Origin of the sequence: Amylibacter marinus (genome assembly GCF_030160015.1) — a bacterium.
Lineage (GTDB): Bacteria > Pseudomonadota > Alphaproteobacteria > Rhodobacterales > Rhodobacteraceae > Amylibacter > Amylibacter marinus.
The window spans coordinates 571,656-628,346 of sequence record NZ_BSNN01000004.1 but is presented as its reverse complement, the minus strand read 5'-3'; the positions used below and the strand labels follow the sequence as shown (position 1 = coordinate 628,346).

At 55.6% G+C, this 56,691-nt stretch carries 57 protein-coding genes and 1 riboswitch (2 of these 58 running past the window's edge); of the genes, 36 read left to right on the top strand and 21 right to left on the bottom strand.

Features of this window, described 5'->3' with window-relative positions; all coding sequences use genetic code 11:
- A protein-coding gene (dapB, locus tag QQL62_RS10295; RefSeq protein WP_284378627.1) for a 4-hydroxy-tetrahydrodipicolinate reductase crosses the window boundary here: on the bottom strand, nt 1–334 show its 5' portion. Its footprint begins 476 nt before the window's first position; only the first 334 of its 810 coding nucleotides appear in the window; it begins with the start codon at nt 332–334; the stop codon falls past the left edge of the window.
- A gap of 110 nt (nt 335–444) precedes the next feature.
- On the opposite strand from dapB, the gene rbfA reads away from it, so the two are divergent.
- The 8 genes from rbfA to QQL62_RS10255 all read left to right on the top strand — a co-directional run bounded on the left by rbfA (nt 445) and on the right by QQL62_RS10255 (nt 7,387).
- Nucleotides 445–846, top strand: coding sequence for a 30S ribosome-binding factor RbfA (rbfA, locus tag QQL62_RS10290; protein WP_284378625.1), 402 nt, complete (start codon nt 445–447; stop codon nt 844–846).
- 25 nt (nt 847–871) lie between these two features.
- Nucleotides 872–1,780, top strand: coding sequence for a tRNA pseudouridine(55) synthase TruB (gene truB, locus QQL62_RS10285; protein ID WP_284378623.1), 909 nt, complete (start codon nt 872–874; stop codon nt 1,778–1,780).
- Complete coding sequence (locus QQL62_RS10280) at nt 1,777–2,292, top strand: DUF1643 domain-containing protein (protein WP_284378621.1); 516 nt, start codon at nt 1,777–1,779, stop codon at nt 2,290–2,292. Before truB ends, QQL62_RS10280 begins: the two co-directional genes overlap by 4 nt.
- A 108-nt stretch (nt 2,293–2,400) precedes the next feature.
- Nucleotides 2,401–3,270: a DMT family transporter gene (locus tag QQL62_RS10275; protein ID WP_284378618.1), complete on the top strand. Its 870-nt coding sequence runs from the start codon at nt 2,401–2,403 to the stop codon at nt 3,268–3,270.
- Between the two features lie 125 nt (nt 3,271–3,395).
- Nucleotides 3,396–3,665, top strand: coding sequence for a 30S ribosomal protein S15 (gene rpsO / locus QQL62_RS10270; RefSeq protein ID WP_284378616.1), 270 nt, complete (start codon nt 3,396–3,398; stop codon nt 3,663–3,665).
- Between the two features lie 316 nt (nt 3,666–3,981).
- On the top strand, nt 3,982–6,108 hold the full coding sequence (gene pnp, locus QQL62_RS10265; protein ID WP_284378613.1) for a polyribonucleotide nucleotidyltransferase: 2,127 nt from the start codon (nt 3,982–3,984) through the stop codon (nt 6,106–6,108).
- Nucleotides 6,109–6,239: 131 nt separating this feature from the next.
- The gene (locus QQL62_RS10260; protein WP_284378609.1) at nt 6,240–6,773 is read left to right on the top strand and encodes a hypothetical protein; all 534 of its coding nucleotides are present in this window, start codon (nt 6,240–6,242) and stop codon (nt 6,771–6,773) included.
- An 80-nt stretch (nt 6,774–6,853) separates the two neighbouring features.
- Complete coding sequence (locus QQL62_RS10255) at nt 6,854–7,387, top strand: helix-turn-helix transcriptional regulator (RefSeq protein ID WP_284378606.1); 534 nt, start codon at nt 6,854–6,856, stop codon at nt 7,385–7,387.
- On the opposite strand, the gene QQL62_RS10250 is transcribed toward QQL62_RS10255, so the two are convergent.
- A complete protein-coding gene (locus QQL62_RS10250) occupies nt 7,388–8,041 on the bottom strand; it encodes a peroxiredoxin (RefSeq protein WP_284378602.1) in 654 nt (217 codons plus the stop codon).
- A 164-nt stretch (nt 8,042–8,205) separates the two neighbouring features.
- On the opposite strand from QQL62_RS10250, the gene QQL62_RS10245 reads away from it, so the two are divergent.
- From QQL62_RS10245 to QQL62_RS10235, 3 genes are all read left to right on the top strand, one after another.
- A complete protein-coding gene (locus QQL62_RS10245) occupies nt 8,206–9,639 on the top strand; it encodes an aldehyde dehydrogenase family protein (RefSeq protein ID WP_284378599.1) in 1,434 nt (477 codons plus the stop codon).
- Between the two features lie 70 nt (nt 9,640–9,709).
- Nucleotides 9,710–10,879, top strand: coding sequence for a lytic murein transglycosylase (locus tag QQL62_RS10240; RefSeq protein WP_284378596.1), 1,170 nt, complete (start codon nt 9,710–9,712; stop codon nt 10,877–10,879).
- 17 nt (nt 10,880–10,896) lie between these two features.
- Nucleotides 10,897–11,403 carry a dienelactone hydrolase family protein gene (locus tag QQL62_RS10235; protein WP_284378593.1) on the top strand — a complete coding sequence of 169 codons (507 nt, stop codon included), beginning with the start codon at nt 10,897–10,899 and terminating at the stop codon, nt 11,401–11,403.
- 39 nt (nt 11,404–11,442) lie between these two features.
- On the opposite strand, the gene smc is transcribed toward QQL62_RS10235, so the two are convergent.
- On the bottom strand, nt 11,443–14,898 hold the full coding sequence (gene smc / locus QQL62_RS10230; protein ID WP_284378591.1) for a chromosome segregation protein SMC: 3,456 nt from the start codon (nt 14,896–14,898) through the stop codon (nt 11,443–11,445).
- A gap of 207 nt (nt 14,899–15,105) precedes the next feature.
- Nucleotides 15,106–15,322: riboswitch (cobalamin riboswitch) on the top strand.
- 33 nt (nt 15,323–15,355) lie between these two features.
- On the opposite strand from smc, the gene QQL62_RS10225 reads away from it, so the two are divergent.
- Genes QQL62_RS10225 through QQL62_RS10215 form a run of 3 tightly spaced genes read left to right on the top strand, consistent with a single transcriptional unit; the run spans nt 15,356 to nt 16,790 of the window.
- The gene (locus tag QQL62_RS10225; protein ID WP_284378589.1) at nt 15,356–15,517 is read left to right on the top strand and encodes a CbtB domain-containing protein; all 162 of its coding nucleotides are present in this window, start codon (nt 15,356–15,358) and stop codon (nt 15,515–15,517) included.
- 3 nt (nt 15,518–15,520) lie between these two features.
- On the top strand, nt 15,521–16,198 hold the full coding sequence (locus QQL62_RS10220; protein ID WP_284378586.1) for a CbtA family protein: 678 nt from the start codon (nt 15,521–15,523) through the stop codon (nt 16,196–16,198).
- 40 nt (nt 16,199–16,238) lie between these two features.
- Nucleotides 16,239–16,790, top strand: a complete 552-nt coding sequence (locus QQL62_RS10215; RefSeq protein WP_284378583.1) for a hypothetical protein — start codon at nt 16,239–16,241, stop codon at nt 16,788–16,790.
- Here QQL62_RS10215 and QQL62_RS10210 read toward each other — a convergent pair.
- Complete coding sequence (locus QQL62_RS10210) at nt 16,783–17,145, bottom strand: DUF1636 family protein (protein WP_284378578.1); 363 nt, start codon at nt 17,143–17,145, stop codon at nt 16,783–16,785. The two genes, QQL62_RS10215 and QQL62_RS10210, sit on opposite strands and share 8 nt — an antisense overlap.
- A 96-nt stretch (nt 17,146–17,241) precedes the next feature.
- Here QQL62_RS10210 and cobW point away from each other — a divergent pair, with 96 nt between their 5' ends.
- Together cobW and QQL62_RS10200 are read left to right on the top strand one after the other, a co-directional pair.
- Nucleotides 17,242–18,309, top strand: a complete 1,068-nt coding sequence (cobW, locus tag QQL62_RS10205) for a cobalamin biosynthesis protein CobW (protein WP_284378573.1) — start codon at nt 17,242–17,244, stop codon at nt 18,307–18,309.
- Nucleotides 18,306–18,758, top strand: a complete 453-nt coding sequence (locus tag QQL62_RS10200) for a GNAT family N-acetyltransferase (protein ID WP_284378570.1) — start codon at nt 18,306–18,308, stop codon at nt 18,756–18,758. The genes cobW and QQL62_RS10200 overlap by 4 nt, the downstream gene beginning before the upstream one ends.
- Nucleotides 18,759–18,763: 5 nt before the next feature.
- Here QQL62_RS10200 and QQL62_RS10195 read toward each other — a convergent pair whose 3' ends face one another.
- Complete coding sequence (locus QQL62_RS10195) at nt 18,764–18,967, bottom strand: hypothetical protein (protein ID WP_284378567.1); 204 nt, start codon at nt 18,965–18,967, stop codon at nt 18,764–18,766.
- Between the two features lie 63 nt (nt 18,968–19,030).
- On the opposite strand from QQL62_RS10195, the gene cobN reads away from it, so the two are divergent.
- Complete coding sequence (cobN, locus tag QQL62_RS10190) at nt 19,031–22,717, top strand: cobaltochelatase subunit CobN (protein ID WP_284378564.1); 3,687 nt, start codon at nt 19,031–19,033, stop codon at nt 22,715–22,717.
- A 31-nt stretch (nt 22,718–22,748) separates the two neighbouring features.
- The gene (gene cobO, locus QQL62_RS10185) at nt 22,749–23,357 is read left to right on the top strand and encodes a cob(I)yrinic acid a,c-diamide adenosyltransferase (protein ID WP_284378560.1); all 609 of its coding nucleotides are present in this window, start codon (nt 22,749–22,751) and stop codon (nt 23,355–23,357) included.
- Here the strand turns inward: cobO and QQL62_RS10180 are convergent.
- Nucleotides 23,354–23,620 (bottom strand): CBU_0592 family membrane protein, encoded by a 267-nt coding sequence (locus QQL62_RS10180; protein WP_284378557.1) that lies wholly within the window; start codon nt 23,618–23,620, stop codon nt 23,354–23,356. The genes cobO and QQL62_RS10180 overlap by 4 nt on opposite strands.
- 70 nt (nt 23,621–23,690) lie before the next feature.
- Here QQL62_RS10180 and QQL62_RS10175 point away from each other — a divergent pair, with 70 nt between their 5' ends.
- Complete coding sequence (locus QQL62_RS10175; protein ID WP_284378554.1) at nt 23,691–23,981, top strand: DUF5665 domain-containing protein; 291 nt, start codon at nt 23,691–23,693, stop codon at nt 23,979–23,981.
- Nucleotides 23,978–24,133, top strand: a complete 156-nt coding sequence (locus QQL62_RS10170; RefSeq protein ID WP_284378552.1) for a hypothetical protein — start codon at nt 23,978–23,980, stop codon at nt 24,131–24,133. Before QQL62_RS10175 ends, QQL62_RS10170 begins: the two co-directional genes overlap by 4 nt.
- Nucleotide 24,134: 1 nt before the next feature.
- Here QQL62_RS10170 and QQL62_RS10165 read toward each other — a convergent pair whose 3' ends face one another.
- Entirely contained in the window at nt 24,135–25,226 is a 1,092-nt protein-coding gene (locus QQL62_RS10165) for an NAD(P)/FAD-dependent oxidoreductase (RefSeq protein WP_284378550.1), read from the bottom strand.
- A 46-nt stretch (nt 25,227–25,272) separates the two neighbouring features.
- Between QQL62_RS10165 and mnmC2 the strand changes: the two genes are divergently transcribed.
- Together mnmC2 and QQL62_RS10155 are read left to right on the top strand one after the other, a co-directional pair.
- A complete protein-coding gene (gene mnmC2, locus QQL62_RS10160; protein ID WP_284378548.1) occupies nt 25,273–25,947 on the top strand; it encodes a tRNA (5-methylaminomethyl-2-thiouridine)(34)-methyltransferase MnmC2 in 675 nt (224 codons plus the stop codon).
- 58 nt (nt 25,948–26,005) lie between these two features.
- Entirely contained in the window at nt 26,006–26,863 is an 858-nt protein-coding gene (locus QQL62_RS10155; protein ID WP_284378546.1) for a DMT family transporter, read from the top strand.
- Here QQL62_RS10155 and QQL62_RS10150 read toward each other — a convergent pair.
- On the bottom strand, nt 26,860–28,803 hold the full coding sequence (locus QQL62_RS10150; RefSeq protein WP_284378544.1) for a lytic transglycosylase domain-containing protein: 1,944 nt from the start codon (nt 28,801–28,803) through the stop codon (nt 26,860–26,862). The genes QQL62_RS10155 and QQL62_RS10150 overlap by 4 nt on opposite strands.
- Before the next feature lie 150 nt (nt 28,804–28,953).
- Between QQL62_RS10150 and dapA the strand changes: the two genes are divergently transcribed.
- The 9 genes from dapA (at nt 28,954) to trhO (ending at nt 37,802) form a co-directional block, all read left to right on the top strand.
- Nucleotides 28,954–29,826 (top strand): 4-hydroxy-tetrahydrodipicolinate synthase, encoded by an 873-nt coding sequence (gene dapA / locus QQL62_RS10145; RefSeq protein ID WP_284378541.1) that lies wholly within the window; start codon nt 28,954–28,956, stop codon nt 29,824–29,826.
- 69 nt (nt 29,827–29,895) lie between these two features.
- Entirely contained in the window at nt 29,896–30,369 is a 474-nt protein-coding gene (gene smpB / locus QQL62_RS10140) for an SsrA-binding protein SmpB (RefSeq protein ID WP_284378724.1), read from the top strand.
- A 62-nt stretch (nt 30,370–30,431) separates the two neighbouring features.
- Nucleotides 30,432–30,707: a hypothetical protein gene (locus tag QQL62_RS10135; protein WP_284378538.1), complete on the top strand. Its 276-nt coding sequence runs from the start codon at nt 30,432–30,434 to the stop codon at nt 30,705–30,707.
- A gap of 82 nt (nt 30,708–30,789) precedes the next feature.
- The gene (gene sseA / locus QQL62_RS10130) at nt 30,790–31,608 is read left to right on the top strand and encodes a 3-mercaptopyruvate sulfurtransferase (RefSeq protein ID WP_284378535.1); all 819 of its coding nucleotides are present in this window, start codon (nt 30,790–30,792) and stop codon (nt 31,606–31,608) included.
- 8 nt (nt 31,609–31,616) lie between these two features.
- Nucleotides 31,617–32,804: an amino acid aminotransferase gene (locus QQL62_RS10125; protein ID WP_284378533.1), complete on the top strand. Its 1,188-nt coding sequence runs from the start codon at nt 31,617–31,619 to the stop codon at nt 32,802–32,804.
- Between the two features lie 426 nt (nt 32,805–33,230).
- Nucleotides 33,231–34,643 (top strand): SPFH domain-containing protein, encoded by a 1,413-nt coding sequence (locus QQL62_RS10120; RefSeq protein WP_284378528.1) that lies wholly within the window; start codon nt 33,231–33,233, stop codon nt 34,641–34,643.
- A 46-nt stretch (nt 34,644–34,689) separates the two neighbouring features.
- Entirely contained in the window at nt 34,690–35,109 is a 420-nt protein-coding gene (gene arfB / locus QQL62_RS10115) for an alternative ribosome rescue aminoacyl-tRNA hydrolase ArfB (protein WP_284378526.1), read from the top strand.
- A 160-nt stretch (nt 35,110–35,269) separates the two neighbouring features.
- Nucleotides 35,270–36,883 carry a SulP family inorganic anion transporter gene (locus tag QQL62_RS10110; RefSeq protein WP_284378522.1) on the top strand — a complete coding sequence of 538 codons (1,614 nt, stop codon included), beginning with the start codon at nt 35,270–35,272 and terminating at the stop codon, nt 36,881–36,883.
- 13 nt (nt 36,884–36,896) lie between these two features.
- On the top strand, nt 36,897–37,802 hold the full coding sequence (gene trhO / locus QQL62_RS10105) for an oxygen-dependent tRNA uridine(34) hydroxylase TrhO (RefSeq protein ID WP_284378519.1): 906 nt from the start codon (nt 36,897–36,899) through the stop codon (nt 37,800–37,802).
- 8 nt (nt 37,803–37,810) lie between these two features.
- Here the strand turns inward: trhO and QQL62_RS10100 are convergent, their stop codons facing one another.
- The gene (locus tag QQL62_RS10100) at nt 37,811–39,937 is read right to left on the bottom strand and encodes a response regulator (protein WP_284378517.1); all 2,127 of its coding nucleotides are present in this window, start codon (nt 39,935–39,937) and stop codon (nt 37,811–37,813) included.
- 131 nt (nt 39,938–40,068) lie between these two features.
- Here QQL62_RS10100 and zapE point away from each other — a divergent pair, with 131 nt between their 5' ends.
- Nucleotides 40,069–41,142 carry a cell division protein ZapE gene (gene zapE, locus QQL62_RS10095; protein ID WP_284378516.1) on the top strand — a complete coding sequence of 358 codons (1,074 nt, stop codon included), beginning with the start codon at nt 40,069–40,071 and terminating at the stop codon, nt 41,140–41,142.
- Between the two features lie 72 nt (nt 41,143–41,214).
- Here zapE and QQL62_RS10090 read toward each other — a convergent pair whose 3' ends face one another.
- The 3 genes from QQL62_RS10090 to QQL62_RS10080 form a co-directional block, all read right to left on the bottom strand.
- Nucleotides 41,215–41,592 (bottom strand): hypothetical protein, encoded by a 378-nt coding sequence (locus QQL62_RS10090; RefSeq protein WP_284378515.1) that lies wholly within the window; start codon nt 41,590–41,592, stop codon nt 41,215–41,217.
- A 237-nt stretch (nt 41,593–41,829) separates the two neighbouring features.
- Nucleotides 41,830–43,071: a lytic murein transglycosylase gene (locus tag QQL62_RS10085; protein WP_284378513.1), complete on the bottom strand. Its 1,242-nt coding sequence runs from the start codon at nt 43,069–43,071 to the stop codon at nt 41,830–41,832.
- Nucleotides 43,072–43,139: 68 nt separating this feature from the next.
- Complete coding sequence (locus QQL62_RS10080) at nt 43,140–43,847, bottom strand: helix-turn-helix transcriptional regulator (RefSeq protein WP_284378511.1); 708 nt, start codon at nt 43,845–43,847, stop codon at nt 43,140–43,142.
- Between the two features lie 82 nt (nt 43,848–43,929).
- Here QQL62_RS10080 and QQL62_RS10075 point away from each other — a divergent pair, with 82 nt between their 5' ends.
- Nucleotides 43,930–44,649, top strand: a complete 720-nt coding sequence (locus QQL62_RS10075; RefSeq protein ID WP_284378509.1) for a glutathione S-transferase family protein — start codon at nt 43,930–43,932, stop codon at nt 44,647–44,649.
- 68 nt (nt 44,650–44,717) lie between these two features.
- Nucleotides 44,718–45,086 carry a DUF1801 domain-containing protein gene (locus tag QQL62_RS10070; protein WP_284378505.1) on the top strand — a complete coding sequence of 123 codons (369 nt, stop codon included), beginning with the start codon at nt 44,718–44,720 and terminating at the stop codon, nt 45,084–45,086.
- Here the strand turns inward: QQL62_RS10070 and rnr are convergent.
- Nucleotides 45,083–47,314 carry a ribonuclease R gene (gene rnr, locus QQL62_RS10065; RefSeq protein ID WP_284378503.1) on the bottom strand — a complete coding sequence of 744 codons (2,232 nt, stop codon included), beginning with the start codon at nt 47,312–47,314 and terminating at the stop codon, nt 45,083–45,085. The two genes, QQL62_RS10070 and rnr, sit on opposite strands and share 4 nt — an antisense overlap.
- Before the next feature lie 88 nt (nt 47,315–47,402).
- Here rnr and QQL62_RS10060 point away from each other — a divergent pair, with 88 nt between their 5' ends.
- Nucleotides 47,403–48,836, top strand: a complete 1,434-nt coding sequence (locus QQL62_RS10060; RefSeq protein WP_284378501.1) for a hypothetical protein — start codon at nt 47,403–47,405, stop codon at nt 48,834–48,836.
- Nucleotides 48,837–48,965, top strand: a complete 129-nt coding sequence (locus QQL62_RS10055; protein ID WP_284378499.1) for a hypothetical protein — start codon at nt 48,837–48,839, stop codon at nt 48,963–48,965.
- Here the strand turns inward: QQL62_RS10055 and QQL62_RS10050 are convergent.
- From QQL62_RS10050 to QQL62_RS10015, 8 genes are all read right to left on the bottom strand, one after another.
- On the bottom strand, nt 48,962–49,552 hold the full coding sequence (locus QQL62_RS10050; RefSeq protein WP_284378497.1) for a TIGR04282 family arsenosugar biosynthesis glycosyltransferase: 591 nt from the start codon (nt 49,550–49,552) through the stop codon (nt 48,962–48,964). The two genes, QQL62_RS10055 and QQL62_RS10050, sit on opposite strands and share 4 nt — an antisense overlap.
- A gap of 1 nt (nt 49,553) precedes the next feature.
- Nucleotides 49,554–50,702, bottom strand: coding sequence for a succinyl-diaminopimelate desuccinylase (dapE, locus tag QQL62_RS10045; RefSeq protein WP_284378494.1), 1,149 nt, complete (start codon nt 50,700–50,702; stop codon nt 49,554–49,556).
- Between the two features lie 64 nt (nt 50,703–50,766).
- Nucleotides 50,767–51,564 carry a YHYH protein gene (locus QQL62_RS10040; protein WP_284378493.1) on the bottom strand — a complete coding sequence of 266 codons (798 nt, stop codon included), beginning with the start codon at nt 51,562–51,564 and terminating at the stop codon, nt 50,767–50,769.
- A 68-nt stretch (nt 51,565–51,632) separates the two neighbouring features.
- Nucleotides 51,633–52,295, bottom strand: coding sequence for an RluA family pseudouridine synthase (locus QQL62_RS10035; RefSeq protein ID WP_284378491.1), 663 nt, complete (start codon nt 52,293–52,295; stop codon nt 51,633–51,635).
- A gap of 3 nt (nt 52,296–52,298) precedes the next feature.
- Entirely contained in the window at nt 52,299–54,743 is a 2,445-nt protein-coding gene (locus QQL62_RS10030) for a GcvT family protein (protein ID WP_284378488.1), read from the bottom strand.
- Between the two features lie 5 nt (nt 54,744–54,748).
- Nucleotides 54,749–55,717, bottom strand: a complete 969-nt coding sequence (locus QQL62_RS10025; protein WP_284378486.1) for a GlxA family transcriptional regulator — start codon at nt 55,715–55,717, stop codon at nt 54,749–54,751.
- On the bottom strand, nt 55,714–56,595 hold the full coding sequence (locus QQL62_RS10020) for a homocysteine S-methyltransferase family protein (RefSeq protein ID WP_284378484.1): 882 nt from the start codon (nt 56,593–56,595) through the stop codon (nt 55,714–55,716). Before QQL62_RS10020 ends, QQL62_RS10025 begins: the two co-directional genes overlap by 4 nt.
- Nucleotides 56,592–56,691, bottom strand: partial view of a GcvT family protein gene (locus tag QQL62_RS10015; protein ID WP_284378482.1) — the 3' end only. It continues 2,342 nt past the right edge of the window; only the last 100 of its 2,442 coding nucleotides appear in the window; the start codon falls outside the window, past its right edge; it ends in the stop codon at nt 56,592–56,594. The genes QQL62_RS10020 and QQL62_RS10015 overlap by 4 nt, the downstream gene beginning before the upstream one ends.

The window sequence follows — 56,691 nt, the reverse complement described above, 5'->3', positions numbered from 1 at the left end:
CAGAAATATGCGCTTTGTCCATACCCGTGGTGCCGATCACATGCACAATCCCCGCATCCACCGCCAGCGCCGCATGGGCCAATGTGGCCTCTGGCGATGTGAAATCAATCACCGCATCCGCCCCTGCAAAGGCCACCTTTGGATCATCAAGCACCAACACCCCATTCGCAGAACCGCCCATCATCTGGCCCAGATCCTGTCCAACCCAAGCATGCCCCGCACGCTCGGTCACGGCAACCAATCGCGCCTTATCACTGCTCAGCACCGTGTTGATCAACATCTGGCCCATACGCCCAGAGGCGCCGACAATAACAATAGCAGGTAGATTAGACATAACGTTCTCCATTTTCTTGCCCCCATCTAGCCTGTCACGCCCCCAAAGGCAAAGCCCAGCTTGCGAGCGGGCGCGAAAACCACTAAACCGCGCCAAAGCAGGAGCACATGATGGCTAAAAACGATCAAAACCAACCCCAAGGCCCCAGCCAGCGACAGCTGCGCGTAGGGGAATTGATTCGCCGTGCCGTGGCCGATATTTTGATGCGCGGTGATATCCACGATCCAGATTTGGCCCATGTATCCATCACCGTGGGCGAGGTGCGCCCAACGCCAGATTTAAAAACCGCGTTGGTTTTTGTACTGCCCTTGGGTGGTGAAAACGCCAGCGCCGTGATTGATGCGCTAAACCGCAATACCTACGAGGTGCGCCGCGCCATGAATAAATCTGTGGCACTGAAATTCTCGCCCAAGCTCAAATTCGTGCTCGACACCACATTCGATAATCTAGATGAAACCCGCCGCCTGCTCTCGCTGGATCAGGTGGTACAGGATATCAGCACCGAGGATTGATCCTCGGCACATAAGGCAATACCCCATGGCAAGACGCAAAAAAGGCAACCGCGTAAACGGTTGGCTGTTGATTGATAAACCTGCGGGCATCACCTCTTCGGCGGTGGTGAATAAGGTGAAATGGGCGCTAAATGCGCAAAAAGCAGGCCATGCGGGCACCCTTGACCCAGAGGCGACCGGCCTTTTGGCCGTGGCATTGGGCGAGGCCACCAAGACCGTTCCCTACGTAACCGACGGGATGAAGGCCTATACCTTTATCATCCGCCTAGGTCAGGCCACCAATACCGATGATGCCGAAGGCGAGGTGATCAGCGCCAGCGATACGCGCCCTACAGATACGGACATCGAACAGGCCCTAGGCCAGTTCATCGGCGACATCCAACAGATCCCACCGCAATTTTCTGCGGTGCGTGTAGATGGCCAGCGCGCCTACAAATTGGCCCGCGATGGCGAAGAGCTGGATCTGCATGCGCGTGATCTGTTTGTCGAGGATCTAAAATTGGTCTCTCGCATAGACGATGATCACGCAGAGCTGGAACTGATCTGTGGCAAGGGTGGCTATGTGCGCGCAATTGCCCGCGATCTGGGCGCATCGCTTGGATGCTTTGCCCATGTGAAAACACTGCGCCGGATTTGGTCTTGCGCGCTAGATGTCGAGGATGCAATTCAATTTACCCTGCTGGACGAGCTGGCAAAACAGCCTGAATTGCTGGAATATCTGCACCCGTTGGAACTGGGTCTGGCCGATCTGCCAGAATTGCATTGCCGCATCGAAGAGGTGCAAAAGCTGCGCAATGGCAACCCGGCCATGGTCACCCACGCCGATCTGGAATACGGCGACGAGGCATGGGTATCGTGCAACGGCGAGCCATTGGCCATCGGCACCTACAAGGCCGGCCAAATCCACCCCAGCCGTGTCTTCGTGCCAGAATGATCACCCGCACGCATATCAAAGATGATGCGCCCTCTACGGCGCTCTACTCTGATTGTGAAAAATACCGCTATGCCCTGACCCGCACATGGGATGCAGATGGGCAAAAGGTGCTGTTTGTGATGCTGAATCCCTCCACCGCCACCGAGGTGCAAAACGACCCAACAGTCGAGCGATGCGAGCGGCGCGCCCGCGCGCTGGGTTATGGGGCGTTTCGGGTCTGCAATATATTCGCCTATCGCGCCACGGATCCACGCGATATGCGCGCCCAACCCGATCCGATTGGCCCAGAAAATGATGCCACGATCCTAAAGGCCGCAGGCTGGGCCGATGCAATCATCTGTGCATGGGGCACACATGGCGCGCATATGAACCGTGGGCCACAGATGGAGGCTGTATTACGCCAGCAAACCCTGCCCCTCTCACATCTGGGCCTGTCCAAGGCCGGCCACCCCAAACACCCTCTGTATATCAGCTACAGCGTCACCCCAGTGCCATGGGATGTACCGCGCTAACCCGCATCACCTGTGATTTTGCTTGCTTTTGATGGGTATTAACCTACCAATATGCTGAACAGCGCCCCCGCCATAACAGCGCGCATCATTCCATATATGGGCCCCAAAATGAACGATCAAACCAAAGGCATTTTGTTGGCCATACTGGGCGTTTTGTTCATCGTACCCGATAGCCTGTTCATTCGGCTGATCAGCGCCGATGCCTATACCATCATTGTCTGGCGTAACTTTTTCTCTGGGGCCTTTATTTTCACAGGGCTGCTGGCGTACCACCGCGGGAACCTGTGGCGCATCTATGCCGGCACGGGGCGCAACGCGCTGATGTTCTGCCTGTTTCTGGCCTGTAGCGCGCCCCTGTTTACGCTGGCGGTCAGCCTAACCACGGTGGCCAATGTGGTATTTATTGCCGCCACCACGCCTGTGTTCGCCGCCTTCGCCAGCTGGGTTCTGACAGGTCAGCGGATATCGTCGCGCATGGCAATCACGATTGCCGCCGCCCTATGCGGGGTGGGCATCATCGCATCAGGCTCGCACGAGACCGAGGGCGCTACATTGCGCGGTGATCTTACGGCCGTGGCCTTCGCCGCCAGCTACGGCACCGCACTAAGCTTTGCCGCGCAATCCAAGGCAACATCAATGGTGCCAATGACCCCCATTGCGCTATTTGCCAGCGGCCTGGTCTTTCTGCCCTTCGCCACGCCCTTTGTATTTCAGGGCATGGATGCGCCCTATGTGCTGGCCCATAATATCTTTATTGCTGTGGCCATTTCCCTGTTGGCGATCAGCCCACGGTTCATCACCAGCACCGAGGTTGCGCTATTCTTGCTGTGCGAGAGCGTGCTGGCGCCGCTGTTGGTGTGGGTGGTGATCGGCGAAACGCTGGGGCGTGCCACAGTGATCGGGGGCACCATCGTATTGGGGGCGTTGTTGGTGTCCAACATTATCGCCCTACGCAATAGGCCCGCCACGCCCGACTAACGATTTTCCTTTATTTTTTGGGGAATCACCCCTATACGCACCCAATCTGTGAAATTCAGATACTCCATGGGCCCTGCTGGACGATATCCCGGCCTGCGCCATTCACTCTAACCAAGGAGACCCCGATGTCGATTACAGTAGAAGAAAAAGCACGCCTGATCAAAGAATTCGCGATCAAAGAAGGCGATACAGGATCCCCAGAAGTACAAGTTGCGATCCTAACATCTCGCATTAAAACGCTGACAGAGCACTTTAAAACCAACAAGAAAGACAACCACTCTCGTCGTGGTCTTTTGAAAATGGTTGCCCTGCGTCGTAAACTGCTGGATTACACACGCGGCAAAGATGAGGCCCGTTACCAAGACCTGATCAAACGCCTAGGCATCCGTCGCTAAGACACCGCCAAATAGAATTTTTAAAACCCGTTCAGAAATGAGCGGGTTTTTTTATGCCACCACTGCATTTTTGCCCAATGCATACACAGCAAACCGCCCTTTGGTTCAAAAGGCAATCGCCTGACCCCATGGTTACCTTTTGTTTAGATACACCCCCCTTCCCATCCCAAACATTCCTCTATATACAGCCCGCTATCTGGAATGTGATGCCTTGACCTGCGCATTCACCAAGAGGGTAAGGGTCGGTGGCAATGGGGCCACCTTGTAACAGGAGACTTCGCAACGGCGAAGATTGCTCCTTTGATAGGAAACTTAAATGTTTAACGAAGTAAAAAAATCCATCCAGTGGGGCGAAGAAACCCTAACACTGGAAACAGGTAAAATCGCGCGCCAAGCCGACAGCACCGTTATCGCCACATATGGTGAAACATCTGTTCTGGCCGCCGTATGCTTTGCCAAAAAAGAAAAAGAAGGTCAGAGCTTTTTTCCCCTGACTGTTAATTACCAAGAAAAATATTACGCCGCGGGTAAAATTCCTGGTGGGTTCTTCAAACGCGAAGCACGCCCAACAGAAAAAGAAACGCTGACCGCGCGTCTGATCGACCGTCCAATTCGCCCGCTATTCGTACCCGGCTTCAAACACGAAGTTCAGGTAACCTTGACCGTTCTATCACATGATCTGGTAAATGACCCAGACATGGTTGCGATGATCGCGGCATCTGCCGCCCTGACGTTATCTGGCGCACCGTTCATGGGCCCTATTGCGAACTGTCGTGTTGGCTTTGAAGATGGTGAATATGTATTGAACCCAACAGTGGATGATATGCATGACCTGAAAAACAACCCAGAACAGCGTCTTGATCTGGTTGTTGCCGGTACCAAAGATGCCGTAATGATGGTTGAATCCGAGGCATATGAGCTGACCGAGGAAGAAATGCTGGGCGCGATTAACTTTGCACACAATGCATTCCAGCCAGTGATCGATATGATCATCGACATGGCCGAAGATGCCGCCAAAGAGCCATATGATTACCAAGCACCAGATTACTCTGATCTATATGCAGCGGTTAAAAAATCTGGCGAAAAAGCAATCCGCGCAGCCTATGCCATCACGGACAAACAAGAGCGCACAGGCGCCTTGGCCGCGGCCAAAGACGATATCATTGCATCCCTAAGCGAAGAGCAACAAGAAGATGCAAACCTAGGCACATGCCTCAAGAAGCTGGAATCAGAGGTGGTTCGCGGCGATATCGTAAAAACAGGCAAGCGTATCGACGGCCGCGATCTGGCAACAGTGCGCCCAATCGTATCCGAAACTGGTATCCTGCCCCGTACGCACGGCTCGTCCTTGTTTACACGCGGTGAAACCCAAGGCTTGGTTGTAACCACATTGGGCACCGGAGATGACGAGCAAATGATCGATGCGCTTAACGGCACATACCGCTCTAACTTCCTGTTGCACTACAACTTCCCTCCATACTCTGTTGGTGAATGTGGTCGTATGATGGGCCCAGGACGTCGCGAAATCGGCCACGGTAAATTGGCATGGCGCGCGCTTCAGGCGGTTCTACCCCCTGCAACCGAATTCCCATATACAATCCGCGTTGTTTCAGAAATCACTGAATCAAACGGCTCATCTTCAATGGCCTCTGTTTGTGGTGGCTCTTTGTCTATGATGGATGCGGGTGTTCCGCTGCGCGCACCGGTTGCGGGTGTTGCTATGGGTCTGATCCTACAGGACAGCGGCGAATACGCCGTTCTCACAGATATCTTGGGCGACGAAGATCACCTAGGGGATATGGACTTTAAGGTTGCTGGTACAGAAAACGGTATCACTTCGCTACAAATGGACATCAAGGTTGCAGGTATCACACCTGAAATCATGGAAAAAGCCATGGCACAGGCCAAAGACGGCCGCCTACATATCCTAGGCGAAATGTCCAATGCCCTGACCGAGGCTGGCTCATTCTCTGAACATGCTCCACGTATCGAAACCATCCAAATCAACCCTGACAAAATCCGCGAAGTTATCGGATCAGGCGGCAAGGTTATTCGCGAAATCTGCGAAGTATCTGGCGCCAAGGTTGATATCAACGATGACGGCGTGATCAAAATTGCATCCAGCAATGGCGAGCAAATCGAAAAAGCCCGTGAAATGATCATGTCGATCGCCGCAGAACCAGAGGTAGGCACAATCTACACTGGTACCGTGGTAAAGGTCATGGACTTCGGCGCATTCGTTAACTTCTTTGGCAAACGTGACGGTCTGGTGCACGTATCCCAAATGGCCGCCGAGCGCGTAAACCACCCATCAGATTTGGTCAAAGAAGGCCAAAGCGTAAAAGTGAAGCTGATGGGTTTTGACGATCGCGGCAAGGTGCGCCTGTCAATGAAGGTTGTCGATCAGGAAACTGGCGAAGAAATCAAAAAAGAAGACGCCTAAATATAGGTTTCAAACTCTAGAAAAAGGCCCCGTATTTGCGGGGCCTTTTTGTCATTTAAAGATTATTCGCTTTTTGCCGCTAAATATGATACGATGATCCCCAGTTCCCAAAATCACAGCCCGAGTTTCTAATGCATCAATATTTGCCAGCTCTTGCCGCGTTCATCATTGGCATAGGCCTATTGGGCCACCCCGCACAGGCCTTATCACCCCAACAGGTCATCGCCAATTTACGCGCACAGGGCTATACCGATATTACCAAAAGCAGGACACTGCTGGGGCGCACTAAAATACGTGGGTGCATTGGCCCTACAAAACGCGAGCTGGTTGTTAGCAAGGGCGGAATATTGCTGCGCGATACCGTCACCAAAGATCAGGCACCCAACAACGTCAATATGACACAGGCACCGCCTACCGCCGAGGGTTCTTCAAACTCCGGCACTGAATCCAATACCAACCAGAGCAACGGCAACGGCAACGGCAACGGCAATGGCAATGGCAACGGCAACGGCAATGGCAATGGCAATGGCAATGGCAATGGCAACGGCAATGGCAATGGCAATGGCAATGGCAATGGCAATGGCAATGGCAATGGCAATGGCAATGGCAATGGCAATGGCAATGGCAATAATGGAAATAATGGCAACGGCAAGAAGAAAAAATAAATCCCACCCCGTTACGCTACCGCAATAATTTCACAGTATTTTTGGATGAACACACCCAGAATTCCAAAAGGCAGGCCAACATGAAATTTAAAATTTCTAGATACTTTTTGGCACTACAGCTGCTATTGGCCGCTGCCTTTATCTATCAATTCGCCAGCGAGGTTCTGGGCCTACGCTCCACCGCCCTGCCATGGGAATGGCACGAGGTCATCGAAATCTCGGCGCTGATTGGCCTATTGATGGGCGCATTCGCCACAATTCTGGTGTTGCGCGATACCCTAAAACGCAACCGCCGCGTTGAAAACCAACTGTTGATGATATCGGGTGACTTTGCCAATCTTCTGATGGAAAAATTTACACGTTGGGGCCTAACCAAATCAGAACGCGAGGTCGCCCTCCTAACGCTCAAGGGTTTCTCGGTCGCCGAAATAGCCACCCTACGCGGCAAAAGCCAAGGCACGATAAAGGCCCAAAACGCCGCCGTCTATAAAAAGGCAGGCGTCACCAGCCGCACCCAGCTGTTGCTGATTTTTATCGAAGATTTGATTGATGGCGCAATAGAAACAGCAGAAGGCACCCCGCGGATAAACATACCGCAGGACGCCAAATCTTGATTACTTGGGCAGTTGAGCTTTGCGCAAATAGGGCAGAATTGTTTCAAATTCGCCAAACTTGGCAACCGCATCCTCGTTGCTCACGGTCGCCGGAATGATCACATCCTGCCCCACCTGCCAATTAGCAGGGATCGCCACGCCATTGTTCGCACTGGTCTGCAATCCATCCAGCGCGCGCAAAACCTCGGCAAAATTACGCCCCACAGTCATCGGATAAGTCATGGATAATTTCAACTGTGCATCAGGACCAATGATGAACACAGAACGCACAGTCGCACTATCATTCGGGGTGCGCCCATCCGGCAAATAGGCCTCTGCTGGTAACATATCAAATGCCTTTGATACCGCCAGATCCTCATCCGCGATAATCGGGAAACCCGCGGATGTGCCCGCAACTTTCTCAATGTCATTCTTCCACTTCTTGTGATCCTCGACACCATCTACCGATACGCCAATCACCTTGGTGTCACGCTTGGCCCACTCATCGGCCAATTGCGCCACAGCACCAAATTCGGTGGTGCACACAGGGGTAAAATCCTTGGGGTGCGAAAACAGAATCGCCCATTTCCCATCCAGCCACTGATGAAAATCAATCGCCCCATGATCGGTATCAGCCGTGAAATTCGGCACAGTGTCATTAATGCGTAACGCCATCGTCTAGCTCCTTTTGGTGTTTGTTCTAGGCTTAGTGACCCATCTGTCCGCCGTCAAACTACTTTGGGCGGTTTGTGGCGAATAGAACATCACCCAACTCAGTTCGTGATTGCCAAGCTGCTATAGGAATGCAAGATTCCCACAAATTCTAAGAAAGGCTCGCTATGCTCGACTATCGCAAGTTTTATATCAATGGCGCATGGGTAAATCCCGCTAATCCAAACGACCTACAGGTGATCAACCCGGCCACGGAACAGCCCTGTGCGGTGATTTCACTGGGCGATCAGGCCGATACAGATGCCGCCGTCAGCGCCGCGCGCAGGGCCTTTGCCACATGGCAACACAGCACCAAGGCAGAGCGCCTTGATCTGCTCAACGCCATCCGCACAGAATATCTGAAACGTGCAGAGGATATGGCACAGGCCACCACCATGGAAATGGGCGCCCCGATCTCCATGTCGCGCAATCAGCAGGTCACCAGCGGCACCTACCACATCGATGGCTTCATCGATGCCCTAACGGATTTCGAATTCGAAGAGCCCGTGAAAAACGGCGCCGGCGAGATGATCCTAAAAGAGCCGATCGGCGTCTCCGCCCTAATCACCCCGTGGAATTGGCCCATGAACCAAGTCTTCCTAAAGGTGATCCCAGCCATTGCCACAGGGGGCACATGCGTGCTGAAACCTTCGGAAATCTCCCCCCTCTCTGCACAGATCTTTAGCGAGGTCATGCACGCCGCGGGTGTGCCCGCCGGTGTCTACAACATGGTTAACGGCGATGGCGTGGGCGTGGGCAGCCAGCTGTCCGCGCACAAAGACGTGGATATGATCTCCTTCACCGGCTCTACCCGCGCAGGCAAGCTAATCTCGAAATCTGCCGCCGATACAATCAAACGCGTCACCCTAGAATTGGGTGGCAAAGGCGCCAATGTCGTTTTTGCCGATGCAGACGAGCGCGCCGTTAAACGCGGGGTGCTGCATATGATGAACAACACAGGCCAAAGCTGTAATGCCCCCAGCCGCATGTTGGTGGAACAGCCCTACTACGACGAGGCCGTGGAAATTGCCGCCAAAACCGCGCAAAATCACAGCGTGGGCGACCCCGCAACCGAGGGCAGGCATATGGGCACATTGGCCTCCGAGGCACAGTTCAACAAAGTCCAAGACCTGATCCAAACCGGCCTTGACGAAGGCGCACGCCTTGTGGCCGGTGGCCTTGGCCGCCCCGATGGGCTGAATTGCGGCTACTACGCCCGCCCTACCATTTTTGCTGATGTCACCCCAGATATGACCCTCTACCGCGAAGAGGTCTTCGGCCCGGTGCTGGTCATGAGCCCCTTTGATACCGAAGAACAAGCCTATGAAATGGCCAATGACACCGATTACGGCCTAACCAATTATGTCCAGACGGGCGATTCCGCCCGCGCCAATCGCGCCGCGCGCGCCATGCGCTCTGGCATGATCCGCATTAACGGCGAAGGCGGCACAGGCTATTCACCCTTTGGCGGCTACAAGCAATCCGGCAATGGCCGCGAAGGCGGCAAATGGGGCCTAGAGGATTTCATCGAGGTCAAACATATCACGGGCTGGTCTTCTTGATTTCCAATCACCCATAACCACATTAACCAGTGCCCAACCCTTGGGCGCTGTTTTCTATCGGAGCATATTGATGAAATTTCTTACCTCACTTGGCCTGATCGCGGCCCTCACCTTGGGTGCGCCTGCACTGGCTAAATGCGGTGGCTCTTTCAACAGCTTCGTCAAAGGCCTGGAAAAAGAGGCCCGCGATCTGGGCCACTCTCGCAAAGACGCCAAGGCATTCTTCGCCAATACAGCCCAAGACCCGAAGGTTTTGAAACTGGATCGCTCACAAGCTGTCTTCCGGCAAAATTTCACCAAATTCGCAGGCCGCGTCGTGTCCAGCAATCGCCTAAAGGTGGGGGCCGCCAAGCACAAACAATACGCATCCGCCTTTAAAACCGCACAGGCCGATTACGGCGTGCCCGCCCCCGTCCTGTTGGCCTTTTGGGCCATGGAAACGGATTTCGGTGCGAACCAAGGCGGGTTTAACACCCTAAATGCGCTGGCGACACTGGCCCATGATTGTCGCCGCCCAGACCTGTTCCGCCCGCAAATTTTCGCAGCCCTAGAGCTGTGGAAGCAAGGCACCTTTAGCCCAACAAAATCCCGCGGCGCATGGGCGGGCGAAATTGGCATGGTACAGATGTTGCCAAGGGATGTCCTGACCAAAGGCGTTGATGGAAATAGGGACGGCAAGGTCGATCTGGTAAATTCCGCCCCCGATGCCATCCTAACAGCGGCGCGGGTACTGCAAAGCCACGGTTGGCAGGCAGGCCAGCCATGGATGGTAGAGGTCAATGTCCCCAGCCAGATGGATTGGTCAAAAACAGGCCTAGGCAAGCCACAAAAGGTCTCTGCTTGGAAAGCCAAAGGCGTAAAATTACGCACCAGTGCAAGCGGAAACCTAAACGCATCCCTGTTACTGCCCGAGGGCCGCAAGGGCCCCGCATTTCTGGTGTTTGATAACTTCGATGTTTATTTCAAATGGAATAAGTCATTGGTCAACGTCACCTCTGCCGCCTATTTCGCCACCCGCCTAAACGGCGCGCCACGCTTTAACATAGGCACCCCCGACGCACCGCTGTCCGGCGATCAAATGAAATCCTTGCAATCAAAGCTGGCCAAGCGCGGGTACGATGTGGGCAAAATCGACGGCATCCTAGGCGCAAAAACCCGCGCCGCGGTACAGGCCGAACAACAGCGCCTGAAATTACCTGCCGATGCATGGCCGACGGTTGGGTTATTGGGGAAGTTATAACTTGATAGACCCTGTAAATGCTCGTCGTCACGGATATCCACAATACAAGCCCGCATAAGTGCCTGCTGAACAAGCGACAAGAGTACCTGTCGCTTGCAACCCTGTGTGGGCACCGCGCGCTAAGCGGTGCGCCCCTTCACCAGCACCTGTTCGAGAGCGGCGGAATTGACGAGGTCGTACGCGGCCTAGTTGATACCATAACCGCCCCCTGTGTCGCGCTGGGTTATAGCGCTGGTGGTTATGCCCTTTGGCGCGCGGCAATGGCGGGTGCGCCAATTACCCGCCTGTTCTGCCTGTCCTCGACACGCCTACGCCAAGTTCCGCCCATTCCAATTCCAACACATGTCTTTTTCGGCGCAGACGATCCCAATATCCCCAGCGAAACCTGGATGAGCAAGGTCCCCGACCATGTCTCTATATTTCCCAATACCGATCATAGCTATTATTGCGATCCCAGCTCTACCGCGTGGCAGGAAACCCGATTGATCATCTCAGAATATTTGCCCCACATCGCCCAATACTAGACGCAGATCTATAACCAAACAGGTGCAGGGGCGTTGCCCCTAATCCACCATCTCTTCCGCCGCCTGCAGATCCACAGACACCAGCTGACTTACCCCCTGTTCGGCCATGGTCACCCCAAACAAGCGGTCCATACGCGCCATGGTCACCGCGTGGTGGGTGATGATCAAAAACCGCGTATCGGTGTTCTTGATCATATCATCCAGCATGTTACAAAACCGCGTAACATTGGCATCATCCAGCGGCGCATCCACCTCGTCCAGCACACAAATCGGCGCAGGATTGGCCAAGAATACCGCAAAAATCAGCGCCAGCGCCGTTAGCGTCTGTTCCCCACCAGACAGCAAAGACAGCGTCGATAATTTCTTACCCGGCGGTTGGCACATAATCTCCAAACCCGCCTCCAGCGGGTCATCGCTCTCTACCAGCACCAAGTTGGCTTCACCACCATCAAACAGTGTCTTAAACAGCTTCGAGAAATTGGCATTCACCTCGTCAAAGGCCGCCAACAGCCGATCACGGCCCTCTTTGTTCAGACTGGCAATCCCCGTGCGCAATGCACGGATCGCCTCTTCTAGATCCTCTTTTTCACGCGCCAGCATATCGCGCTCTTCAGAGACCTCTTTGGCATCTTCCTCGGCGCGTAGATTAACGGCCCCCAGACTGTCGCGCTGGCGGCGCAGACGCGCCACATCGGCCTCGATCATATCCGCAGGGGGCATCTTATCTGGGTCGGTCTCTAGTTGCTCCAGCAGGTTTTCAGGCGATACGTTCAAATCCTCATAAATACGCTCTGCGGCCAATTCCACCTGTGTGGTTGCCGCCTCGGCCACCGCATCGGCGCGGCCGCGTTTTTCGCGGGCATCAGATGCGCCGCGCTCGGCGTCGCGTTCGTCCTGCTCTGCACTGCGCAATGCCGTTTCCCCCACCGCCAGCGCATCAGATGCCGCAGACATGCGCGCGCGTGCCGCATCAATCGCACGGTTCAATTCATCACGCTTGGCGGCGATCTCTTCGGGGGCGGCGGTGGCTTGGCCCAACTCAGCTTCGCTCTCAACCTTGCGGGTTTCCAGCTCGGATATCCGTTTCTCGGCGGTTTCTAGGCGATGGCGCCAGCCGCTGACCTCTTTGATAATCTCTTGGCGCCGCTTGGTGCGGGCCTCGCCTTCGCGGCGCGTATCATCAAACAACGACCGCTTGGTCAGCATCGTCATCCGCGCCGCCTCTACCGCGATTTTGGTGGTCTCCACCGCGCCGCGGGCGGCTTCCAAATCACCCAAATCAGCTACGTTTTTCTGTGCCTCTGCCAGTGCCGCGCGCGCGGCTAGCGCCTCTTCATCCAAGCGCTGTTGCGCCAACTTTTGGGTCTCGACCTTGCCGGCCAACATATCGCGATCCGCCTCGGCGCGAGATAGGGCCCGAGTAGCCTGTGTAGCCTGCTCATCCGCCGCCTTGCGCGCACTGCGTGCGCTATGATCGGCGGCAATCAGCTCTTGTAGCGATTGATGCACGCGATCGAATACCTGCTGGGCCTGTTCTAATTGCCCACTGGCCTTAGAAAACCCCGCGCGCAGATCTTCTAGACGATTCATTTGTTGCAGGCGCAATGCCGCCGCAGATGGCGCATCATCCGCACCTTGGCGATACCCATCCCAGCGCCACAAATCGCCCTCAAGGCTGACCAAGCGTTGGCCAGGCTGTAGTGCCCCCTGCAAGGCCGCGCCTTGCGCTCGGGATACCACCCCCACATAGGCCAAACGGCGGTTTAAAACCGCAGGTGCTGTAACATAGTCAACCAAAGGCGCGGCATCCGCGGGCAACTCTGTCGCGCGATCATACTGTGCCAACTCAGCCCAGCCCGATGCCTCGCCTTCCCCCACAATTGGCGCCTTTAGATCATCCGCAAGCGCCGCACCTAGGGCGGCCTCATATCCCTTGCGGGCGCGCACATCATCCAGAACCTGCGGGCCCTCGGATGCATCGCGGGCGATCACGCGCTCTAATGCGCCAACCTCAGCACGCAGGGCATTTGCCTCGCCCTCTGCCTCGGATAATGCAGCGCGGGCATCACTGTCTGCCGCCTGTGCGGCGCTGCGCTTGCCTTCAATCTCTAACAGATCCGCCTCGGCTTTGCGGATCGCCTCTTGGGTTTGGGCGCGGGTTTCACCGGCGGTGCGCAGGGTCGTCTCGGCCTCGGCCAATCCCTCTTGGGCGGTCAACACCGCGGCGCCTGCAGCGTCAGATTGGCTTTGGCGGCTGTCCAACACCTTTTGGGCATCAGACAACAGACGATGGCAGGATTGGTGGCGCGCGGCCAATCGCGCCGCATCTTCGGTCAGCTGATCCAAAGCGCTTTCTTGATCTTGCATTACGCTGGCGGCATCGCGCGCCTCTTCATTGGCACGCGCCAGCTTGTCCTCTTGGCCTACGGATGCTTTCTGGATTTGATCCTGTTCCCAATCAAGACGCTTGATTGTCTCGCCGGCATCCTTGTTCAGGCCAGCCTCGCGTTCAATATCATTGCCCAACTGGGTGATGCGCGCGCGCAGGGTATCGATCTGGGCGCGGGCCTGATTTTCTTGATCCGCTAGCGTATCGCGTTGCACGTCCAGCCGCTGTACCACGGCGGCCGCAATGGCCTCTTCTTCGCGCAGCGGCGGCACCTTGCCCTCGGCCTCTTCGCGGGTCTTTAGCGCTTGGCTGGCGGCGGCTTGGGCCGCGGCGGCGGCCTTGCTGGCCTCTAGCAATTCTTCTGCCGCCTTAAGGCGTGCGATATCGGCCTCGCGCCAGCGGCGGTACAACAACAGCCCCTCTGATTGACGCAATTCTGTGCCAATCTCGCGGTAGCGCGCCGCTTGGCGGGCTTGGCGGGCCAAACTGCCCAATTGGCTGTCTAGCTGTTCGATCACATCATCAACACGGCCCAGATTGGTCTCAGCACCCTTGAGCTTCAGCTCTGCCTCATGGCGGCGCTGATACAATCCAGAAATCCCCGCCGCCTCTTCCAAAATGCGCCGCCGCGCCTTGGGCTTGGCATTGATCAGCTCGGAAATCTGCCCCTGACGCACCAAGGCCGGCGAATGCGCGCCCGTGGATGCATCAGCAAACAACATCTGGATATCGCGCGCGCGGGTTTCCTTGCCATTGGCCTTATAGGCCGATCCCACATCACGGGTGATGCGCCGCGTCACCTCTAGCAAGTCTTGGCTGTTAAAGGCCGCGGGGGCCAGACGCTGGGCGTTATCAATCAGCAGGGCGACCTCTGCGTAATTGCGCGCAGGGCGGGTAGATGCACCGGCAAAGATCACATCCTCCATACCGCCACCGCGCATGGCCTTGGGGCGGTTTTCCCCCATGACCCAGCGCAGGGCCTCTAGCAAATTCGATTTCCCACAGCCATTTGGCCCGACCACACCGGTCAGACCATCCGCGATCACCAGCTCTGTGGGATCAACGAAACTTTTAAATCCTGTCAGTCGAAGCTTGCTGAACTGCAAAATACGCCCCATTGATTCTTGTTCCCCCCAAGGTCGCGGGGTATCCCCCCCTGAGTCAACAAAAAACAACCGTATATGGGGGTTTTACCCGACTTATCCACAAGATATTGGCACTTATGGCCGATTTAGACATGCTGGCACTCTGGTTTTTAGCCGCAAAAATCCCAGCAATGTCGGAATCCATCTTGACCCATCCCCCCTGTTGCGGGCACAAAGGGCGCGCATGGTTCCCCATATAGGCATAGGAAATGTCTGGGGATGAAATGGGAATGCGGACAGGGATGACCTATACAAGGGCCCGATGCCGCAACCGCCCCCGCGACTGTATGCGGAGAGTGACGCCAAAAACCACTGGCAAATGCTGGGAAGGTGGCGAAACGATCGATCCGCGAGTCAGGAGACCAGCCCTGCAGAACGGAAACCAAGAACCGTCGGGGATGACGGGTAGGAGAAAAACATGACGACTGTACTTGCACAGATCAATACGAAAACCGCCACGCTGCTATTTACTGCGCTGCTGGGCCTGTCCGTTATTACATTTGCGGGCCACATTCAGGCGGCCACTTTGCATGATGCGGCCCACGACGTGCGCCACGCAACTGGCTTCCCCTGCCACTAACACATGTTCACACGATTGGTAACCAGCGCATTGTTCGCTGGTTTTGTAACGGGGTTGATTGCCGCTCTGTTGCAATTGGTATTCGTGCAACCGCACCTACTACACGCAGAGCTATACGAGTCTGGTCAATTGGCCCATGCGGGGGCGGCTGGTAGCCCCGCCCATGTGCCATCGGAACCCTTTGATATTCAGCGTAACGGATTATCTATCCTGTTTACGGCGCTGATTTATTGCGGCTATGCGCTGATCCTAGTGGCGATCATGTCTCTGTCAGAAGATCGCGGTAATCGCATTACCCCGCGCCAAGGTCTGGTCTGGGGGGTAGCAGGGTTTATCGCCGTGCACTTTGCCCCAGCGGTCGGCCTGCCCCCCGAATTGCCCGGCTCGGCGGCGGCGGATGTTGGTCTGCGCCAAACTTGGTGGTTTAGTACCGTGGCGGCAACGGCGTTGGCGGGATGGCTTCTGGCCTTTGGGACATCTTGGCGTGCTTGGGGTGCGGCCATTGTTCTATTGGCAGCCCCCCATGTGATCGGCGCGCCCCACCCCGATACATTTACGGGCACCACACCACCAGAATTGGTTGGCCTGTTCGCAGGTGCCGCGCTGGGGGTTGGATTGGCCGCATGGGTTGTGTTGGGGATATTATCCGCGTATTTCTGGAAAAACTCTGCAGATGCCTGATCGGGGCATCTGTTTGACCAGATCACAAGGAAGTAAATAGATGAAAAATCCAATGGCAATGCTGGCGATAGGCGCGTTTTTTGGCACGGGGCTTGGATTTCTGTTGGCGGTGGGTTCCGGCGCAGAGCTAGAGGGCCACGATCATGACCACGCCACCGATCATGATGCCCCCATAGTCAATGCCCATGCGGGGCATGAAACCGCCGCGCTAGACCACTGTAATGTCAGCCAAGTGGGCGAGGATCATCACAATCACCATGCACCCGTAGATACCGCCGCCGACAGCCCAAAACCGGGTATCAGCATTTTCGTGCACCCCGATGCGGTCTCTGGTTGGAACCTTGAAATTCTAACCGAGAATTTCGAGTTTTCCCCACAAACAGTGAACGAAGAACACCGCGACGGCCAAGGCCATGCCCATGTCTATGTAAATGGAGAGAAATTGGCGCGACTCTATACCCGTTGGCTGTATATTGAATCTCTGCCGCGCGGGGAAAACACCATTACCGTTACCCTAAATTCCAATGACCACCGCGTGATTGCGGTAGAGGGCGAAAAGGTTTCCGCCGAGCAGATCGTTCAGGTTAACTGATGGCGGGGATGCGCCCGCGCAGGCAATGGCGCAACCGTCCACAGGGGCGCGCATCCACAATCCAGCCATCGGGGGCCTCGATATACAATTTAGCAAAGGCCAGTATATCCGCGTGGTCGCGCTCTGGATCAATGCCTGCAAAAATATACGCCGCCTTGCCCGCTGAACGAAATGATATCGCCACGGGGTCAGCACAGGCCGACATGCATTCTTGGGTCTCAATGATGAAATCCCTGATCTGTGGCATATCGGATGTCGTAAACAAGGCCCGTAGATCATCTGCCAATGCCGCCCCGCGGGCATCGGCTTCGCCCTTGGGCGAACACGTCGAACAAATGAATAATGTGTGGCTCATGCCCATCCCGCCTTCAATTAATACACCACACCTAGCCCAGCATAGATAAACTGACAAGCTGGCGTCGTAACAACGCTAACATACGGAAAAATCACCATGGCACAGAAAATCCCAGCAACAGTCGTCACCGGTTTCTTGGGCGCAGGCAAAACCACCCTAATCCGCCACATGCTGCAAAACGCAAATGGCAAACGCATAGCCCTGATCATCAATGAATTCGGCGATCTGGGGGTCGATGGAGATATCCTAAAGGGATGTGGCGATGAAACCTGCACAGAAGACGACATCATGGAGCTGTCCAATGGCTGTATCTGCTGTACCGTGGCTGATGACTTCATCCCCACCATGCAGGCCCTCTTAGAGCGCGACCAGAAACCGGATCACATCGTGATTGAAACCTCGGGGCTTGCCCTGCCGCAACCTCTGGTGCGCGCATTCAACTGGCCCGAAATTTCCACCCAAGTTACCGTTGACGGTGTTGTCACCGTGGTTGATGGGCGCGCAGTACAAGATGGGCAATTCGCCCATAACGTCGCCGCCGTAGATGCCCAGCGCGCGATGGATGAAAACCTTGATCACGAGACACCGCTATCCGAGCTGTTCGAGGATCAAATCGCCTGTGCTGATATGATCGTGGTGAATAAATCAGACCTGCTAACCGCCGATGAGACGGCCGCACTGACCACCAAGTTAAAATCAGACAGCCGTGATGCCGTACAGGTGGTCAAGGCCAGCATGGGCGCCTTGCCTATCGATGTTCTGCTGGGCCAGGGCATCGGCGCCGAAACAGATATGTCTGCACGCCACGAGGTGCATCACCACCACCACGATCATGACGACGACCACCACGATGACCACCACCACGCGCATGATCACGACCATGACGAATTCCAAAGCTTCGTTGTGGAAATGGGCGAAATCGCTGATGCAGACGCCTTTGCCCAGCATGTGGCCGATGTAATCCGTAAATTTGATATCCTGCGCCTAAAGGGATTTGCCGCAATCACGGGCAAACCAATGCGCCTAACACTTCAGGCCGTTGGCCCACGGGTTGATACCTATTTTGATCAACCCTTTGGCACCGCTGCGCGCTGCACAAAACTGGTGGTGATCGGACAGGCTGGCCTTGACCAAGGCGCAATAGAGGCCGCGCTGACGCAATGACAATCAGCGTAGAAACAACCAACCCAAAGCAACCAGAGGCCCGCGCCCTGCTGCAGCAGAGCCATGCCCTGATGCAATCGCTGTATCCAGAGGAAAGCTGTCATTATTTTTCGGTGGATGCGCTGTGCGGCGACGAGGTTACCTTCGTCACCGCAAAAATAGAGGGCAAAATAATGGGCTGTGGCGCCATCGCGCGGCGTGATGATTATATCGAGATTAAATCGATGTTCGTTGATCCCACGGCACGTGGCCAAAAGCTGGCCCAGCACATCCTAGACCACTTGATCACCCTCTCGCGCACCGAAGGATTTTCCTCGGTAAAGCTGGAAACAGGTGACGGCCTAGATGCCGCCCATGCGCTGTATTACAAATACGGCTTTGCCGATTGCGGCCCCTTTGGGGATTACAAACTAGACCCCCACTCCATCTTCATGGAAAAAACCCTATGAGCGCCCTAGCTGATGCCCCGCTGCAAAAACCGATAACTGCGCCGCAACCACACCGCCGCACGGTTCTGGGTGGGGGGCAAATAGCCATTTTGGGGTGGTGGGATAAAATGGTTGGTCTTACTGCCATCCGCCAAAACCTCTTGGTAAATCACATCCTTTTGCAAAACCCGTTCGCCCACTTGATAAATTCGCTTGCTAATGTTTTTCATGTCCGCCTCCTAAACGGAACCATGGGGCAACTTTGCAAAAATCTCGCTAACAGATAAAATCCTATGCATTTACTCGCCGCCACACCCGGATCAATCGACGATGGCTCAGAACCATTTGACCTAGGCCAGACACCGGCCGAGATCGTATTTATTTCGGCCGCCGATACAGAATTGGCCGCCCTGTCCGATGCACGCGGCAGTATAGATTTCGCGCCCAGCCTACGCTTGGCCAATCTCACACACCTAACCCACCCGATGTCGGTGGATTTGCATATCGATCAATGCGCCTCGAAATCAAAATTGGTCATCGCGCGGGTTCTGGGCGGATCAGGCTACTGGAAATACGGGCTGATGCAATATGCGGCGCGCCTCGGGGCGGCTGGGGTGAAATTCATTGCCCTGCCCGGCGACGACAAACCAGATCCAGAATTGCGCGAACTGTCCACAACGAACGATGCCGACTGGAATGCACTCTGGGCCTATATGGTCGAGGGCGGGCCGGAGAATGCGCAAAACTTCCTGCGCTACGCCGCGGCGATGCTGGCCGATACCCCACGCCCAGATCCCGCTAAACCTCTGTTAAAGGCGGGGCTGTACTGGCCCGCCCTAGATGCACCAACGCTGGGCGATATCCGCACGCATTGGCACCAAAATGCGCCCATTATCCCCATCACATTTTACCGGGCCTTGGTTCAGGGTGCTGGCCTGCACCCCATCAACCGCTTGATCAAATCTCTGTTGCGCCGCGGCCTAAACCCGATGCCGATCTTTGTGGCATCACTCAAGGATCCCCTATCCGCCGCCACATTGGATAAGCTGTTCGCTGCCGCTCCCCCCGATGTGATCCTAAATTGCACCAGCTTTGCCGTGGGCACCCCAGATCAATCGGATAGCGCACAAAACCCGCTATCCGCACCCAGCGCCAATAACGCCCCCATATTTCAGGTGGTTCTATCGGCCAGCTCTGAAGAGGCATGGGCCGAGGGTCTGACCGGCCTGTCGGCGCGCGATATCGCCATGAACGTGGCCCTGCCCGAGGTTGATGGCCGCATCCTATCCCGCGCCATCTCGTTTAAATCCGAGGCGTTTTTCGACGAGGCCACAGAGTGCCCCATCGCCAGCTATCGCGCTGTTGGGGACCGTGTGGAATTCACCGCCGACCTCGCCGCAAATTGGGCCCGCCTGCGCCGCACACAACCCACAGCCAAGAAAACTGCGCTGATCCTTGCAAACTACCCAAACAAAGACGGGCGGCTGGCCAATGGTGTTGGCCTTGATACCCCACAGGCCACGGTGGATATGATCCATGCGCTGGCCGATCAGGGGTACACAGTCGAAAATCCCCCCGCCGATAGTGCGGCATTGATGGAAATCATCACCAGCGGCCCCACCAATTGGCTCACCGATCGCCACCAACGCACTGGCGGCGTGACCCTATCACTACAGGCCTATACCAAGGCCTATGCCAACCTGCCACTGGATGCACGCGCGGCAATCGAATCCCGCTGGGGCGCCCCCGAGGATGATCCATTTTGCGGGGATACCGGCTTTGCCCTGTCGATCTTTGAATTCGGGAATGTTTGTGTCGGGGTGCAACCGGCGCGCGGCTATAATATAGACCCCAAGGATACCTATCATTCCCCTGATCTGGTACCCCCCCATAACTATCTGGCCTTCTATTTCTGGCTGCGCAATTCCCACGCGGCCCATGCGCTGGTGCATATGGGAAAACATGGCAATCAAGAATGGCTACCAGGCAAGGCTACCGCCCTGTCCCAAACATGCTGGCCAGAAATCACGCTGGGGGCCACACCCAATATCTATCCCTTTATCGTCAATGACCCGGGCGAAGGCACACAGGCCAAGCGCCGCTCAGCCGCGGTGATCATCGATCACCTGACCCCGCCCCTGACCCGCGCAGAAACCTATGGTCCCCTGCGCGATCTAGAGGCCTTGGTGGATGAATACTACGAAGCCGCAGGCGTAGATGCGCGCCGCATCACCCACCTGCGCCGTGAAATTCTGGCCCTAACCGCCACCACCGGCATCGACCAAGATGTGGGTATGACCGGCACAGACCAAGACAGCGATCTGGCCAAGCTGGATGAATACCTGTGTGATCTAAAAGAGGCCCAAATCCGCGATGGTTTGCATATTTTCGGCACCACCCCCAGCGGGACATTACAGCGCGATCTCTGTGCGGCCCTGTTGCGCATTCCGCGCGGCGATGGCGCGGGCGCAAACGCCAGCCTGCAGCGCGCACTGGCCGATGATCTAAAACTTGGCTTTGATCCGCTGGATTGCGAAATGTCGGCGCCATGGCAAGGGCCGCGCCCAGATGCGCTAACCGATGTCAGCAGTGATACATGGCGCAGCCATGGCGATACCGTCGAGCGTATCGAGCTGTTGTGCCTGCGCCTGCTAGATGGCGCATCCTACGCAGATTGGCCACAGGTTAGCGCCGTGCTACAGGGCTGCCGCGATACGGTTCTTCCGCGTGTTATTGCCTGTGGCCCACAGGAACGCGCAGGTTTGATCGATGCATTGGCGGGGCGTTTTGTCCCCCCCGCTCCCTCTGGCGCGCCCACCCGTGGGCGGCTGGATGTTCTGCCCACAGGGCGCAACTTCTTCTCGGTTGATAGCCGCGCTGTTCCCACCCCCACCGCATGGAAACTAGGCTGGAAATCCGCCAACCTGCTCATCGAAAAACACCTACAGGATCATGGCGATTGGCCCCGCGCGATGCTGTTAACCGCATGGGGCACCGCCAATATGCGCACGGGCGGCGACGATATCGCACAGGCGCTGGCCCTGATGGGGGCGAAACCACAATGGGATAGCGCCAATCGCCGCGTCACGGGGTTTGAGATACTGCCGCTGTCTGTTCTGGGCCGCCCGCGCGTTGATGTGACCCTGCGGGTTTCTGGGTTTTTCCGCGATGCCTTCCCCCAACAAATGGCGCTGGTCGATAGTGCCGCGCGCGCCATCATGGCGCTGGATGAACCCGATGACATGAATACCGCCGCCGCCAATTACCGCAGCGATGACCCAAGCACCGCGCACCGTGTTTTCGGATCAAAACCCGGCGCATATGGTGCCGGGCTACAGGCCATGATCGACGAACAGCTCTGGGCGGATAAATCCGATCTGGCCGATGCCTATCTGGAATGGGGCGGCTATGCCTATGGCCAAGACGGCGCGGGCCTGCGCGCACGTGGCGCGCTTGAAACCCGCCTAAAAACCGTAGATGCAGTGGTGCAAAACCAAGACAACCGCGAACATGATATCCTAGACAGCGATGACTACTATCAATTCGAGGGAGGGGCAGCGGCGGCCGTTACCACCCTACAGGGCCAAGAACGCCCAATTTATCACAACGACCATTCCCGCCCGGAACGCCCCGTTATCCGCACATTGGATGATGAAATTGGCCGCGTGATGCGTGCCCGTGTGGTGAACCCGAAATGGATCGAAGGCGTGAAACGCCACGGCTATAAAGGCGCTTTTGAAATGGCGGCAACGCTGGATTATCTCTTTGCCTTTGCCGCCACCACGGGGGTCGTGAAGAACCACCACTTTGATATGATCGAGGCGGCCTTCATTGCCGATGATGACACCCGCGCCTTCATCGCCCAGAATAACCCCGATGCCCTGCGCGAAATGGCCGAGCGCCTAGCCGAGGCGATCAGGCGTGGCCTATGGATACCAAAATCAAATTCAGTGCATGCGCGCATCGAAGAACTGCGCTAACCTATTACCAACGCCCATACAGGAGGATAGAATGTCAGAAGACACCGAACGCCACGCGATGAAAATGGCCAAGAAAAAGGCCGCGCGCGATAAAATCATGGCCCAGAAAACCGACAAGCGTGGGCTGATCATTGTGCATACAGGTAAGGGCAAGGGTAAATCCACCGCCGCCTTTGGCATGATTTTCCGCCATATTGCCCACGGTATGAAATCGGGCGTTGTGCAATTTATCAAGGGCGGCATGTCAACGGGCGAGCGCGATATGATCCTTGATCGCTTTGGCGATATCTGTTCGTTTCACACAATGGGCGAAGGCTTCACATGGGAAACACAGGATAAAACCCGCGACACCGAAATGGCACAGGCCGCATGGGCCAAGGCCAAAGAGCTGATCCGTGATCCCAGCAATTCCATGGTCTTGCTGGATGAAATCAATATCGCCATCCGCTATGATTATGTGGATATCAACGAGGTGGTGCAATTCTTGGTCGATGAAAAACCGGAAATGACCCATGTTGTTCTAACAGGGCGAAATGCCAAAGAAGAGCTGATTGAAATCGCCGATTTAGTCACCGAGATGGAGCTGGTAAAACACCCGTTCAGATCCGGCGTAAAGGCGCAAATAGGGGTGGAATACTAACCCCTGCGTCGGCCCCTATAATGGCGCAGCAGCGAATAAATCGCGATCAAGACCCATAATACCTCGATCACAATCGCCCCAGCATTGGGGCGGTAATACAGCGATATCAAGATCAAACCCGCCCCCAGCAAATTGGCCAATTGAAACGGCGGCTGATCCCCAACCAAACGCCCGGCGGACACGCCAAAATAGGCACTCGCAATCACTATCGATCCCGCAATACCCACCCAATCTGCCCAGATTAAGTCTGCAATCACATCCATGGTGCCCCCTCTTTCTAATCCCGTTTAGCCAAGGGTTGCATTTGGTACAAGCCCAGTGCACAAATTCCCTATGACGACAGAAATAGCCGACTCATCACCCGATGCAATGACCCGCGAAATCCGCGCCCTGCGCTCAGAGGTCATCGCCCTAAACAGCCACAAATTCGTGCGCGCCCATGACAGCTGGCTGGGGCTGATACTCTTTCAGTTGGTGCGCGGGCTGGCCTTTGGCCTGGGGTCTGTGATCGGGGCCACATTGCTGATCGCGCTGCTGGTGTCATTCCTCCAACAAATTGATTTCATCCCCGTGATCGGCAACTGGGCAACCGAAGTGCTGGAAATCATCCAAGCCCCCAGATGATCACACGCCTTAAAAAAATCGCATCAGGTGGGGTTGCGGCTATACTGATGGCGGTGGTTACGCTGATTGTCTCGCTGGTGGCCCTTCTGGTCTTCCCGTTGAACCTGTTGTTCAAACGCAAATCAAAGCGCCGCCCCCAAGACGACAAATAGATCATTCAAGATGATGCGCTATGGTGAAGCTGCGCGGCACCCCCCCATCGCCCCCCGCCACAATATCCGCCAAGCTATAGCCAATTTTATGCGCCAAGCCAAAACCGATCTTAAAGCCCCCCATGGCCGCATAAACGCCCGCAACATCAGAGATTTCCCCCAACAATGGATCACGGCGGCGCGCCTTGGGGCGTAGGCCAGACCACGTCTGGATCACATCCGCGGTGCGAATGGCGGGGCAAATGGCGCGGGCCTTGGCCACCACCTCGTCCAGCAGATGATCCACTCCACTGGGTTGACCCCATTTATTTTCCGATGTGGACCCAACGGCGGTGGTGCCATTGGCATGGGGGATTATATAAACCCCATCCGCATAAATCTGTGGCGCATCCCCTAAATCAATGTCCAAAATCGCCGCTTGGCCCTTGACCCCTGTGCCCATCTGCGTGCCGAAATGATAATCCAGCAGATGAAATCCCTCATAGCCCCCCGCTAAGATCACGGCATCACCGCGCATCTCACCCCAGCGCCCAAAGACCATTCGATCCCCAAATCCAGTCACGCGGCGTTCCTCGATAATCTCGACCCCCAGCCGCCTACAGGCCCGCACCAATGACGCCAGCGCCATACGCGGATATAACCGCGCCGATAGGGTATCATAGATCACCCCCATAGGGGCCGCGCTAGCGGGGATCAAGGCATCCTCTGCGCGTACCTCCCAGCGGTAATCCCGCCAGTTCACCTTGGCTTCTTGGTGGCGATCATGAGCCAATTTATAGGTGCGCTCGTCCATAATCGGCGCCAGACGCCCGATGCGCCCATAGCCAGATGTCTGCCCCGATAATTTGTCCACCTCGCCCCAATGCGCCTCGGCGCTGACCAAGGCCTCGAACTGATACTGCTTTTTGGCATGCCACTGATCCGGTGTATAAGGTGCCAAGGCCCCCACAATCCCCGCCGATGCCCCCGCACCGACCTTATCGGCCTCTAGCACTGTTACGGACATTCCCGCACGCGCACAGGCATAGGCACAAGACAGGCCAAATATGCCTGCCCCCGCAATAATCACATCCATTGAATTCTGACTTGTCATTCGCGCGCCGCTTTCTATTCTTGGGGTTTATCTAGGGCAAAACACCATGACCGACCAGATCGAAAACGCCGCACTAACATGGCGCGATGGCGACACGCCGATCGCCACGGCATTTGATGACCCCTATTTTTCCCTACACGATGGGTTGGGCGAAACCCGCCATGTATTCATCGGCGGCAATGACCTGCCCGCGCGCTTTGCGCCCGATTTTCATATCGCAGAGCTGGGCTTTGGCACGGGGCTAAACCTGCTGGCCACATGGCAGGCGTGGATCGAGGCCGGGCATACATCTCCGCTGAATTACACCAGCTTCGAGGCCTTTCCCATGGAAATCCCCCACATGCGCCGCGCCCTGAACCATTGGCCAGAACTCTCCCCCTTAGCAGAACAAATGTTGGTGCAATTGGAAAAGGGATTTCAGATCAACACGCCAACACTGCGTGCAACCATTATCATCGGGGATGCCCGCCAAACCCTGCCACGCTGGGATGGCTTGGCCGATGCATGGTATCTAGATGGCTTCAGCCCTGCCAAAAATCCAGAACTGTGGGATGCAGATCTGTTGTGCGCCTTGGGCCAACATACCGCACCACACGGCACCTTTGCCACCTATAGCGCCGCGGGCTATGTGCGCCAGCGCCTGACAGATGCAGGATTTAACGTCACGCGCATAGCTGGATTTGGCCGCAAACGGCATATGGCGGTCGGTAAACGCACCTAAAAATCACTATCTATACAGCGCTCTCTGGGCTAGGCTTTGGTCAAATAAGGCACCCCACATGACAGAAAACAACACAAAACTCGGTATTATGCTGATGATTGCGACCACCTTGGTTTTTGCGCTTCAGGATGGCATATCGCGCCACCTCGCGGGGGAATATAACGTATTTATGGTGATCATGGTGCGCTATTGGTTTTTTGCCGCCTTCGTCATTGCCCTGACCCGCCACCAAGGCCACAGCGTGCGCACCCGCCAGATCTGGCTACAGGTCCTCCGCGGGGTTTTATTGGTCGGCGAGGTCTATGTTATGGTGCTGGGCTTTGTCTATCTGGGGCTGGTCGAGAGCTACGCCCTGTTTATTGCCTATCCGCTGATCATCACGGCCCTATCTGGGCCAATACTGGGCGAACAGGTGGGCTGGCGGCGCTGGCTGGCAATATTTGTGGGCTTCTTGGGCATGCTGATCATCCTACAGCCCGGCAGGGCGGTGTTCAGCATCCATGCGATATTCCCGCTATCCGCGGGGCTGATGTTTGCACTTTATGGCCTGCTAACACGCTACGCCGCGCGGCGCGACACCCCCAGCACCAGCTTCTTCTGGACAGGCATCATAGGCGCAATCGTTGCCACCGCTATCGGGGTATTCCACTGGCAGAATATGTCGCCCCAAGATTGGGCGTGGATGGCGCTTCTGTGCATTTTAGCATCCCTTGGGCATTTCCTGCTGATCAAATGCTATGCCGTGGCGCAGGCCAGCGCGGTGCAGCCCTTTGCCTATATGCAACTGGTGTTTGGCTGTATCCTAGGGGTCAGCATCTTTGGCGATACGCTGACGCATACCACCGCCATTGGGGTCGCTTTTGTGGTGGGTGCAGGGCTGTTCACCCTCTGGCGCGAACGGGCCGCAAAATCCTAGCCGCGGGTTAAATCCGCGCGCAATTGCACAACCCCTACCGCGCCATGAATACGCGCACGGTACACATGCAGGCTCTCCATCACACGCATCACGTAATTGCGGGTTTCGCGAAAGGGGATGTGCTCGACCCAGTCCACCGGATCCCCCAATGAATCGCGCGGGTCGCCATATTCGGCGATCCAGTCATCCGCACGGTGCGGCCCTGCATTATACCCCGCAAAGGCCAGCGGATAGTTGCCATCATAGCGCTCCAACAGCCCCGCCAAATAGGCTGTGCCAAGGGTGGCATTGTATTTCCAATCAGACGTCAGGCGGTTCTTGGAATACTCGGCGCCAATTTCCTTGGCCACATTGCGGGCGGTGGCAGGCATAATCTGCATCAATCCGCGCGCGCCCGCATGGCTGATCGCATCAGGGTTCAGCTCGCTTTCGCGCCGCGCAATAGACATGGCAACCTCGGGCGCTACATCACGCGAGAAATCCGCCAAATCCGTAACAGGGTAATAGGCCGTGGGCAGGGTGATCCCACGCTTGGCCCCCTCTTTGGCAATGCCCAATGCGGCAAAAGGCTCGTTCAGCTCTAGCGCGAAATCCGCCAACATCGCCATATCATCGCGCCCCATGGTCTCGGCCATATGCGCCAAGAACCAGCGCACCATTACCGGACGGTCCCCGTGATGTAGCAAATGGGCCGCGCGCAATACCTCGGATTTAGCAAAGCTGGATTTCTGCCAACGGCCCTTGGGCACATCGCCCATCAGGCTGGCATCCGGGGGCAATTGCAGACGCTCTGCACTTAGCTGACCATAAAAGCTTGTGGAATGCTGTGCACCATCACGATAAGCCGCCTGCGCAAGGCCGTCTTGGCCCAGCGCCTCATAGACCTGCCCCAGCCAATACCCAGCGCGCCCGCGGCTAACGGGAGTTTTGACCACCCCCTCAAAACGCTCAAAATGTTTGCGCGCCAGCTTTGGCTTGTTTAAAAACTTTAGGGCGATGTAGCCCGATAACCACTCCAGATCGGCATAATCCGCCCCCGCGCTCAGACCATGCTTGCTGGCCAACCCATAGGCGGCGGTATAGTCCTTGGCCCGCATAGCGCGGCGCGCAAACCCGCGTCGCCGGCTGCCCCAGCTTTCTGCACGCCCCAGCTTCTTGCTGGTCTGCTCGATGATTAACTCCTGCGCCTCATCCCAGCGATCCTTCTTCATGCGCCACTGAAACCGGTCGTAGGCCAAACCACCATCCCCCGCTAGGCTACGCGGAACCGCGCCAATCAGCGCATCAACATTTGGCTCTTGGCGTTGCAGACCGATGCGCGCACGGGCCAATTTACCCTGTGCATCAGACACCAGCGGGATCATGCGCGAGGCCTCGCCCTGCCAACCCTTCCACAACAGATTGTCCATCCGTTCCTGATAGTGACGCGACACAATCCGCTTATGGCGGTCCATAAATTCGCGCTCAACACGCTCGGTCAAGGATAGATTAACATAGCCCGCAATCACCGCGGCGCGCGCCGCCTTGTCCTGACCCAGCTGCCCATAAGCCCGCGCCAAGGCCAGCGCACCAGCCCCTGTTTGCGGTGCTTGGGCCGCGAAATACTCCACCACACTGCGCGCATTAGCACCTGATCCAATCGATGCCTCGCCACTGCGACGCAGACGCTTCAGCCCCGGCCAATCTGCATTGCGCGCTAAAAATTCCACATAATCCTCAAACGCGCCCTGACCTGCGCGCAGACGCGCCCAGACCACCATATCACGGGCCACCTTATCCTGTAGCCCGCGGCGGAGCTGATCCGCCTCTGCCCAGTTCTTTGCATCGATCGCCTGTAGCGCTACAGATAGGCGTTTGCCATCCTGTGCCAAATTTGCCATTACCGGCCCGCCCACGGCCAACACTGATAAGCACAGCGCCGCTCTTAGTATTTTTTTCATATCTGCCCTTTTTTCTTAGCCGAACCCTAAGGGATTGCACAAATTTTTCAAAGTCAGAACTTAGTGATATAAATTGATGGTATTCATTTGCGCCAATTCGCGCTAATAGGCCCAGAATCAATAGAATGATCAACAATCTTGGAGGACAGCATGTTCAAAGGCTCTATGCCCGCATTAATCACCCCTATGTCAAACGGCACAGTGGATGATGTGGCGTTGAAACACCTTGTGGACTGGCAAATCAGCCAAGGTTCGCATGGTCTTGTCCCCGTTGGTACCACCGGCGAAAGCGCCACCCTATCCCACGACGAGCACGAACACGTGATCCGCGTCGTGGTCGAACACACCAAAGGCCGCGTGCCGGTGATTGCAGGCGCTGGTTCTAATAACACCGCCGAGGCCGTTGGCCTGATGCAATTTGCCAAGGATGTGGGCGCGGATGCCGCATTGGTGGTGACACCCTATTATAACAAGCCTACCCAGCGTGGGCTTTATGCCCATTTCGCGGCGCTAAACGAAATTGGCCTGCCGATTTTCATCTACAATATTCCGGCACGTTCCGTGATTGACCTGACCCCAGACACCATGGGCGAATTGGCCAAGCTGGATAACATCATCGGCGTCAAAGACGCGGTGGGGTCAATGGATCGCATCACCCAGCAACGCCTGTCATGTGGCGCTGATTTCGTACAGATGTCGGCCGAGGATGCATCCGCCCTTGGCGCATTTGCCCACGGCGCGGTTGGCTGTATTTCGGTTACAGCCAATGTCGCCCCCAAGCTCTGTGCTGAATTCCAAAATGCATTGGCCGCAGGTGATTATAAAACGGCCCTAGAATACCAAGACCGCCTGATGCCCCTGCACGAGGCCATCTTTACAGAACCTGGTGCCGCGGGCGCAAAATACGGCGCATCCCTTTTGGGGCACTGCTCGGATGAAATGCGCCTGCCGATGACGACATTAGAGGATAGCACCAAAGAGAAGGTCGCATCAGCCATGCGCCTTGCGGGTATCCTAAACTAATCCTGCGCGCCCCTCGGGGCGCGTTATGCCCTTGGCAGGGCCGCCACATTGGATTATATCCACCCGACCATGGCACAGCAAAAAACCTTTGATAATAATAAAATGATCACGGAAAACCGCCGTGCTCGATACGATTACGCAATCCAAGATACCTTGGAATGCGGGGTTATGCTGATGGGATCAGAGGTGAAATCCCTGCGCACCGCCGCCGCCCATATCACCGAGGCCTATGTCGATGTAGAAGACGGCGAACTATGGCTAATTAATTCCTACATTGCCCTCTACCCACAGGCCCGTGATTTCGGCCACGAAGAACGCCGCCGCCGTAAATTGCTGGTATCCAAACGCGAAATCGCCAAGCTATGGCAGGCCAAGGGCCGCCAAGCCATGACCATCGTGCCGCTAAAGATGTATTTCAACGACAAGGGTCGCGTGAAATTATTGATCGGCACGGCCAAGGGTAAGAAACAGGCCGACAAACGCGAAACCAGCAAAAACCGCGACTGGTCGCGCCAAAAGCAACGGTTGCTAAAAAACAGCTAGCCGTGCCTTGCACTCTCCCCTAGGGCGACTGTATGCTCGACAAATAAATTTGTGAGGTTCCAATGGAAACATTGATGCTGAATATGGTCGCAGGGCTAATCTGCGCAAATGGTGCCGGTGCTTTCCTAAAAAACCTGAACCTCGGGGTCCTAGGCAACAGCCTAACGGGCCTGCTGGGTGGCGGTCTGGGTGGTCAAGTGATTAACGCATTCAATGGTGGCGCGCTTTCAACACTGGCAGACACCCCCGCCATGGGTACAGCCGCCGCATCTGGCGGGATTGGCGGTGCTGCGGTGATGATGCTGGTCAGTGTGATCCGCAAAAAGTTTACAACGTAATTCGGTTCCTCCCGAAACGCGCCAGGCTAGCCTTGGCGCGTTTTTCTTTGCGCGACACCACAAAAACCGCTACGCAGGCCAGATGAAAATATCCCAATCCCCCCAGTGGCTAGCCGCAAACCTAGACCACGTAAAAATCTTGGATGCCTCGTGGTACCTGCCCAGCGATCAACGCGATTGCCGCGCAGAGTTCCACGCGCAGCATATCCCGAACGCACAGTTTTTCGATATAGATGCCATCGCGGATCACGATAGCGACTTGCCGCATATGCTGCCCACCTCGGACGCATTCGCCACTGCGGTGGGGGCCATGGGTATATCGAATACCGACACGGTTATTGTTTATGACACGGCGGGGCTGTTTTCCGCCGCGCGCGTCTGGTGGATGTTTCGCGCCATGGGCCATGAACAGGTCTATGTGCTAGAGGGCGGCATGCCACAATGGCTGGCACAGGGCCACCCAATTGCCACCACTCCCAGCACGCCAACCCCCGCGAAATATCACGCCACCCTAAATCCGAACAGGGTGGTAAATGCCCAACAGGTGCTGACCACCAAGACCCAGATCGCCGATGCCCGCCCCAATGCGCGCTTCTTGGGACAGGCACCAGAACCGCGCCCCAACACCAGATCGGGGCATATTCCAAATTCCAAAAACCTGTTCTTCAAATTGCTATTGGATGCGCAGGGGCGCCTATTGCCCGAGGCAGAGCTGAGAAAACAATTCCAAAATGCAGACCTAGACCCAGAACAACCCATAATTACCTCTTGCGGTTCGGGCGTGACTGCGGCAATTCTTGCCATGGCTCTTGCAAGACTGGGGAATACAGAAACATCCCTATATGATGGTTCTTGGTCTGAATGGGGCGCACGCGACGATTTACCAATTGCTACTGATTAGGAAACACCATGCTGTCCAATCTACAGAAACAACCCGCAGATCGCATCATCGGCCTGTCGGCCCTCTATCGCGCAGACCCACGCCCAGAGAAAATCGACCTAGGCGTCGGCGTCTACAAGGATGCACAGGGCAACACCCCGATCATGCGCGCCATTAAAAAGGCCGAAAAACAGCTGTGGAACGAAGAAACCACCAAGACCTACACCGCCCTGATCGGGGATGGTGGGTTTCACACCGTGATGCACGAGCTGATCTTGGGCGATACGGTTGATCGCGACCGGGTTTCCTATTGCGCCACACCCGGCGGCACTGGGGCCATCCACCATGTGCTGGAATTGGTAAAAATGACCGGCACCGGCGGCACCGTTTGGTTTTCTGACCCTACATGGGGCAACCACCTCACCATCGCCAAACATGTTGGCGTGCCGGTGGGAAAATACGGCTATTTTGATGCCGAAACCTGTGCGGTAGATTTTGACAAAATGATGGCTGATCTGAATGGCATCGCACAAAACGATGTGGTGGTTCTACACGGCTGTTGTCACAATCCAACAGGCGCAAACCTAACCAAAGATCAATGGGATCAGGTGGCAGACCTTATCGTGGCCAAAGGCGCTATCCCCTTTATCGATATCGCCTACCAAGGTTTTGGTGATGGCTTGATCGAGGATACCTACGGCCCGCGCCTAATGGCGGCGCGCGCCCCGCAAATGCTGATTGCAGCCAGTTGTTCAAAAAACTTTGGCATCTACCGCGAGCGCACGGGCCTGATCTTGGCGATCTCGCCGGATGCAGAAACCAATGCCATCACCCAAGGCAACCTGTCCTATGTGAACCGCCAGAACTTCAGCTTCCCGCCCGATCACGGCGCACGCCTTGTGACCATGGTGCTGTCTGACCCAGAATTGCGCGCCGATTGGATGGCCGAACTGGAAGAGGTGCGCCTGGGTATGTTGTCCGCGCGCAAAAAGCTGGCCGAGGCCCTGCGCAAGGCCTCAAATTCAGACCGTTTCGATTTCATTGCCGATCACCGCGGCATGTTTTCACGCCTTGGCCTGACCGAAGCACAGGTGGATCGCCTGCGCGAAGAGCACGCAATCTATATGGTTTTCGACAGCCGTCTGAATATCGCAGGCGTTACAGAAGATAAAATCGAAACCATCGCAAACGCTGTGGTGTCTGTTATTCGCACCTAATTTAAAGGGGCTTTGGGCCATAAAAACCCCAAGCCCCCCTACCGAACACGCCCTGTTCACACTTCATTTACAAAAAAACATTTGGAGATTTGGCAAACTCGTGCTTTGATTCAGATATCGGATACATCATCCGGTCAATGAAACAATCGAAAGGAGGTGCCTATGATTATTGGGAAAACAGAGCAGCTGGTGAAGGATACGAGCGAGGTGCACGTCTAGGGGGCAGCCCCCCAATTCGAACACCCGGCTCCAAAGCGTCAGCTTTGCTTGCCACCTCTAAATCTCGAGAGAAGCCTACATTCCTTGGTGTAGGCTTTTTCATTTAATGACCTTCCCCTAAAACATCCAAATAGATATAACCCCCGCATATTGAAATCTTAGCTTTCGTAATTACGTAAGCATTGTTGACATAATTAGGAGAGTTATATGTATGGAATGACAATCGCCGTAGTAGCGGCGCTGGCTATTTGGGGCGCGACCAGTTTCGTGCCAGAAAAATTAAAAGACTATATGAAAATCGGCTACATCGTGGCCGCTGGTTTTTTCCTGTTCAGCGCGTTTAACGGTATCTTCTTCTATGCCGAGCCAGGATATAAATATCACGTACGGACCATTACCGGTCAGGAAAAAATGGTGTCCGATACAGGGTATAATTCATACCTGTTTGGCCGCGTAAACGCATGGAAAAACGCCATGTCTGTACAGGCATCTCGCGAAGGCCTAGGCCGTGTTGTTGCCGAGTCAGAAGGCTCTTCAACCAGTGCAAACCTTGCGCCTCAATCACTGGTTTTCTTGGATCAGGTTGATGCGCTGGTGACGGCCACCACCAGATACGAATTGCCCGCAGACCAAGACGCATTCCTGCGCATGGTACGCCTGTACCGCACACCAGAAAACCTGTTGCGCACAGAATTGATCCCCGCATTCCAAGAAACCTTGGGCGCGACGGCGGCCTTGCTGTCAGCCGAGGATTATTTCCAAGGTGGAAAAACCGAGTTTAACAATGAATTCCAACGCCAAATGGAAAACGGCATCTATATCGTGCGCCGCGTAGAAGAACGCGTGCGCCTTGATGAAGGCCCCGCCAGCGGCTCCGCCAATGCAACACTAGGCACCGATCAAAAGGAATATGGAGATCAGTTCAAAACCGTGTTCATCGTCAAGAAAATTCTAGACGATACCGGCCAACCCCAACGTAAATCACAGTCCTTTACCAAGTTTGGCATCCAAGTATCCAGCGCCCGCGTTACGGCCGTGGATCCAAACGAAGAGTTCAAAAAGCGCATGCGCCTACGCCAACAGGCGGCGGCTGACCGTGCAATCGCGCGTGAACAACGCATCCAAGAAGAAGAGCAACGCCTGCTGGCGATCGCCAAGGGTGAACGCGAAGTTGCGGAACGCCAGGCCCAAGCCAAGGTGACCCAAATCGAGCGCACAACAGATGCCGAAACCGAAAAGCAGCTGACCCTGACCGCCGCAAACAAGCTAAAAGAGCAGGCCGAGATCGACCGCGAGCGTGCACAAATCTTGCTGGAAAAAGCCGAGATCGACGCCAAGGCCGTAAAGGTGGCCGCCGAGGCCGAGGCCTATGCCAAGTCTGCCGTCCTAGAGGCCGATAACGCGCTGGCACAGAAGCTGGAAACCGAACAGAAAATCCAAGAGTACTGGGCCAAAGCCTACGCAGAGCGCAAAGTTCCCCAATACGTTTTTGGATCGGGCGGTTCGGGGGCAAATGCCACGCCAACAGGCAACGACCAAGAGGCGCTGTTGCTGCAAGAACTGTTGACCTTGGAATATGCCAAACGATTGGACTATGATCGCAACATTCCAAAGCAATAAAACCCTCCAGAGCGCAGCTGCGCTCTGGCCCACCCAAAGGCCCCAGATGATCCGCATAAATGACAACATCTCTATCGAAGATTGGGAAGTCAGCGAAAATTTTCAGCGCTCGTCTGGGCCGGGTGGCCAACATGCAAACAAAGTATCAACTGCGGTCGAGCTACGCTTTGAGGCGGCGCGATCGCCAAACCTGCCCGAACCTGTGAAAAATCGCCTGCGCAAAATTGCTGGGCGAAAATGGACAAAGGAAGGCGCGCTGATCATCACCGCCGAGAAACATCGCTCTCAGCAGATGAACCGTGAACTGGCGCAAGAAAAGCTGATCGAGATGATCCGACAGGCGCTGATCCGCCCCAAATTTCGCGTAAAAACCAAACCAACCCGCGCATCACAGCGCCGCCGCATGGATACAAAAACCCGCCGCGGCGCGGTAAAATCCCTGCGCGGTCGGGTGCGCGACGATTAAAATTGCGCGCGCATGCGCGCCCCTTTCTATAGCTTTGATCATAGATCAAAGCGGTTTTGGATATTTGTAAGATTTGGAACTGAAAGAGGTCTTTATTTTATTGGGGAAAGGCCTTAGAAGGCCCCAAGTTTTGCCTCCCCCTTATCCCTAGGATTCTACCATGGCCCGCTTCACCACTATTGCCGATTTCACGCGCCGTTTGCGCATTGCGGATCGCAGTCCCGAAAATACGCCTATTACACCAATGCAGGCCAAGACGGATATCCTATCTGGCCTAACTGTTGCGCTGGCATTGGTGCCAGAGGCGGTTGCCTTTGCATTTGTGGCAGGGGTGGAACCACTGGTTGGATTGTATGCCGCATTTATTGTGGGGCTAATCACGGCGACCTTTGGCGGGCGTCCGGGGATGATCTCTGGGGCCACGGGGGCCTTGGCGGTGGTGATGGTGGCCTTGGTTGCACAGCACGGGGTGCAGTATTTGTTTGCCACTGTGGTTTTGATGGGGATTTTGCAAATTCTAGCGGGTATTTTCCGTCTGGGGAAATTTATGCGATTGGTACCCCATCCAGTGATGCTGGGTTTTGTGAACGGGTTGGCCATTGTGATTTTCCTAGCCCAGCTAGAGCAATTCCAGACCGTTGATGCGACAGGCAATCATGTTTGGCTGTCTGGGGCCAAGCTGTGGATTACATTGGCACTGGTTGGGCTGACGATGTTCTTGATCTGGGCCACGCCAAAAATCACCAAAGCGATCCCGGCACCGCTGGTTGCGATTGGTTTAGTCGCAACACTGGTGATCGTGTTTAACATTGATGTAGAGCGCGTCGGCGACTTGGCCAACATCAAAGGCGGCCTGCCACAATTTGCAATCCCTATGGTGCCCTTTGATCTGGAAACTCTGCGTATTATTCTGCCCTATGCCATTATCTTGGCCGCTATTGGCCTGATCGAGAGCCTTCTGACCCTGAATTTGGTTGGTGATATCACCGGCAAAAAAGGCGGGGCATCACAGGAGTGTATCGCGCAAGGTGGCGCCAATATCGTGACCGGTTTCTTCGGTGGTATGGGGGGCTGCGCCATGATCGGGCAATCCATGATCAATGTAAATTCTGGTGGGCGTACGCGTCTGGCGGGGATATCTGCGGCGCTGTTTTTGCTCGTGTTCATCCTGTTCGCCAGCGGCATTATCGAGCTGATCCCCTTGGCCGCGCTGGTTGGCGTGATGTTCATGGTGGTGATCGGTACATTTGCATGGCAGTCGATCAGGCTGATGCGGCGCATCCCGCGCTCTGATGGGCTGGTGATTGTGCTGGTAACTGTGGTGACCGTGCTAGAGGATCTGGCCATTGCCGTGGTTGTTGGGGTGATCGTGTCAGCACTGGTCTATGCGTGGAATGCGGCCTCGCAAATTCAGGCCAAGGCCCACCCCTCTAAATCAGAAAAAGGTGCCCGCGTTTATGATATTACCGGCCCCTTGTTCTTTGGTTCGGCCACACGTTTCCAAGAGCTGTTTGACCCAGAAAGCGACCCAGAAAGCGTTATTCTGGATTTCGACGGATCGCGCGTGGTGGATGAAAGCGCGCTACAGGCGATCGAGGCCGTGGCCGCGAAATACAATGCCGCAGGAAAAACCCTGAAGCTGCGCCACCTATCGCGTGATTGCCATGCGCTGTTGTCCAAGGCTGGACAGCTGATTGTAGATATGGATGATGATCCCAGCTATCAAATTGCTACCGATTACGGCGTAACACTGGGCCGTATCGGCGGCCACTAATCACAGGTGCACCATGGGTAAAATCGTTGTTGCCGCTCTTTATCACTTCACGCGCTTTGCGGATCACACCGCCCTACAGGCGCCGCTGCTGAACCTGTGCCGCGCACAGGGCATAAAGGGATCACTACTGCTGGCCTACGAGGGCATCAACGGCACCATCGCCGGCCCGCGTGGTGGCATTGATGCAGTGCTGGCCCATCTACGCGCATTTCCCGGCTGTAGCGATCTAGAGCACAAAGAAAGCATCGCTTCGGAAATGCCCTTTAACCGCATGAAGGTGAAGCTGAAGAAAGAGATCGTGACCATGGGCCAGCCACAGGTTGACCCCACACTAAACGTCGGCAACTACGTCGCGCCCGAGGATTGGAATGATCTGATAACCCGCGAGGATGTGGTGGTGATCGACACACGCAATGATTACGAGGTCGCCATCGGCACCTTCCAAGGCGCGATTGACCCAGAGACCAAATCTTTCGGCGAATTCCCCGCATGGTGGGAAGAGAACAAATCCCGCTTTCACAACAAAAAGGTCGCCATGTTTTGTACGGGCGGTATCCGGTGCGAGAAATCCACCAACTACCTATTGGGCGAGGGCGTAGAGGATGTATACCACCTAAAAGGCGGCATCCTAAAATACCTAGAAGAAGTCCCACAAGAAGACAGCACATGGGACGGTGAATGTTTTGTATTTGACGGGCGTGTTTCCGTAAAACATGGGCTAGAAGAGGGCAAATACGATCTGTGCTATGCCTGCCGAATGCCCCTAGCGCCTGCGGATTTACAGCGCCCAGAGTTCGAGAAAGGCGTGTCCTGTCATCAATGTATAGAGACCACGGACGAGGCCAGAAAGACCCGTTTCCGCGAGCGGCAAAAACAAGTCAATCTGGCCGAAACCCGCGGCAAACACCACATCGGGTAATCTCGTCGCTAGCGTATCCTGCGCGCGATCGGCAGGTTTTGCTGCAGCGATGGTGGGGCAAGATCATATTGCGCCATCGCCTTGGCCCGATCGTTGATCTCCTTGATGACCTCGGCTTTTTTCAGCGGCTTGGTGATGTATCCATTCATCCCCGCCTCTAGAAATCGTTCTTTATCGCCCGACATCGCATGAGCAGTCAGCGCCACAATTGGTGTCGGCTCTAATCCCGCGTTTTGCTCATGGTTGCGGATCAATTTTGTGGCGCAAACCCCATCCATTTCCGGCATTGAAATATCGGTAAAAATCAAATCGGGCATATCCTCTGTGACCATATCTACCAACTCTTGGCCATTGCTGGCGATCTTTAGCTCAATTTTCTCAGATTTAACCATCTTTGAAAACACCAGCTGATTGGTTTTGTTGTCCTCGGCCAACACCACCCGCACGGGCGGCAATATCACCTCGCTACCGGGCAAGCTGGCCGGTGGCAAGGTGGGGTTATCCACATCTTTGGTATATATCGCCCCAAGTGCTGCAAACAATTCCTTACGCAGGATCGGCTTTTGAAAACTGGCATCAAAAATACCCGCGCGAATACCGGCAGCGGGCAATGCCTGTTGCGAGGTAACCAAAATCAACGTATCGCTGTAACCCCGATCCCGCAGAGCAATACCCAAGCGTTCGCCATCCATCCCCGCCATATCATACGCAGCGATAATCAGATCTACACCCTTATCCTCGTTATAATATTGTAGGGCCTCCTCTGCACTGTTTACCGCAACAGTTTCCAGATCAAGATGCCCCAATTGTTTGCACAGGATCGCACGGGGTTGCGCCCCGTTATCCACAATCAAAGCGCGCGATACCGCCCTAGAAATTTTAGGCAGGTGATGCGCATCCTCCGTTACTCTTGGCAAAACAACCTTAAACCCGAATACAGAACCTTCACCATGAACCGAATCCACCCACATCTCGCCACCCATCATCGCCACCAATTTACGGCAAATCGTCAACCCCAAACCGGTGCCCTCGAATTTGCGGTTTTCCGCGTGATCCACCTGCTGAAATTCGCTAAAGACCGCATCCAACTTCTCGGCGGGAATGCCGATGCCCGTGTCCTCGACCGCGATGTTAATCTGTTGGCAGTCATGAATGGTTTCCATGCCCACAACCCGCACCAACACATGACCCTCTTGGGTGAACTTGATCGCATTCCCCACCAAATTCAGCAATATCTGGCGCATCCGCCCCACATCGCCGATGAAATCCTCGGGCAGGAACATGTCGTAATCTACCAGTAATTCCAGCCCCTTTTCCTGGGCCTTACTGGCCAATAACATCATCGACTCTTGGATACATTCCTCTAGGTTAAAGGGCTCCGGGAACAGATCCATCTGTTCTGCCTCGATCTTGGAATAATCCAAGATATCGTTGATTATCACCAATAATGCTTCACCGGAATTCTTGATGGTATTGGCAAACACGCGCTGCTCTTCGTCTAAACTGGTGTCCATCAACAGCTCTGCAATCCCGACCACCCCATTCATGGGGGTACGGATTTCATGGCTCATATTCGCCAAAAACGCAGATTTCGCCTGATTGGAATCCTCGGCCTCTTTTTGCGCGGCAATCAGGGCGCGTTGTTTTAATTCCGTTTCGGTTAGCAAACAATAGGTGCCGACCAGATCGCCGCTAGCGGTTATACGTTGTGATGTCCGAATCCAGCGCCCATCAGCCAGTTGCGCAATATTCACAGGGTTCTCATCGCTGTTGGTCATGGCCAGCATATATTCAACCCATGCGGCCTCGCTTAGGGGGGCGGGGCTGATCATACCCGCATCCACGGCCATGCTTAACATCTTGGCCCGAGAGTCACCTTCACGAATGTTCACAAAAGCCTCGGGGCATAAATCAATAAACCGCTGATTTACGCGTACCATTCGATCCTGTGCATCAAACACCGCTGTGGCATCGGGCAATATGTCAATCATATCATACATCCGATTGCGCGTCGCCTCGCTATCCGCGATCCGCCCTTCCAGCTCTTTCACTCTTTCTTCCAGTGTCGTCGTTTTATCCACGTTACCCTCATCCATTACATAGGCTACATCAAGCACCGCAATATCTAACGCCACCTTAATATCTGTCTGATTAACCCCTAAAATTTAACGCAACCGGCGCGGTTTGCCCGATCACACGGGCCAAGCTTGTCAGCGCAGAAATATATTGTTAACTCAGCCCTAGGTTCAATTTGGATAGGCCCCGCATGAAGCCCCTAGAAATCTACAATCAGCGCGTTGCTGATGGCACATTAAATGCAGACCCAGACCAGCTGTCGATCCTCAGCGCCCTACAGGGGCTGGCCGAAGAAATCGAAGGCTATAAACCCAAATCAAAATGGTTGCTGTCTGGGGTATTTGGCGTGGTGGCCCCGCGCCCACGGGGGCTGTATATCTACGGCGGTGTCGGGCGCGGCAAATCCATGCTGATGGATCTGTTTTTCGATGCCAGCCCGATTAAACGCAAACGCCGCGTACATTTTCATAGCTTTATGCAAGAAGTGCACGACGGCATGCACCACGCCCGCGCCAGCGGCGTAGAGGACGCCATCCGCCCAGTGGCCGAAAAAATTATCAAAGACGCTAGCCTGTTGTGCTTTGACGAGATGCAAATCACCGATATCACCGATGCCATGATCGTAGGGCGGCTGTTTGAATTTCTGTTCGATTCCGGCGTGATCATCGTAACCACATCCAACCGCCACCCCGATGATCTGTATAAAAACGGCCTAAACCGAAACCTGTTCGTGCCCTTTATCGAACAGATCAAAACATACCTAACCGTGCACAATCTAGACAGCGAAACAGACCATCGCCAAAACCGCCTGTCACAGAAACAAACCTATTTCACACCCCTAAATGATGCCAACCACGCCGCCCTAATGGCCCTGTGGGATCAGATCGCCGGTAGCGAAGTTACCTCGCTAACCCTGCACCAGAAAAACCGCGAGATCACATTGCCGCATCATTCTGGCGGGGTTGCGATGGCAGGGTTTGATGACCTGTGCGCCCGGCCGCTGGGGCCCGGGGATTACCTGTTAATCGCCAAATCGCTACGCGCGCTGTTCATCACAAATGTGCCCATTCTAACGCGCGCACGCAACAACGAGGCCAAACGCTTCGTTACCCTGATCGATGCGCTCTACGAGGCCAAGGTGCGGGTCATCCTTAGCGCCGATGCACAGCCAGAACAGCTGTATGAAACAGGTGCCGGCGCGTTTGAATTTGAACGCACCGCCAGCCGATTGCGCGAGATGCAGGGGGATGACTGGGGCGCATAGCCAGCCTGTGCAAAAATCACACCGCCCAAGCACCCTGCCCACATAAATCAGGCAGAGTGAAGATAGCGCCATTTATCGGCAATCAAGTCCGATAACCCAAGCCCGCCCCGGATTAATTCTGTAGTCGGGATCAATAGTACTAATAGAACAGCCTGTCGCCGCTTCGATTGGCTTTACTGTTTTCGCCACCCAAACCCGATTCACAAGGTTGGATGCGCTTCCCTTATTCGCAACATGAGCGAATACCCGTTTGCCAACGGTAACTTTGCGCAATTCAAACGGCATGCCATCATCCGCAATCAATTTCTGCTTAGGGAAATTATCGCTGGTTTCATGAGCCACTTGGTACTCTTGGGCTGAATTCAATGGCTCTTGCGTGGTCGGCTCGCCTTGAGGGTTACAGGCTGCCATTGCCAAAAGGCCACCCAGAATTGCTAATTTCTTAATCATAAAAACTCCATAAAATTACTTTGCAGGCCTATCCATGCACCAAACCGCCAACACACCCTTGGCGTGCATCGTACAAAATGTGCTCTATCTAATATATGGCCAAATGAAAACCCAGTAAATTGCGAACCCATAGCGCAGCCCCAATACCCCAAAGACATATCAGACGCGCAACCGCACCGACTGACCCGATAGGTCAGCCGTATCTAACATTCATTCTGTGATAGGGGATCCCTGCGCCTAGCGCCGCGCCTTGCGCAACTGCCCCAGCAATACCTGATCCGCGGTGGCATTGGGCCTGATCCCAATCGCCTTTTGAAAGGCGCTTACAGCATCCAATGTCTTTGGCCCGATAATCCCATCCGGCTCGCCGACATCATAGCCCAGCTTGTTCAGACGCTCTTGCACCTCAATCTTCTCGGCCAACTTCAATGCCCCGGGTCCACGCGGCCATTCGGCAACAAAAGGCTGACCACCATCAATGCGATCCGCCAAATGTCCAACGGCCATGGCATAGGAATTGGCATTGTTATAGCGCTTGATCACGAAGAAATTCTTGAACACCAAAAACGCAGGCCCTTGTGCACCCGCGGGCAGGAATATCGCGCCATCACCATGGCTGGGCAAACGCCCCCCCGCCACATCACGCACACCCAATTCCATCCAGCGGCTAGAGGGGCGCTTTAGCTTCAGGCTGGCATTGCCATAATTAAACCCAGCCGGCAATCGCACCTCTATGGCCCAGGGCTGCCCATGCTTCCAGCCAAATTTCTTTAGGTAATTCGCGGTCGAGGCCAAGGCATCGCTGGGGTCTTTGGGATCCCAAACATCGCGCTTGCCATCGCCATCAAAATCCTGCGCATAGGCCTGATAGCTGGTGGGAATAAATTGCGTATGCCCCATGGCACCGGCCCAGCTGCCCAGCATCTTGTTGGCGGTGATATCGCCGCGCTGAATGATGCGCAGCGCCTCCATCAATTGCTGACGGCCAAATTTCTCGCGCCGCCCATCATAGGCCAATGTGGCCAAAGCCTCGATAATATTAATATCACCCATGTGCGAACCATAAGAGCTCTCCAGCCCCCAAACAGCCGCCACAACCTCGGCCTCGACCTTGTATTTGGATTCAATCTTGCGCAGGGTCGCGCGATGCTTTGATACCGCCGCGCGGCCGTTTTCCACGCGCTTGGGGGATGTGGCCGTATCCAGATAATCCCAAATCTCGCGGCTAAATTCCGCCTGCTTGCGATCCAGCGCCACCACACGCTGGTTCAGCTTTACCCCACGAAAGGCACGATCAAAGGTGCGTGCGGAAATACCCGATGCCAAGGCCTGCTTGCGAAAGCTCTTAACCCAAGCCTGAAATCCGCTGGCACTTTGGGCCAGTACGATCTCACCACCGCTTACAAAATTCGCCTGTACAGAGGTACCAATCGCACCCATGCCAATTACCCCGCATAGGGCCAACGTTAAAATCCTCATGGAACTCTCCTGCTCGAGCTTCTTTTTCCCCAGACTAGCGCGATTATCGCCCACACAAAAGCAAAAGCTTAGACAGGGCGCGAATCCCCGCCAACCTCGCCGCGAAATTGCGCCAATGCCGCGCGCAGCATGGCAACGCGGCGCGGGCTAAACCCCTGCCCCGTTTCGCGAAACCCCACAATCCGATCCAGCCTAAAGGCACGGAAATCATCACGCAGCAAACACATGGCCACCGCCACCAGTTTGGCATCTGCATAGATAATCGCCAGCGGCTGAATGCGGCGCAGGGTGATCGCGCCCTTGGCATCGACATAGTCGATTTCCAATTCACGCTCTTCGCGGGTTGCACGGCGAAATGCGGCAACATCAATGTTAATCTCGGGGCGCGGCAGAAAACTCTTGGCCCGCAAAACAGAATGCTCCAGCGTGCGCTGTAGAGCCTGCGGTAGACCGGCATTCACCTTGGCCAGCACCGATGCAGCCGCCTGCGCCAGCACAGGATCGCCCACCTGCTCGACCTCGCGCAATCCCAAAACCAATGCCTCTACCTCATCCACACTAAACATCATCGGGGGCAATGCGGGATCCTCGGTCAGACTATAGCCATAGCCCGCCTCACCATCAATCACCGCCCCTGCCGCGCGTAGACTTTCGATATCGCGGTACACGGTGCGTATGCTTACCTCTAGCCCCTCTGCTAATACCTCGGCGGTAACGGGCGCGGGAATGCTGCGCAGTAAATGCATCATTTGTAATAATCGATCAGATTTAGCCATATCCCACACTCGCAAATCATTACTGACAGTTTTTGTCAGTATGGCGCTGATATCTAATCCCTACAACAACAAAGGCTTACCAATGGAACTGATCGCATTTCCCCCCACCTATAGCGAGCCTGCCGGCTCTCCCTTCGCCACTAAATCCATGCTGATGCTGGAACACTCTGGCCTAGATTACACCATCACCTACCTGCCAGACCCGCGCAAAATGCCCAAACAAAAATTGCCCGTTTTGCGCGCAGGCACCCGCCTGATCCCAGACAGCACCGAAATCCAATCCTATGTGGAAACCACCCATGGAATTGATTTTGATAAAGGCCTAAGCGACACCCAGCGCGCCACCTCCACCGCCCTAATCCGTATGATCGAAGAGCACATGTATTTCATCCTCTATGCCAGCCGCTGGATCGATGAAACCAATTGGCAAATCACCAAAGGCGCGAATTTCGGCGCCATCCCCAAGCTGATCCGCGGCTTTATCGTGGCAGGTATCCGCAAAGCCGCGATCCAGCAATTGATGGGCCAAGGTATGGGCCGCCACAGCGAGGCAGAACAAATGGCGCGCCTGCACAAAGACCTCACCAGCCTCTCCACCCTCCTGGGCGATCAACAATACTTCTTCGGAGATACCCCCACATCGGTCGATTTCTCAGCCGTCGCATTCCTAAACTTCATGCTGAATTTCCCAATCGAAAACACCCTGACCGAAAAGGTGAAATCATTCCCCAGCCTCGTGGCCTACGCCAAATCAGGGCGCACAAACTTATACCCCGAAAAATTCCGCACCCCCATGGGGTGATCACAGACGGGGGCGGGCAATTGGCGCGCCCCCTATCCAAACCCTTCCAAATCTTTTAAATATCCATCATGCAACCGCCCTTCACAGACGACGAAATTCGCAAATCCTTCGATGCCCTGCCCGCAGATGCACTTGAACTGCGCGCGCTGATCTATCGCACGGCCGATGATATCGGTGACGTCACAGAAAACCTGCGTTGGGGCCAGCCCAGCTATAGCACACCACAGGCCACCCCTCTGCGCATTGGCGCCCCCAAAACCGGCGGCTTTGCCCTCTATGCACATTGCCAATCCAGCGTGATCCCAACCTTTGCCCAAACCTTCGGCGCAGAATTTGATATCCAAGGCACACGGGCGGTGCACTTTCAATCCGCGGCGGACCTGCAACCAGAAAAACTCAGGCTGTTAATCCGTCACGCACTTACATACCGCGCCTAGCCCTTGCGCCGCCTCTTGCCCTTTTTGCGATCCTTGGCGCGCACAATGCGCCGCCCCTTGTGGCGGACCTGACGCCCAGATCCCTTGGGCATGGATTTGCCATCCAGTTCAATCATCTCTAACGTCAAACCACCCGTCACAGCGGTGGCATCCACGAGGCGCACCAAACAGGGCATGCCCACGGCAATCACACGCCCAGACTCCTCGCCCTTTAACGTGCCATCACGCTCGATATAGCGCCAATACTCGCGCCCCAAATGCGATAGGGGAATAATCCCATCCGCGCCCGTCTCTTCCAACTTTACGAACAAGCCAAATTTGGCAATTCCAGACACACGCCCCACAAAATCGGCCCCCACACGATCGGCCAAGAACGCCGCCAAATACCGATCCGTGGTATCGCGTTCTGCCAACATAGAACGCCGCTCTGTGCTGGAAATCCATTCGCCGGTTTCCTTCAGATCGGCCTCGTCTTCGCGGGTCAACCCATCATCGCCAAACCCATGTGCAGAGACCAAGGCACGGTGCACGATCAAATCCGCATAGCGCCGAATAGGGCTGGTGAAATGCCCATAGCGGCGCAGGTTTAATCCGAAATGCCCGAAATTCTGCGGCGCGTAATAGGCCTGTGTCATAGATCGCAAAACCTGCATGTTGATCAGCTCTGCATCTTCGCTCTCGCTGGCAGCGGCCAACAATTTATTCAAATGCGCCGTGCGCAATACCTGCCCCTTGGCCAGCTGTAGCCCCGCCGCATCGGCCACCTCGCGTAGCGCATCCAACTTCTCTGGCGATGGCTCTTCATGGACACGATATAAAAATGCCCGTTCCTTTTGTTCCAGCGTCTCGGCCGCGCACACATTGGCCGTGACCATAAATTCCTCGACCAATTTATGCGCATCAAAACGGGTGCGGTAATCCACAGACAAGACCTGCCCCTCGTCCGACAGCACGATCTTGCGCTCTGGCAAGTCAAGGTTCAGCGGCTGACGACGGTTGCGCGCCTTGGTGGCACTCGCATAGGCCGCAAACAAATCAGCAATCGGCCCCTTCAGCGGCTCTGTATCACCGTCATAGCGCCCCTCATGGGCCGCCTGCGCCTGCTCGTAGGATAGAGAGGCAGGCGAACGCATTAACCCGCGGTGGAATTCATGCGATAACTTCTCGCCCGATGCATTCAAAACAATACGCACCGCCATACAGGCGCGTTCCACACCCGCATGCAAAGAACATAAATCCCCCGACAATGCATCGGGTAACATCGGCACCACTCGATCAGGGAAATAGGATGAATTGCCCCGCTTGCGCGCCTCTTTGTCCAATACAGAACCCGGGCGCACATAATGCGCCACATCGGCAATCGCCACCCATACAATATGCCCGCCCTCGTTTTTCGGATCCTCATCCGGTGCGGCACAAATCGCATCATCGTGATCGCGTGCATCAGATGGGTCGATGGTAAACAGGGGTAAATGGCGCAGATCCATCCGCGCACCCAGCGCAACAGGCTCTGCCGCCTCTGCGGCCAAGACGACCTCATCAGGGAAATGATCAGGGATTTCATGCTGATGAATGGCAATCAAGGATATCGAACGCGGCGCCATAGGATCGCCCAGCACCTCGATGATGCGCGCCGAGGGCAGACCCATGCGCTTGGGGCCAGCCTGCTCGGCCTCGACCAATTCGCCGTCCGATGCGCCCTTGCTATCGGCACTGGCCACGCGCCACTCTTTGCTGTTCTTCTTATCCACGGGCACAATGCGCCCACCTTCGGATCCATGCCGGTAAATGCCGATCACCTTATCAGGGCCTGCACCGATGCGGCGAATAAGACGTGCCTCGTAGGCGTGATCCTGATCCACCACAGGCGTTAGACGCGCCAATATGCGATCGCCAGCGCGCAATGCCACATCGCCTGCCTTGGCCATAAATAGAATCTTTGGGCGCTCGTCGCCCTCCCATTCCGCCGGCTCGGCCCATAGATCGCCCATGTCATCCGCACCAGAAATCCGCAAAACAGAAACTGGGGGCAATTCGCCCGTGCCACGGAACTGTTTGCGCGACCCCGCAATCAGCCCATCGCTTTGCAGCTCTTTCAACATACGTTTCAGATCAATGCGCGCGGATCCCTTGATCCCAAAGGCCTTACCAATATCGCGCTTGGATGCTTTGTCGGGGTGCTCTTGCACCCATTTCAAAATATCTTCTTTACTCGGGAGTTTTTTCATACCCCGCACTAGCACGCCACAGGTGGGATTGGAAACCTTGCAATCATTCTGGTTTTGCCTAGGCTGTAGGAAAAGCAATGGGTTAATAGTGCGCAAACTACTGGGTATCGCAACATTCCTGATCGCGTGGGCCACGCTGGGCCTGCTGGCCATGGGGCAGCTTGGCGCCGGCCTGCCCTATTTTAATAGCGCGCAAAATTACCAAACCAAATTACAAGATCAGCTAAATCTGGCCCTTGTCGATACCACATTCCCCCTAAGCGCACAGGTGTCTGGGCGCGATGCCCAAATCACAGGGCTGGTCAGCTCTGAAATCGAGCGCGCCGCCATCCTTGCCCATGTGGGCGCAATTGATGGCCTGCGCACCCTGCGCGATGCCACCAGCCTACCGCCTCTGGCGGATCCCTTTCGCATAGATCTGGTAAAAACCGATGCTGGCCTGCGCGCCACCGGCCATACGCCAACCCCGCAAGCATTGGATGAGGCCTTGGCTGATTTCAACACAGACCTGACCTTTGCTCGCCCAATGCCAGACCAACACTGGCCCGGCACCGTGGCCACCGCCGCCCGCGCCTTGCGCCTGTGCGCCTTGGGACAAATTACCCTTACGGGCACCGATCTGGTGTTAACCTGTGATCTAAGCGCCCAAGAAGAGATCAACGCCCTGCGCGCCATACTGGCCAATCTGCCACCCAACTATCGCACCGATATCACCACACAGCTAATCCCCGCCAACCCCTATATCTTTGGGGGCAAGGTCTCGCAATCCGGCGAGACGTTCCACGGTTATATCCCCAACGAATTTACCCGCGGTACCTATGCGGGGCTGATCCCCGATCACATCCAGAACCTAACCCCCAAGCATGGGATGCCCGATGCCATCTGGCCCAGCTTTACCCAAAAGGCGATCACAGCTCTGCGTCTGATGCAGGTGGGGGTGCTGAACATCACAAACCGCCATGCCACATTCACGGGTGCCGTGCCCACGGCCACCACCGACGCCCAGCTGCGCGCCCTGTTCACCCCCCTGCCACCACACTATGGCGTGGATTTCGATATCGCGATCCTAGACGACGGATTCCCCGGCAGGCTGATGCTGAATTGGCACCATAAAAGTGGTGGCACCCTGTCTGGTAAATCCGCAGATGGGCTCAATAAATCCGATATTACCTCTGCGCTGAACCTGCCCGACTTGCAGGGGAATATTACCCTTGGCTGGGGTGGGGATCGGCGCATATTCCTGCTGCGCTTGGCCGCACTGGGCCAACATTTGCACCGCCTTGAAACCGCCGAAATCACCCTTTGGGAACAGGGCATCAGCCTTAGCGGGGTCTCTATGCCACGACATAACCCCCAAGATTTGATCATCGACCTCTTGTCCGATCTTGGTGCCGAGGCCAAGGTTTCAATCACCGCCTCACCTAACACGCCCCATACAGGGGATCTGCGCACAAACCCCCACAGCCAACGCCCCGAAGTTTTCCAAAACGGGTTTTGGATACCCCAGCGTAAGGAGCCGTAAATGTTTGATAATTGGCAATTTTTAGCAATCGAGATCTGGGGGTTACTGCTGGTAGCCATGCTCTGGGGGGTCTTAGTCGGCTGGATCATCTGGGGTGGCCGCCCCAAGACACCCAAGCCCGAAGATTAGCCGCCCAGCGCGCGCAAATCCGCCAGCGTATCCACATCGCGCAACGTATCAATCAGCGCCACCGATTGCCCAGATAGGCTGGCGATGGTATCGGCCCGTGCGGTCTCGCTAGACCAACGCACCCCCTTGAATAGATCGCGCGGCACACAGCGCCCCGCGCGCCGATGCCCCACCAACCAATAGCCCCCATCCGGTGCAGGCCCGATCACCGCATCATGATTATTCAATGATTTAAAGGCCTTGTGGATCAAAGCAGGCGTAATATCTGGAATGTCAGCACCAATAATGATCACCGGCCCCTTAGGGGCGCGGTGCAATATCCGCCCCATCCGCGCGCCTAGATCGCCCCCTCCCTGTGGCCAGCGGCGCAGGTTTCGAGGCCAGACACGGCTGGCCATACCCTCGACATCAGGGCTAACGGCCAATACCGTTTCCCAGCGTGGATCAGCGCTCAAGGCGCGAATATGGCGTGCCACAGAATGGCGAAACCACCACGCAGAGGCCGCCATGCCGATATCCCGCCCAAGGCGTGTCTTCACCCGCCCAGCACGGGGCTGTTTGACCATAATATACAGTTGTGGTCGCATGTTACCCGCCAAAGTAGTCGCGGATAAAACGGGCATAAATTGCCTTTAGCTGTCCGATCTGCTCTACCTTCACCCGCTCATCCACCTGATGCATGCTCTTGCCCACTAGCCCAAATTCCACCACCTCACAGTGATGTTTAACAAATCGCGCGTCTGACGTCCCACCTGAGGTCGACATCTCTGGCACCACGCCTGTTTCCGCGCTAACCGCCTGTGCCACCATATCCGACAACTTGCCCGGTGGTGTAACAAAGCTCTCGCCAGATACGGACACATCCATATCAAATACCACCCCCGTGTCCGCGGCCACCGCATCCGCCTGTCTACGCAACCACGTGGTTAAATCATCGGCAGTATGCGCATCATTAAACCTAATATTCACCGTGGTCTTACACTGTGCAGGGATCACATTGTTGGCCGGATTACCGGTATCAAATGTGGTCACCACCAGCGTCGAAGGATCGAAATGATCCGTACCATCGTCCAGCACATGGCCGCTCAGCGCCCCCACCAATTGCGCCATGGCAGGCACGGGGTTGTTAGCTCGGTGCGGATAGGCCGCATGACCCTGCACGCCGCGCGCGGTGAAATAGGCGGTCATCGATCCTCGTCGCCCGATTTTCATCATCTCGCCCATGGTCTCTGGGCAGGTCGGCTCACCCACCAAACAATGATCCATCTGTTGATTGTGCTCGGCCATCCACTCTAGGATCGCCACGGTGCCATGCTTGGCTGGCCCTTCCTCATCACCCGTGATGGTGATAATTATAGACCCATCAGGGGGCGTATCGCGCACAAAATCCACCGCCGCCGCCACAAATGCCGCAACGCCCGATTTCATATCCGTGGTGCCGCGCCCATACATGAACCCATCCTTGATCGTAGCGCTGAAAGGATCAAACGTCCAATCGGCCACATCGCCCACAGGCACCACATCCGTGTGCCCATTAAACCCCAAAACAGGCCCGTTAGCCCCCTGATCACCCCAGCGGGCAAACAGATTGCATACCCCACCACGATCTATACGGGTGGTGCTAAATCCTGCCTGTTCCAATTCTTGGGCCAACAACACCAATGCGCCCCCCTCTTCAGGGGTCACAGAGGCACAGCGCACCAATCGGGCGGTTAAATCTACGGGGTCCAGTGACATGCATTTACTCCTTGCTTGACTAGGCAAATATCTTGTTATGCCCAGCGCCGCAAGACGCCCAAGCCTACCCTCGGCGCACCTTGCGGGGCCGCTGGCGGTCGCGTGGTGCGCGCTTGACTACGAAATCATCACTAACCGCGCCAAAATGACAGCGCTGAAAATACGGATAGCTGTCGGTGGCAAAATATACATATTGCCCATTGACCATGGCGCCATTGCATTCATCCAGATTGCCTGACCCCGCCTTATATTCGAAATCTTGGTTATAGGTACCATCATAGCGCCCTCCTGGGCCGCTGGGGCGGACCCCGGATTTCAACACCCAAGAGGCCTGAGCCTTAGCCCCCACATAATGGATCTCGTGACCATCGGCCGCATAGCCCATCAGGGTATCATTATTTAGATCAATCAGCGCCGCTGGCATGCCGTGATAATGGTAGAGGCCACGATGGTCCACATGGGCATTATTATGATCCAGCCCCAATGCATTATCCGGCCCCATACCATCCAAATTCCACCCAGAGCTGGAATCGCGGCTGTGCCCACGTGGGCTGCTGGCATCATACCAATCGGCCGTGCCGGGACGGATGGGTATGCCAGTTAGGGTCACACCCACGATCTGTGCCTTGGTGCTCTTGATCTTTCTCTTCTTGGGGTTGGCACTGAAACAGTATTTCTGGTTCTGCGCGCGAAAACTATTGGGGTTGCCCCTGCGAGGGAATGCACCCATGTCGTGATCTGGTATACCGTTTGATTGAATACAGGTGGTGGTACCCTTGGTCACAATGGTAACTTGATTGTCCGCGGCCAGCGCCGAAGCCCCCAGCCCAATCGCCAATGCGGTGACTATAAATTTCTGCATGCGCCTCTCCTATGGTTTTGGGGATTATACGCCTGTGGGTTAATTTTCCGTCGCCACCGGATTGAACCTTAGAACGGCACTGATGCACAGAATTCCAGGGCCGCGCCCGTATCAGGATGATCCAAGAACAGCCGATGCGCATGTAATTGCAGACGATCCGCCGCATCAATCACCCGTTGATCACCATAAAATCGATCCCCCAGTATCGGATGCCCGATTGCCAGCATATGCACCCGCAGCTGATGGGTGCGCCCGGTCTTGGGATGTAATTCTACACGCGTGGCGCCCTGTTCGCGCGACAATACCCGCCAATCGGTTTGTGCAGGCTTGCCCGCATCATGGTCCACCTTCTGCAACGGTCGGTTTGGCCAATCCCCCATCAGCGGTAAATCGATCTGCCCCGCCTCACCCCCAACGGCGCCCATAACCCGCGCAACATAGGTTTTCTGCGGGCGGCGCTGTTCGAATTGCAGATTTAGATGCCGCTGCGCCGATTTGCGCCGCGCAAATATCATCACCCCAGATGTATCCATATCCAACCGATGGATCACCATGGCGCCCGCAAATTCGCGGCGCACCCGCGCATGCATGCAATCGGCCAGTTCCTCGGATTTCCCCGCCACCGACAATAGCCCGCTGGGCTTGTCCACCACCACGATATGATCGTCGTGATACAGAACCGCCACAGGGGCATCCTTGGGGTGGTAATTTTTCAACGGGGCAAAGGGCATGCCCTAGGCCTTAACACGCTCCGATTTTGGATCATAGGCCGGTTTTAGACTGGCACGCGCGGCCATGTTCACACCGGCCACCTCGATCTGATAGCTAGATGCCAGAACGTCCGCCGCGCTCTCGCCCGCACAGGGCACATAGCCCAGCCCAATCGCCGCCCCTAGATGATGCCCATAGGCCCCAGAGCTGAGGTACCCCACAATCTGCCCATCGCGCAGTATCGGCTCGTTATGGAATAGGAAGGCCGAAGGATCCTCCATCACAAACTGTAGCATGCGGTTTTCCAACCCCGCCTCGCGCTTGCGTGCCACACCATCGCGACCAATGAAATTCTCCTTGGTCTTTGAGACCGCAAAGCCAAGGCCCGCCTCTAACACATGATCCTCGCAGGTGATGTCATGGCCAAAATGGCGAAAGCCCTTTTCAATACGGCAACTGTCCATCATATGCATCCCGCATAGTCGCGCATCCATGCCCTGTCCCGCATCCCACAGGGCCTCAAACACATGCCCCGCCTGATCGGCGCTGATATAAACCTCCCAGCCCAATTCACCTACATAGGATACGCGGTGCACACGCGCCAACCCCATGCCGATTTCAATCTCTTGGGCCGTACCAAAGGGATTATGCGCATTGCTGAAATCATTGGGGCTAACGGCCTGTAGTAATTTGCGCGCATTGGGGCCCATCACCGCTAGGGTGGCCTCGGCGGCTGTTACATCGGTGATCACCACCGCGTAATCCCCCACATGGCGTTGCATCCAGACCTGATCCGCCAAGCGCGTTGCAGCAGGGGTTACCACCAGATAGGCGGTTTCTGACAGGCGGGTAATGGTGACATCCGCCTCGATCCCACCGGCATTGTTTAGGAATTGTGTATAGACAATCTTGCCGATCTCTACATCACATTCCGCCCCTGCCACATAATTGATAAAGCGCACAGCGTCTCGGCCCTCTACGCGGATTTTACCAAACGACGACATGTCATAAATGCCCACATTTTCGCGCACTGCGCGGCACTCGGCGGCGGTATTGTTAAACCAATTCTGCCCCTGCCAGTCATACTTATAGGCACGCTCCTGACCCTCGTCCGCAAACCAGTTGGCGCGTTCCCAGCCAGCCAGCTCGCCCATCACCGCACCGTTCTCCAACAGCTGATGATGTACAGGACTGCGCCGAATTCCACGCGCGGTAGCCTTTTGGCGATAAGGGTAATGATCAGCATAAAGCAGACCCAAGGTCTCCTTGGAGCGCTCGAACAAATACTGTTTGTTCCCCTGAAAAGGCTGCATGCGCGCAATATCCACATCCCCTAGATCAAAGGGCTTCTCGCCGCTGTCCATCCACTCGGCCAGCGCCATCCCAGCACCCCCCGCAGATTGAATACCAATGGAATTAAACCCAGCCGCGACCCAAAAATTATCCAACTCTGGCGCCAACCCCAAATGATAGGCATCATCGGGGGTAAAGCTTTCTGGCCCATTGAAAAACGTGTGAATCCCAGCTGTTTCCAGCATCGGCAATCGCGCGCAGGCCTGCTCGAGTATCGGCTCAAAATGCTCGAAATCCTCGGGCAATTGATCAAATTCAAAATCCTTGGGGATACCATCCATCGCCCATGGTTTGGCAATGGGCTCAAACGCCCCCAATAACATCTTGCCCGCATCCTCTTTGTAGTAGGCACATTCATCAGGCACACGCAAAACTGGCATTTGCGTAAGATTTTCAATAGCTTCTGTTACAATATAAAAGTGCTCACAGGCCTGCAAAGGAACATTTACCCCCGCCATCCGGCCCATTTCATGGCCCCACATGCCGGCGCAATTTACCACCATATCAGCCTCGATATAGCCGCTCTCACCCTCGGCCTGCCATTCCACACCCTGTACACTGCGCCCCTGTTTGCGCAGGCCAGTAACGGCGGTGTTCTCGATGATACGCGCGCCCATATTGCGCGCACCCTTGGCCAGCGCCAGCGCGATATTGGCAGGATCGCCCTGCCCATCCTTGGGCAACCAAACGCCTGCCTTTACGCCATCAATATTCAAATGCTCATAACGCGCTTTGACCTCTTGGGGCGAAATTTCTTCCACATCCACCCCAAAGGAGCGCGCCATACCAGCCTGTCGTAAAATTTCCTCGCGACGATGCTCGGTCAGCGCCACGGTAATTGATCCACAGCGCTTGAAACCCGTGGCGACCCCTGTTTCGGCCTCTAGGTTACCATATAGCTCTTGGGAATATCTGGCCAGTTTGGTCATGTTTGCGGTGGCGCGCAATTGCGCGATCAAGCCCGCCGCATGCCAAGTGGTGCCGCTGGTCAGGCGCTTGCGTTCCAGCAATACAATATCCTGCCAGCCCTTTTTGGCCAAATGATAGGCCACAGAACACCCAATGATGCCCCCGCCCACAATAACAACACGTGCTTTGCTTGGAATATTTGCCATTGCACTCACCCTTTGCTTTCATTCTTAGAAACTGTTTTTTCTTTGCGCATTTTTAGCGGCGTCTTGCCGTAATACTCGCGGTATGCCCGACCAAAGTTAGACCCAAACCCACAGGCGGTTGCCACCTCGGATAGGCTCATGTTGGTGTTCACCAGAAAATTATGCGCCCGTATCAGGCGTAATTCGCGATAAAACCGCCCAGGGCTACGGCCCAGATGGCGGCGGAATTGGCGCTCTAGTGACCGTGTGGTCAGACGCAGATGATCCGCTAATGCCTGTGTTGTCATCGGCTCTTCTAGATTGGCCTGCATCAGGCGAATCGCGCGATCAATGGTCGGATCAGAACTGTTGTGCAGCACATCCGCGGTGCCCGGCTGTTTGGTCTCAAACGCCCGCACATGATCCAGCAACAAAATACTCGACACTGTCAGAATATTGGCCTTGGAAATATGATTAGAGGCGATCTGTAGCATCACATCATAGGTGGCAATCAGCCCTGCACAGGTGATCACCCGCTCGCCCGTCACCGCAAGACGGGTTTCCACATCAAAAATGCCCTTGTTTTCCTCAAGCAACACGCGGTTTTCCCAATGCGTGGTATGGCCCGTGACACTATCCGGATTGGCGGCGATATACATGGCCGCCGCCTCGGCCAACAGAATCACCTGGGCACCAGCATAGGAATAGGCATGCACGGAACGCTCGATATAGCGCGAGGTAAAGCTCAGGTCGGAATTCCCCAAAAACACCGCATAATCCGCATCCGGTATCTGGGGCAATGGATCAGAGCGCACCCACGTATCGGCGCTGGATTTCACATCTCCGCCCGCAACCGAAACATACCGGTATTCAAAAACTGGCCGCCCCATCACCCGGTTGGTCAGGCGCAGAACATCCACCACCCCCGACATTTCGGTGCTGACAAACCCATCCGACAGGATGATGTCAAACTTCAAAGGCGCCGCTGTGGTCATCCGCCTGCTCCATGGTATCTCTCTGCCAGCAGGGAAATATGCCTTGGCCCCACCTCGCAACACCCGCCAACAATGCTGGCCCCCATGTTCACCCATTCATCCACAAAATCGGCATAGACCATTGGCGTTAGATCCTGTCGGGCGGACAGCATATCAACAGTCGCCCCAAACTTGTTGAAATCTTTCGCTATTTCAACAAACCCATTGGCATAGGCCCCCACAGGCAAGCCACTGTCCACAAAGGCAGGCAACGCCTGACTAACCGCCTCTGGGGTGGAACAATTCACCAAGACCGCATCCACGCCCATCTCGCGCACCAGTTCGGCCGCCGCCAAGATATCCTCGCCCGAACGCAGCCTGCGCCCATCCTTGTCATCCACAGAAAACGCAACCCAGACCGGCTTGCCAAACCCCTGCGCGCCCAGAATCGCCCCGCGCGCCTGATCCACCGAAGACATGGTCTCGGCCAAAAAAACATCTACATAATTTGCCTGTATGGCACATATACGCCCATAGGTAATCGCGGCCTCTGGGGCGGGCGGTGCCAAATCGGGCCGATAGGAAAACCCCAGCGGCCCCAAGGATCCCGCCACCAGACCCGCGCCATGGGCCGCGCGCGCATCCAGCGCCAATTCACAGGCGCGGCGCTGTAGTGTTTCAAATTGATCTTCTAGCCCGTGGTTTTGCAACCTATCCGGCAAAACCGAATAGGTATTGGTGGTGGCCACCTCGGCCCCCGCCGCAAAATAGGCATTGTGCACCTCGCTTACCATTTCAGGGGAATCCAGCAGGGCCTGAACAGACCACAGATCTGTGGCCTGACCAGCACGGGCAATTAATTCCTGCCCCATACCCCCGTCTAGCAGCGTTATGCTCATGCACGGATCCGATCGTTCTTAGGATCCCACAGCGGCGCATCGGCCTGCACAGTGGCCGCATAACGCTTGCCATAGATTTCGACCTCTAATGCGGTG

Excerpts from the sequence above, each read along its gene's own strand:
- QQL62_RS10020 (WP_284378484.1), bottom strand. The coding sequence starts at position 56,595 with ATGAGCATAACGCTGCTAGACGGGGGTATGGGGCAGGAATTAATTGCC.
- QQL62_RS10120 (WP_284378528.1), top strand. The coding sequence starts at position 33,231 with ATGTATGGAATGACAATCGCCGTAGTAGCGGCGCTGGCTATTTGGGGC.
- QQL62_RS10280 (WP_284378621.1), top strand. The coding sequence starts at position 1,777 with ATGATCACCCGCACGCATATCAAAGATGATGCGCCCTCTACGGCGCTC.
- truB (WP_284378623.1), top strand. The coding sequence starts at position 872 with ATGGCAAGACGCAAAAAAGGCAACCGCGTAAACGGTTGGCTGTTGATT.
- QQL62_RS10235 (WP_284378593.1), top strand. The coding sequence starts at position 10,897 with ATGCTCGTCGTCACGGATATCCACAATACAAGCCCGCATAAGTGCCTG.
- QQL62_RS10275 (WP_284378618.1), top strand. The coding sequence starts at position 2,401 with ATGAACGATCAAACCAAAGGCATTTTGTTGGCCATACTGGGCGTTTTG.
- QQL62_RS10125 (WP_284378533.1), top strand. The coding sequence starts at position 31,617 with ATGCTGTCCAATCTACAGAAACAACCCGCAGATCGCATCATCGGCCTG.
- QQL62_RS10220 (WP_284378586.1), top strand. The coding sequence starts at position 15,521 with ATGTTCACACGATTGGTAACCAGCGCATTGTTCGCTGGTTTTGTAACG.
- sseA (WP_284378535.1), top strand. The coding sequence starts at position 30,790 with ATGAAAATATCCCAATCCCCCCAGTGGCTAGCCGCAAACCTAGACCAC.
- QQL62_RS10025 (WP_284378486.1), bottom strand. The coding sequence starts at position 55,717 with ATGACCACAGCGGCGCCTTTGAAGTTTGACATCATCCTGTCGGATGGG.
- QQL62_RS10050 (WP_284378497.1), bottom strand. The coding sequence starts at position 49,552 with ATGCGACCACAACTGTATATTATGGTCAAACAGCCCCGTGCTGGGCGG.
- QQL62_RS10075 (WP_284378509.1), top strand. The coding sequence starts at position 43,930 with ATGGAACTGATCGCATTTCCCCCCACCTATAGCGAGCCTGCCGGCTCT.
- QQL62_RS10155 (WP_284378546.1), top strand. The coding sequence starts at position 26,006 with ATGACAGAAAACAACACAAAACTCGGTATTATGCTGATGATTGCGACC.
- pnp (WP_284378613.1), top strand. The coding sequence starts at position 3,982 with ATGTTTAACGAAGTAAAAAAATCCATCCAGTGGGGCGAAGAAACCCTA.
- mnmC2 (WP_284378548.1), top strand. The coding sequence starts at position 25,273 with ATGACCGACCAGATCGAAAACGCCGCACTAACATGGCGCGATGGCGAC.
- arfB (WP_284378526.1), top strand. The coding sequence starts at position 34,690 with ATGATCCGCATAAATGACAACATCTCTATCGAAGATTGGGAAGTCAGC.
- QQL62_RS10215 (WP_284378583.1), top strand. The coding sequence starts at position 16,239 with ATGAAAAATCCAATGGCAATGCTGGCGATAGGCGCGTTTTTTGGCACG.
- cobN (WP_284378564.1), top strand. The coding sequence starts at position 19,031 with ATGCATTTACTCGCCGCCACACCCGGATCAATCGACGATGGCTCAGAA.
- QQL62_RS10090 (WP_284378515.1), bottom strand. The coding sequence starts at position 41,592 with ATGATTAAGAAATTAGCAATTCTGGGTGGCCTTTTGGCAATGGCAGCC.
- QQL62_RS10055 (WP_284378499.1), top strand. The coding sequence starts at position 48,837 with ATGTTTGATAATTGGCAATTTTTAGCAATCGAGATCTGGGGGTTACTG.
- rpsO (WP_284378616.1), top strand. The coding sequence starts at position 3,396 with ATGTCGATTACAGTAGAAGAAAAAGCACGCCTGATCAAAGAATTCGCG.
- dapE (WP_284378494.1), bottom strand. The coding sequence starts at position 50,702 with ATGTCACTGGACCCCGTAGATTTAACCGCCCGATTGGTGCGCTGTGCC.
- QQL62_RS10175 (WP_284378554.1), top strand. The coding sequence starts at position 23,691 with ATGACGACAGAAATAGCCGACTCATCACCCGATGCAATGACCCGCGAA.
- cobW (WP_284378573.1), top strand. The coding sequence starts at position 17,242 with ATGGCACAGAAAATCCCAGCAACAGTCGTCACCGGTTTCTTGGGCGCA.
- QQL62_RS10260 (WP_284378609.1), top strand. The coding sequence starts at position 6,240 with ATGCATCAATATTTGCCAGCTCTTGCCGCGTTCATCATTGGCATAGGC.
- QQL62_RS10210 (WP_284378578.1), bottom strand. The coding sequence starts at position 17,145 with ATGAGCCACACATTATTCATTTGTTCGACGTGTTCGCCCAAGGGCGAA.
- QQL62_RS10195 (WP_284378567.1), bottom strand. The coding sequence starts at position 18,967 with ATGAAAAACATTAGCAAGCGAATTTATCAAGTGGGCGAACGGGTTTTG.
- QQL62_RS10180 (WP_284378557.1), bottom strand. The coding sequence starts at position 23,620 with ATGGATGTGATTGCAGACTTAATCTGGGCAGATTGGGTGGGTATTGCG.
- QQL62_RS10035 (WP_284378491.1), bottom strand. The coding sequence starts at position 52,295 with ATGCCCTTTGCCCCGTTGAAAAATTACCACCCCAAGGATGCCCCTGTG.
- QQL62_RS10070 (WP_284378505.1), top strand. The coding sequence starts at position 44,718 with ATGCAACCGCCCTTCACAGACGACGAAATTCGCAAATCCTTCGATGCC.
- QQL62_RS10225 (WP_284378589.1), top strand. The coding sequence starts at position 15,356 with ATGACGACTGTACTTGCACAGATCAATACGAAAACCGCCACGCTGCTA.
- QQL62_RS10150 (WP_284378544.1), bottom strand. The coding sequence starts at position 28,803 with ATGAAAAAAATACTAAGAGCGGCGCTGTGCTTATCAGTGTTGGCCGTG.
- rbfA (WP_284378625.1), top strand. The coding sequence starts at position 445 with ATGGCTAAAAACGATCAAAACCAACCCCAAGGCCCCAGCCAGCGACAG.
- QQL62_RS10255 (WP_284378606.1), top strand. The coding sequence starts at position 6,854 with ATGAAATTTAAAATTTCTAGATACTTTTTGGCACTACAGCTGCTATTG.
- QQL62_RS10110 (WP_284378522.1), top strand. The coding sequence starts at position 35,270 with ATGGCCCGCTTCACCACTATTGCCGATTTCACGCGCCGTTTGCGCATT.
- smpB (WP_284378724.1), top strand. The coding sequence starts at position 29,896 with ATGGCACAGCAAAAAACCTTTGATAATAATAAAATGATCACGGAAAAC.
- QQL62_RS10135 (WP_284378538.1), top strand. The coding sequence starts at position 30,432 with ATGGAAACATTGATGCTGAATATGGTCGCAGGGCTAATCTGCGCAAAT.
- zapE (WP_284378516.1), top strand. The coding sequence starts at position 40,069 with ATGAAGCCCCTAGAAATCTACAATCAGCGCGTTGCTGATGGCACATTA.
- QQL62_RS10240 (WP_284378596.1), top strand. The coding sequence starts at position 9,710 with ATGAAATTTCTTACCTCACTTGGCCTGATCGCGGCCCTCACCTTGGGT.
- cobO (WP_284378560.1), top strand. The coding sequence starts at position 22,749 with ATGTCAGAAGACACCGAACGCCACGCGATGAAAATGGCCAAGAAAAAG.
- QQL62_RS10200 (WP_284378570.1), top strand. The coding sequence starts at position 18,306 with ATGACAATCAGCGTAGAAACAACCAACCCAAAGCAACCAGAGGCCCGC.
- rnr (WP_284378503.1), bottom strand. The coding sequence starts at position 47,314 with ATGAAAAAACTCCCGAGTAAAGAAGATATTTTGAAATGGGTGCAAGAG.
- QQL62_RS10040 (WP_284378493.1), bottom strand. The coding sequence starts at position 51,564 with ATGCAGAAATTTATAGTCACCGCATTGGCGATTGGGCTGGGGGCTTCG.
- trhO (WP_284378519.1), top strand. The coding sequence starts at position 36,897 with ATGGGTAAAATCGTTGTTGCCGCTCTTTATCACTTCACGCGCTTTGCG.
- dapA (WP_284378541.1), top strand. The coding sequence starts at position 28,954 with ATGTTCAAAGGCTCTATGCCCGCATTAATCACCCCTATGTCAAACGGC.
- QQL62_RS10030 (WP_284378488.1), bottom strand. The coding sequence starts at position 54,743 with ATGGCAAATATTCCAAGCAAAGCACGTGTTGTTATTGTGGGCGGGGGC.
- QQL62_RS10245 (WP_284378599.1), top strand. The coding sequence starts at position 8,206 with ATGCTCGACTATCGCAAGTTTTATATCAATGGCGCATGGGTAAATCCC.
- QQL62_RS10085 (WP_284378513.1), bottom strand. The coding sequence starts at position 43,071 with ATGAGGATTTTAACGTTGGCCCTATGCGGGGTAATTGGCATGGGTGCG.
- QQL62_RS10170 (WP_284378552.1), top strand. The coding sequence starts at position 23,978 with ATGATCACACGCCTTAAAAAAATCGCATCAGGTGGGGTTGCGGCTATA.
- QQL62_RS10250 (WP_284378602.1), bottom strand. The coding sequence starts at position 8,041 with ATGGCGTTACGCATTAATGACACTGTGCCGAATTTCACGGCTGATACC.
- QQL62_RS10080 (WP_284378511.1), bottom strand. The coding sequence starts at position 43,847 with ATGGCTAAATCTGATCGATTATTACAAATGATGCATTTACTGCGCAGC.
- QQL62_RS10165 (WP_284378550.1), bottom strand. The coding sequence starts at position 25,226 with ATGACAAGTCAGAATTCAATGGATGTGATTATTGCGGGGGCAGGCATA.